The organism is Streptomyces sp. TBY4 (assembly GCF_024213195.1).
Taxonomy (GTDB): domain Bacteria; phylum Actinomycetota; class Actinomycetes; order Streptomycetales; family Streptomycetaceae; genus Streptomyces.
Window position 1 is genome coordinate 53,894 of sequence record NZ_JANAVF010000023.1, and the last position, 56,751, is coordinate 110,644.

The 56,751-nt window shown below is 71.0% G+C and carries 54 protein-coding genes and 4 tRNA genes (2 of these 58 only partly in view); 20 read left to right on the top strand and 38 right to left on the bottom strand.

Annotation, left to right across the window (positions count from 1 at the left end):
- The 5 genes from NLX94_RS35475 to NLX94_RS35495 all read left to right on the top strand — a co-directional run.
- A protein-coding gene (locus NLX94_RS35475) for a hypothetical protein (protein WP_254387390.1) crosses the window boundary here: on the top strand, positions 1-75 show its 3' portion. It extends 639 nt beyond the left edge of the window; 75 of the gene's 714 nt are visible here — the last part of the coding sequence; the start codon falls outside the window, past its left edge; its stop codon occupies positions 73-75.
- Positions 76-422: 347 nt separating this feature from the next.
- On the top strand, positions 423-1,316 hold the full coding sequence (locus NLX94_RS35480) for a peptidoglycan-binding protein (protein WP_254387391.1): 894 nt from the start codon (positions 423-425) through the stop codon (positions 1,314-1,316).
- A gap of 79 nt (positions 1,317-1,395) precedes the next feature.
- Complete coding sequence (locus NLX94_RS35485; RefSeq protein WP_254387392.1) at positions 1,396-1,656, top strand: hypothetical protein; 261 nt, start codon at positions 1,396-1,398, stop codon at positions 1,654-1,656.
- Entirely contained in the window at positions 1,653-1,940 is a 288-nt protein-coding gene (locus NLX94_RS35490; RefSeq protein WP_254387393.1) for a hypothetical protein, read from the top strand. Before NLX94_RS35485 ends, NLX94_RS35490 begins: the two co-directional genes overlap by 4 nt.
- 97 nt (positions 1,941-2,037) lie before the next feature.
- Positions 2,038-4,503, top strand: a complete 2,466-nt coding sequence (locus tag NLX94_RS35495) for a YfhO family protein (protein ID WP_254387394.1) — start codon at positions 2,038-2,040, stop codon at positions 4,501-4,503.
- 73 nt (positions 4,504-4,576) lie between these two features.
- Here the strand turns inward: NLX94_RS35495 and NLX94_RS35500 are convergent, their stop codons facing one another.
- From NLX94_RS35500 to NLX94_RS35545, 10 genes are all read right to left on the bottom strand, one after another.
- On the bottom strand, positions 4,577-8,476 hold the full coding sequence (locus tag NLX94_RS35500) for a DNA-directed RNA polymerase subunit beta' (RefSeq protein WP_254387395.1): 3,900 nt from the start codon (positions 8,474-8,476) through the stop codon (positions 4,577-4,579).
- 97 nt (positions 8,477-8,573) lie between these two features.
- Positions 8,574-12,056 (bottom strand): DNA-directed RNA polymerase subunit beta, encoded by a 3,483-nt coding sequence (gene rpoB, locus NLX94_RS35505; protein WP_254387396.1) that lies wholly within the window; start codon positions 12,054-12,056, stop codon positions 8,574-8,576.
- A 588-nt stretch (positions 12,057-12,644) separates the two neighbouring features.
- Positions 12,645-13,028, bottom strand: a complete 384-nt coding sequence (gene rplL, locus NLX94_RS35510; protein ID WP_254387397.1) for a 50S ribosomal protein L7/L12 — start codon at positions 13,026-13,028, stop codon at positions 12,645-12,647.
- Positions 13,029-13,138: 110 nt separating this feature from the next.
- Entirely contained in the window at positions 13,139-13,669 is a 531-nt protein-coding gene (gene rplJ, locus NLX94_RS35515; RefSeq protein ID WP_254387398.1) for a 50S ribosomal protein L10, read from the bottom strand.
- A gap of 281 nt (positions 13,670-13,950) precedes the next feature.
- Positions 13,951-14,829: an LppX_LprAFG lipoprotein gene (locus NLX94_RS35520; protein WP_254387399.1), complete on the bottom strand. Its 879-nt coding sequence runs from the start codon at positions 14,827-14,829 to the stop codon at positions 13,951-13,953.
- Between the two features lie 201 nt (positions 14,830-15,030).
- Positions 15,031-15,759 (bottom strand): 50S ribosomal protein L1, encoded by a 729-nt coding sequence (rplA, locus tag NLX94_RS35525; protein ID WP_254387400.1) that lies wholly within the window; start codon positions 15,757-15,759, stop codon positions 15,031-15,033.
- 89 nt (positions 15,760-15,848) lie between these two features.
- On the bottom strand, positions 15,849-16,283 hold the full coding sequence (rplK, locus tag NLX94_RS35530) for a 50S ribosomal protein L11 (protein WP_254387401.1): 435 nt from the start codon (positions 16,281-16,283) through the stop codon (positions 15,849-15,851).
- Between the two features lie 171 nt (positions 16,284-16,454).
- On the bottom strand, positions 16,455-17,411 hold the full coding sequence (gene nusG / locus NLX94_RS35535) for a transcription termination/antitermination protein NusG (protein ID WP_254387402.1): 957 nt from the start codon (positions 17,409-17,411) through the stop codon (positions 16,455-16,457).
- A gap of 84 nt (positions 17,412-17,495) precedes the next feature.
- Positions 17,496-17,777 carry a preprotein translocase subunit SecE gene (secE, locus tag NLX94_RS35540; RefSeq protein WP_030298162.1) on the bottom strand — a complete coding sequence of 94 codons (282 nt, stop codon included), beginning with the start codon at positions 17,775-17,777 and terminating at the stop codon, positions 17,496-17,498.
- Positions 17,778-17,884: 107 nt separating this feature from the next.
- Positions 17,885-17,957: transfer RNA gene (locus tag NLX94_RS35545), tRNA-Trp, on the bottom strand.
- Positions 17,958-18,148: 191 nt separating this feature from the next.
- On the opposite strand from NLX94_RS35545, the gene NLX94_RS35550 reads away from it, so the two are divergent.
- The gene (locus tag NLX94_RS35550; RefSeq protein ID WP_254387403.1) at positions 18,149-19,375 is read left to right on the top strand and encodes a pyridoxal phosphate-dependent aminotransferase; all 1,227 of its coding nucleotides are present in this window, start codon (positions 18,149-18,151) and stop codon (positions 19,373-19,375) included.
- 228 nt (positions 19,376-19,603) lie between these two features.
- Positions 19,604-20,623 carry an adenosine deaminase gene (locus NLX94_RS35555; protein WP_254387404.1) on the top strand — a complete coding sequence of 340 codons (1,020 nt, stop codon included), beginning with the start codon at positions 19,604-19,606 and terminating at the stop codon, positions 20,621-20,623.
- A 12-nt stretch (positions 20,624-20,635) separates the two neighbouring features.
- Here NLX94_RS35555 and NLX94_RS35560 read toward each other — a convergent pair whose 3' ends face one another.
- The 8 genes from NLX94_RS35560 to NLX94_RS35595 form a co-directional block, all read right to left on the bottom strand.
- Positions 20,636-21,052, bottom strand: a complete 417-nt coding sequence (locus NLX94_RS35560) for a hypothetical protein (protein WP_254387405.1) — start codon at positions 21,050-21,052, stop codon at positions 20,636-20,638.
- A gap of 17 nt (positions 21,053-21,069) precedes the next feature.
- Positions 21,070-22,125, bottom strand: a complete 1,056-nt coding sequence (locus NLX94_RS35565) for a UDP-N-acetylmuramate dehydrogenase (RefSeq protein WP_254387406.1) — start codon at positions 22,123-22,125, stop codon at positions 21,070-21,072.
- Between the two features lie 92 nt (positions 22,126-22,217).
- Positions 22,218-22,490: a DUF3291 domain-containing protein gene (locus tag NLX94_RS35570; RefSeq protein WP_254387407.1), complete on the bottom strand. Its 273-nt coding sequence runs from the start codon at positions 22,488-22,490 to the stop codon at positions 22,218-22,220.
- A gap of 66 nt (positions 22,491-22,556) precedes the next feature.
- On the bottom strand, positions 22,557-22,985 hold the full coding sequence (locus tag NLX94_RS35575) for a MaoC family dehydratase (RefSeq protein ID WP_254387408.1): 429 nt from the start codon (positions 22,983-22,985) through the stop codon (positions 22,557-22,559).
- Position 22,986: 1 nt separating this feature from the next.
- Entirely contained in the window at positions 22,987-23,463 is a 477-nt protein-coding gene (locus NLX94_RS35580) for a MaoC family dehydratase N-terminal domain-containing protein (protein ID WP_254387409.1), read from the bottom strand.
- 108 nt (positions 23,464-23,571) lie between these two features.
- Positions 23,572-23,736, bottom strand: a complete 165-nt coding sequence (rpmG, locus tag NLX94_RS35585; protein ID WP_003956487.1) for a 50S ribosomal protein L33 — start codon at positions 23,734-23,736, stop codon at positions 23,572-23,574.
- A gap of 88 nt (positions 23,737-23,824) precedes the next feature.
- Positions 23,825-23,897, bottom strand: a tRNA-Met gene (locus NLX94_RS35590).
- A 48-nt stretch (positions 23,898-23,945) separates the two neighbouring features.
- Positions 23,946-24,018, bottom strand: a tRNA-Thr gene (locus NLX94_RS35595).
- 408 nt (positions 24,019-24,426) lie between these two features.
- On the opposite strand from NLX94_RS35595, the gene NLX94_RS35600 reads away from it, so the two are divergent.
- Positions 24,427-25,749 (top strand): amidohydrolase family protein, encoded by a 1,323-nt coding sequence (locus tag NLX94_RS35600; RefSeq protein WP_254387410.1) that lies wholly within the window; start codon positions 24,427-24,429, stop codon positions 25,747-25,749.
- A gap of 54 nt (positions 25,750-25,803) precedes the next feature.
- Positions 25,804-26,460 (top strand): SDR family oxidoreductase, encoded by a 657-nt coding sequence (locus NLX94_RS35605; RefSeq protein WP_254387411.1) that lies wholly within the window; start codon positions 25,804-25,806, stop codon positions 26,458-26,460.
- 25 nt (positions 26,461-26,485) lie between these two features.
- Here NLX94_RS35605 and NLX94_RS35610 read toward each other — a convergent pair whose 3' ends face one another.
- The 3 genes from NLX94_RS35610 to NLX94_RS35620 form a co-directional block, all read right to left on the bottom strand.
- Positions 26,486-26,923, bottom strand: a complete 438-nt coding sequence (locus tag NLX94_RS35610) for a DUF3574 domain-containing protein (protein ID WP_254387412.1) — start codon at positions 26,921-26,923, stop codon at positions 26,486-26,488.
- Between the two features lie 96 nt (positions 26,924-27,019).
- Positions 27,020-27,451 (bottom strand): hypothetical protein, encoded by a 432-nt coding sequence (locus NLX94_RS35615; RefSeq protein ID WP_254387413.1) that lies wholly within the window; start codon positions 27,449-27,451, stop codon positions 27,020-27,022.
- Between the two features lie 152 nt (positions 27,452-27,603).
- Positions 27,604-27,685: transfer RNA gene (locus NLX94_RS35620), tRNA-Tyr, on the bottom strand.
- A gap of 198 nt (positions 27,686-27,883) precedes the next feature.
- Here NLX94_RS35620 and NLX94_RS35625 point away from each other — a divergent pair.
- From NLX94_RS35625 to NLX94_RS35635, 3 genes are all read left to right on the top strand, one after another.
- Positions 27,884-28,372 carry a YajQ family cyclic di-GMP-binding protein gene (locus NLX94_RS35625; protein ID WP_243333311.1) on the top strand — a complete coding sequence of 163 codons (489 nt, stop codon included), beginning with the start codon at positions 27,884-27,886 and terminating at the stop codon, positions 28,370-28,372.
- A 251-nt stretch (positions 28,373-28,623) separates the two neighbouring features.
- A complete protein-coding gene (locus NLX94_RS35630) occupies positions 28,624-30,051 on the top strand; it encodes a SulP family inorganic anion transporter (protein ID WP_254387414.1) in 1,428 nt (475 codons plus the stop codon).
- Positions 30,052-30,090: 39 nt separating this feature from the next.
- Positions 30,091-31,314, top strand: coding sequence for an APC family permease (locus NLX94_RS35635; RefSeq protein ID WP_254387448.1), 1,224 nt, complete (start codon positions 30,091-30,093; stop codon positions 31,312-31,314).
- A gap of 142 nt (positions 31,315-31,456) precedes the next feature.
- Here NLX94_RS35635 and NLX94_RS35640 read toward each other — a convergent pair whose 3' ends face one another.
- From NLX94_RS35640 to NLX94_RS35700, 13 genes are all read right to left on the bottom strand, one after another.
- A complete protein-coding gene (locus NLX94_RS35640) occupies positions 31,457-32,428 on the bottom strand; it encodes a glycosyltransferase family 2 protein (protein ID WP_254387415.1) in 972 nt (323 codons plus the stop codon).
- A gap of 92 nt (positions 32,429-32,520) precedes the next feature.
- Complete coding sequence (locus NLX94_RS35645; RefSeq protein ID WP_254387416.1) at positions 32,521-32,913, bottom strand: YccF domain-containing protein; 393 nt, start codon at positions 32,911-32,913, stop codon at positions 32,521-32,523.
- A complete protein-coding gene (htpX, locus tag NLX94_RS35650) occupies positions 32,910-33,773 on the bottom strand; it encodes a zinc metalloprotease HtpX (RefSeq protein ID WP_254387417.1) in 864 nt (287 codons plus the stop codon). Before htpX ends, NLX94_RS35645 begins: the two co-directional genes overlap by 4 nt.
- A 285-nt stretch (positions 33,774-34,058) precedes the next feature.
- On the bottom strand, positions 34,059-35,648 hold the full coding sequence (locus NLX94_RS35655; RefSeq protein WP_254387418.1) for an NADH-quinone oxidoreductase subunit N: 1,590 nt from the start codon (positions 35,646-35,648) through the stop codon (positions 34,059-34,061).
- Complete coding sequence (locus NLX94_RS35660) at positions 35,645-37,213, bottom strand: NuoM family protein (protein WP_254387449.1); 1,569 nt, start codon at positions 37,211-37,213, stop codon at positions 35,645-35,647. The genes NLX94_RS35655 and NLX94_RS35660 overlap by 4 nt, the downstream gene beginning before the upstream one ends.
- Positions 37,214-37,251: 38 nt before the next feature.
- On the bottom strand, positions 37,252-39,315 hold the full coding sequence (locus NLX94_RS35665) for an NADH-quinone oxidoreductase subunit L (RefSeq protein WP_254387419.1): 2,064 nt from the start codon (positions 39,313-39,315) through the stop codon (positions 37,252-37,254).
- Positions 39,312-39,692 carry an NADH-quinone oxidoreductase subunit NuoK gene (nuoK, locus tag NLX94_RS35670; protein WP_254387420.1) on the bottom strand — a complete coding sequence of 127 codons (381 nt, stop codon included), beginning with the start codon at positions 39,690-39,692 and terminating at the stop codon, positions 39,312-39,314. The genes NLX94_RS35665 and nuoK overlap by 4 nt, the downstream gene beginning before the upstream one ends.
- Positions 39,692-40,297 (bottom strand): NADH-quinone oxidoreductase subunit J, encoded by a 606-nt coding sequence (locus tag NLX94_RS35675; protein ID WP_254387421.1) that lies wholly within the window; start codon positions 40,295-40,297, stop codon positions 39,692-39,694. The genes nuoK and NLX94_RS35675 overlap by 1 nt, the downstream gene beginning before the upstream one ends.
- Positions 40,297-40,911 carry an NADH-quinone oxidoreductase subunit I gene (locus NLX94_RS35680; RefSeq protein WP_254387422.1) on the bottom strand — a complete coding sequence of 205 codons (615 nt, stop codon included), beginning with the start codon at positions 40,909-40,911 and terminating at the stop codon, positions 40,297-40,299. Before NLX94_RS35680 ends, NLX94_RS35675 begins: the two co-directional genes overlap by 1 nt.
- Positions 40,911-41,879, bottom strand: a complete 969-nt coding sequence (locus tag NLX94_RS35685) for a complex I subunit 1 family protein (protein WP_254387423.1) — start codon at positions 41,877-41,879, stop codon at positions 40,911-40,913. The genes NLX94_RS35680 and NLX94_RS35685 overlap by 1 nt, the downstream gene beginning before the upstream one ends.
- Complete coding sequence (locus NLX94_RS35690) at positions 41,876-43,201, bottom strand: NADH-quinone oxidoreductase subunit C (RefSeq protein ID WP_254387424.1); 1,326 nt, start codon at positions 43,199-43,201, stop codon at positions 41,876-41,878. The genes NLX94_RS35685 and NLX94_RS35690 overlap by 4 nt, the downstream gene beginning before the upstream one ends.
- The gene (locus NLX94_RS35695; protein ID WP_254387425.1) at positions 43,198-43,821 is read right to left on the bottom strand and encodes an NADH-quinone oxidoreductase subunit B; all 624 of its coding nucleotides are present in this window, start codon (positions 43,819-43,821) and stop codon (positions 43,198-43,200) included. The genes NLX94_RS35690 and NLX94_RS35695 overlap by 4 nt, the downstream gene beginning before the upstream one ends.
- Entirely contained in the window at positions 43,812-44,219 is a 408-nt protein-coding gene (locus NLX94_RS35700) for an NADH-quinone oxidoreductase subunit A (RefSeq protein ID WP_254387426.1), read from the bottom strand. Before NLX94_RS35700 ends, NLX94_RS35695 begins: the two co-directional genes overlap by 10 nt.
- 156 nt (positions 44,220-44,375) lie before the next feature.
- Between NLX94_RS35700 and NLX94_RS35705 the strand changes: the two genes are divergently transcribed.
- From NLX94_RS35705 to rarD, 6 genes are all read left to right on the top strand, one after another.
- Positions 44,376-45,581 (top strand): sensor histidine kinase, encoded by a 1,206-nt coding sequence (locus NLX94_RS35705; RefSeq protein WP_254387427.1) that lies wholly within the window; start codon positions 44,376-44,378, stop codon positions 45,579-45,581.
- Between the two features lie 969 nt (positions 45,582-46,550).
- On the top strand, positions 46,551-47,855 hold the full coding sequence (locus NLX94_RS35715) for a sensor histidine kinase (RefSeq protein WP_254387428.1): 1,305 nt from the start codon (positions 46,551-46,553) through the stop codon (positions 47,853-47,855).
- Positions 47,856-48,142: 287 nt separating this feature from the next.
- Positions 48,143-48,802 carry a response regulator transcription factor gene (locus tag NLX94_RS35720; protein ID WP_308402626.1) on the top strand — a complete coding sequence of 220 codons (660 nt, stop codon included), beginning with the start codon at positions 48,143-48,145 and terminating at the stop codon, positions 48,800-48,802.
- Positions 48,803-48,946: 144 nt separating this feature from the next.
- Positions 48,947-50,890 carry a 2-oxoacid:acceptor oxidoreductase subunit alpha gene (locus tag NLX94_RS35725; RefSeq protein WP_254387430.1) on the top strand — a complete coding sequence of 648 codons (1,944 nt, stop codon included), beginning with the start codon at positions 48,947-48,949 and terminating at the stop codon, positions 50,888-50,890.
- Positions 50,883-51,956, top strand: a complete 1,074-nt coding sequence (locus tag NLX94_RS35730) for a 2-oxoacid:ferredoxin oxidoreductase subunit beta (protein ID WP_254387431.1) — start codon at positions 50,883-50,885, stop codon at positions 51,954-51,956. The genes NLX94_RS35725 and NLX94_RS35730 overlap by 8 nt, the downstream gene beginning before the upstream one ends.
- 171 nt (positions 51,957-52,127) lie before the next feature.
- Positions 52,128-53,096, top strand: a complete 969-nt coding sequence (gene rarD / locus NLX94_RS35735; RefSeq protein WP_254387432.1) for an EamA family transporter RarD — start codon at positions 52,128-52,130, stop codon at positions 53,094-53,096.
- A gap of 126 nt (positions 53,097-53,222) precedes the next feature.
- Here the strand turns inward: rarD and NLX94_RS35740 are convergent, their stop codons facing one another.
- Positions 53,223-53,621, bottom strand: coding sequence for a DUF6193 family natural product biosynthesis protein (locus NLX94_RS35740; RefSeq protein WP_254387433.1), 399 nt, complete (start codon positions 53,619-53,621; stop codon positions 53,223-53,225).
- A 192-nt stretch (positions 53,622-53,813) separates the two neighbouring features.
- Between NLX94_RS35740 and NLX94_RS35745 the strand changes: the two genes are divergently transcribed.
- Both NLX94_RS35745 and NLX94_RS35750 read left to right on the top strand, forming a co-directional pair.
- Positions 53,814-55,130 (top strand): M28 family metallopeptidase, encoded by a 1,317-nt coding sequence (locus NLX94_RS35745; protein WP_254387434.1) that lies wholly within the window; start codon positions 53,814-53,816, stop codon positions 55,128-55,130.
- Positions 55,131-55,186: 56 nt separating this feature from the next.
- Positions 55,187-55,585: a hypothetical protein gene (locus NLX94_RS35750; protein ID WP_254387435.1), complete on the top strand. Its 399-nt coding sequence runs from the start codon at positions 55,187-55,189 to the stop codon at positions 55,583-55,585.
- Here NLX94_RS35750 and NLX94_RS35755 read toward each other — a convergent pair.
- The 3 genes from NLX94_RS35755 to NLX94_RS35765 all read right to left on the bottom strand — a co-directional run.
- Positions 55,559-55,975, bottom strand: coding sequence for a hypothetical protein (locus NLX94_RS35755; protein ID WP_254387436.1), 417 nt, complete (start codon positions 55,973-55,975; stop codon positions 55,559-55,561). The two genes, NLX94_RS35750 and NLX94_RS35755, sit on opposite strands and share 27 nt — an antisense overlap.
- On the bottom strand, positions 55,972-56,175 hold the full coding sequence (locus NLX94_RS35760; protein WP_239516343.1) for a ribbon-helix-helix domain-containing protein: 204 nt from the start codon (positions 56,173-56,175) through the stop codon (positions 55,972-55,974). The genes NLX94_RS35755 and NLX94_RS35760 overlap by 4 nt, the downstream gene beginning before the upstream one ends.
- 124 nt (positions 56,176-56,299) lie before the next feature.
- On the bottom strand, positions 56,300-56,751 hold the 3' end of the coding sequence (locus NLX94_RS35765; RefSeq protein ID WP_254387437.1) for a DUF2092 domain-containing protein. The gene runs 778 nt beyond the window's last position; the window shows 452 of its 1,230 coding nt (coding positions 779-1,230); its start codon lies off the right edge, out of view; its stop codon occupies positions 56,300-56,302.

Here is a 56,751-nt window from a genome sequence, read left to right on the forward strand (position 1 = left end):
ATCCAAGCCATGGTCACCACCGGCACCGGCCTGGTCTACGCCCAACCCCTCCTGATGTACGGCACCCAAACCTGACCCGCCCCAGCCCCGCCCTGCCCACCCAGTCCAGCCCCGCCCCGCCCCACCCAGTCCGGCCCGCCTCGCCCGATCCAACCCCGGCCTGCCCCACCCAGTCCGGCCCGCCTCGCCCGATCCAGCCCCGGCCTGCCCCACCCAGTCCGGCCCCGCCCGGCCCAATCCAGCCCCGCCGGCGTTTGAGGCGATCTTTCAGCCCCGCCGGCGTTTGAGGCGCGGGGTCCGGGGCGGAGCCCCGGGTCCGTGACCCGCACCCGACACCACCCACCGCCCCGAGCCCCCGCGCCCCCGGCCCCCCGCCCCGCACCCCCCGGCCCGGGGCTTCCGCATGTCCGAAGGAGCCCGACATGGCCACTCCCCTCACCGCCGACACCCTCCTCGCCGCCCTCCGCGCCGAAGGCGCGACCGTCATCGAGCACCCCGGCTGGCGCACGCACAACCGCAACCACAAGGGCGCCTGGGGCCCGGTCAACGGCATCGTCATCCACCACACCGTCAGCACCGGCAGCGCCCCCAGCGTCGCCCTCTGCCGCGACGGCTACGCCGGACTCCCCGGCCCCCTCTGCCACGGCGTGATCGACAAGGCCGGCGCCGTCCACCTGATCGGCCACGGCCGCACCAACCACGCGGGCCTCGGCGACGGCGACGTCCTGGACGCCGTCGCCGCCGAGGCCCCCCTCCCCACCCCCCGCCGGAACGACACCGACGGCAACGCCCACTTCTACGGCTTCGAGTGCGTCAACCTCGGCAACGGCACCGACCCCTGGCCCGCCGCACAGCTCGATGCCATCGAGCGCGCCTCGGCCGCCCTGTGCCGGGCCCACGGCTGGACCGCCGCCTCGGTCATCGGCCACAAGGAGTGGACCCCCACCAAGGTCGATCCGCGCGGGTTCACCATGCGGGACATGCGGGCCCGCATCGCCGCCCGCCTCGCCTCGGCCCCGGGCGGCCCGGGCGGCACCCCCGTCCCGCCGCCGCCCGCCACCGGAGGCTACGAGCCCTTCCCCGGCGCCGCCTTCTTCGCCGCCGCCCCCCACTCCCCCGTCGTCACGGCGATGGGCAGGCGACTGGTCGCCGAGGGCTGCTCCGCCTACGCCCAGGGCCCCGGCCCCCAGTGGACGGAGGCCGACCGCCGCTCGTACGCGAACTGGCAGCGCAAGCTCGGCTTCACCGGCTCCGACGCCGACGGCCTGCCGGGCCGCACCTCCTGGAACGCCCTGAAGGTCCCCCGCTCCGGCTGACGGCTCCCCCTCACGGCTCCGGCCGACGGCTCCCGCCGACAACCCCGCCCCCCACGCTCCACCGAAAGAAGGAACCCCCATGTCCGAAGCCGGCAAGCGCACCCTGCGCACACTCGTCCAGACCGCCCTGGCGATCGCCGTCCTGCTGCCCGCCGCGGTCGACGCGTCCGCCATACCCGCCACCCTGCCGTGGGTCGCCGCCGCCCTCACCGCGGCCGGCGCCCTCACCCGGGTGATGGCGCTGCCCGGCGTACAGGCCGTGCTGCCCGGCTGGCTCCGCACCGAGGCCCCGTACGACCCCGCCGGCCGGGCCCCGCACGCGCGGGACGAGCGCGCATGACGGACCCTCACGCACCGTCCCACTCACCGGCCCACACGCCGGACCCGCTGTCCGTCGCCGTCGAACTGGAGCGGCTGCGCGGCACGATGGAGGCCGGGTTCGCCCGGGTCGACGGATCGCTGGCCCTCCTGGTCCAGCGCAGCGACCAGACGGACCGCCAGCTCGCGGACCACGAGGCCCGGTTGGACGCCCTGGAGCGGGCCCGCTGGCCGCTCGCCAGCGTCACAGCGATGGCGGCGGTCTCCGCGATCGCCATGACCGCCTGGCAGATCACCGCCAGGTGATCCCCTCCGGGGGCCCGCCCCAGACCTAAACTGACGAGTCAGACAAACCAGCCATATGTACCACTAGTCGGACAGTCGACCAGCAGGGAGCAGACCCTTGGGGACCTTGGCCGTCGAGCCCGCGACGCACAGCAGCCCACCCCCCGGTCCGGACCGGCCCGCACCGCGTCGCTCCGCCCGCCTCTACGGCCCGCTCCTCGCGTTCCTCATCGCCTCGGGCGCCTTCTGCGCCTCCTGGGCCGCCCGGGGCACCTTCCCCTTCGGCACCACCGGCCGGGCCGTCAACGACCAGGCCAACCAGTACGTCCCGTTCCACCGGGCCCTGTGGGACCTGGTCCACGGCCGGGCCGCCGGCGACCTCCTGTTCACCTGGCGCGGCGGCTTCGGCCAGCAGTTCCTGTCCGACTACCACACCTATCTCGGCAACCCCTTCTCCTGGCTGGCCGTCCTCGTCCCCCGCGCCCACGTGGACCTCGCCGTCTTCGCGATCACCCCGGTCACGACGGGCGCCGCCGCCGCCCTGATGACCGTCTACCTCGGCATGCTGCGGCCCGGCCCCTGGTGGCAGCGGGGCGTCCTCGGAGCCGTCTACGGGCTGTGCGGCTGGGCCCTCAGCGACGCCTCGTACATCCCCATGTGGCTGTGGGGCCTGGTCGCCCTCCCCCTCCTGGGCATCGCCGTGGAATGGTGCCTGCAGGAACGCCGCTGGCCGGGCGTGGCGCTGCTGGTCGCGCTCGCCTGGTTCGGGAACTTCTACACCGCGATGATGGCGACGATGGCCGCCGGCGTCCTGCTCGCCGTCCGCCTGATCCTCCTCGACCTGACCCGGGCCCAGCGGCTGCGCGCCGTCTGGCGGGCCGCGACGGCCACCGCGACGGGCATCCTGCTCACGCTCCCCCTGCTGCTGCCCGCCTTCCTCTCCAGCGCCGCCGCCCAGCCCACCGGGGCGGCCGCCTTCGATCCCGTCCGGATCGAGGTCTTCCTGACCGGCATGCTGCCCGGCACCCACCTGTGGGGCGGCCGGCCGCGGCTGTACGTGGCCTCCCTCGGCCTGATCCTGGCCGGGGCCTTCCTCCTCAACAAGGCCGTCGCCCGCCGGACCCGCCTGGTGTGGGCGGCGGCGGCCCTGCTCGTGCTGGTCTCCTTCCAGTTCCCGCCCACCCAGTACGTGTGGCACGGGCTGGCGGTGCCGAACGGCAATCCGTACCGCGAGACCTTCGTCTTCAGCGGCATGCTCGTGGTCATCGCCTGGCTCTCGCTCGCCCACCGGCCGCGCCCGGCGCACCTGGCGCTGAGCGCCGCCCTGCTGGTCGCCGCGGCCTTCGCACTGCGCCGCACCGACGACTTCGGCGGCGCCACCTGGCCCGCCGTCCTGGGCGGCGGCGCGGTGTCCCTGCTCGCCCTGGTCCTGCTGGCGCTGGGCGAGAAGCGCCGGGTCCTGGTCCCCCTGGCCGCGGTCCTCATGATCGGCGTCGTCCTCGCCGAATCCACCGCCGCCGCGGTCAACGCGGACGCCCGCCGCGCCCGCGAACGCTGGGCGAAGCCGGTCGCCACCTCCAGCGAGTCGATCACGAACCACTTCGAGGCCGTCCGCTCGGTCGACGGCTGGCCCGCGTACCGGACCGACCCGGGCACCCCGCACACCTCGTACAACGACGCGGCCGCGCTGCGCGCCGAGGGCCCGCAGTACTACAGCAGCTACCTCCCCGCGCGCACCTACCAGGCCCTCGAACCCCTCGGCTACGGCTGGACGAACTCCGGCCGCACCCTCTTCGGCGCGGACAACCCCGTCCTGGACGCGATCTTCTCGATCGGCGCCCGCGCCGAACCGGGCCCGGAGAAGAACAGCTGGCAGGCCCGCACCTTCCCCGCCCCGCCCCTGGTCACCGTCCGCAGCGGCCCCTACGCCTCCCCCAACCCGCCCGCCAGCGTCTACGCCCGCCAGGAGCAGCTCCTCGGCGCCACCGTCTACCAGGTCCCGCCCGTCACCCGGGGCGGCACCGCCACCCTGCAGACCTACGCCACCCGCTGCCTGCCCGGCTCCGAAGCCTTCTGGTACTCCCCCCGGCTGTACGGAACCCTCACCTCCGGCGGCACGGCCCGGCCCCTGGAGGACCGCACGACCGGGGTCGTCCGCCTCGGCGAGGTCCCCGCCTCCGGCACGGTCGACGTCACCGTGAAGACCCGTACCCGCGGCGCCACGGCCGGCGAGCACCCCATCGGCTGCCTGGACCGCGCCGAGCTCGCCAGGACGGTCGCCCGCCTCACCACCACCGGCGCCACCCACGTCACCACGACCGGCCACACCATCGAGGCCACCCTCCCGGACGGGGCCACCGGCACCGCCGTCCTCGCGATGACCGACATCCCCGGCTGGCGCTGCTCCACCCCGGTGAAGAACTTCCACGGCCTGGTCTCCCTGGACATCCCCCCGACCACGAAGCACCTCTCCTGCACCTTCACCCCCCAGGGCCTCACCCCGGGCCTGACCGCCGCCGCCCTGGCCCTCCTGGCCCTCACCTCGGTCACCGTGGCGGGCCTGCGCCACCGCCGCCGCCCCTGACCCGGGACACGAAGAAGCCCCCCGCCTCTCCTCTCGGAGCGGCGGGGGGCTTCTTTCGTACTACCTACTCAACTCAGCCGTTGTAGGGGCCGTAGTCGTAGTCCTCCAGCGGGACAGCCTGGCCGGAGCCGGTGCCGAAGGGCGAGTAGTCGATGTCGTCGTAGCCGACGGCCGAGTACATCGCGGCCTTGGCTTCCTCGGTCGGCTCGACCCGGATGTTGCGGTAGCGGGCGAGGCCCGTACCGGCCGGGATGAGCTTACCGATGATGACGTTCTCCTTGAGGCCGATCAGGGAGTCGGACTTGGCGTTGATCGCCGCGTCCGTCAGAACCCTGGTCGTCTCCTGGAAGGACGCCGCCGACAGCCAGGACTCGGTCGCGAGCGAGGCCTTGGTGATACCCATCAGCTGCGGACGGCCGGAGGCGGGGTGACCGCCCTCGGTGACCACACGACGGTTCTCGGTCTCGAACTTCGACCGCTCGACCAGCTCGCCCGGCAGGAGCTCCGCGTCGCCGGACTCGATGATCGTCACGCGGCGCAGCATCTGCCGGATGATGATCTCGATGTGCTTGTCGTGGATCGACACGCCCTGCGAGTTGTAGACCTTCTGGACTTCGCCGACCAGGTGGACCTGGACCGCACGCTGGCCGAGGATGCGCAGCACGTCGTGCGGGTTGGTGGCACCCATGGTCAGCTTCTGGCCGACCTCGACGTGGTCGCCCTCGCCGACGATGACCTTGGCGCGCTTGGAGATCGGGAAGGCCGTCTCCTCGCTGCCGTCGTCGGGCGTGATGACGATCTTCTTCGTCTTCTCGGTCTCCTCGATCCGCACGCGGCCGGCGGCCTCGGAGATCGGGGCGACACCCTTCGGGGTACGGGCCTCGAAGAGCTCGACGACACGCGGCAGACCCTGCGTGATGTCGTCACCGGCCACACCACCGGTGTGGAAGGTACGCATCGTCAGCTGGGTACCGGGCTCACCGATGGACTGGGCGGCGATGATGCCGACCGCCTCACCGATGTCGACCAGCTTGCCGGTGGCGAGCGAGCGTCCGTAGCAGAAGGCACAGGTGCCGACCGCGGACTCACAGGTCAGGACCGAGCGGGTCTTGACCTCCTCGACGCCGTTGGCGACCAGGGCGTCGATGAGCACGTCACCGAGGTCGACGTTGGCCGGCGCGATGACCTTGCCGTCGATGACGACGTCCTCGGCCAGCATGCGGGCGTAGATCGAGGTCTCGACGTCGTCGGCCTTGCGCAGCACGCCGTCCTCGCCGCGAACGGCGATCTTCAGCTTCAGGCCGCGCTCGGTGCCGCAGTCCTCCTCGCGGATGATGACGTCCTGCGAGACGTCCACCAGACGACGGGTGAGGTAACCCGAGTCGGCGGTACGCAGGGCGGTGTCCGCCAGACCCTTACGGGCACCGTGCGTGGAGATGAAGTACTCCAGAACGGTGAGGCCCTCACGGAAGGACGCCTTGATCGGACGCGGGATGGTCTCGTTCTTCGCGTTCGACACCAGACCACGCATACCGGCGATCTGTCGCATCTGCATCATGTTTCCTCGGGCACCCGAGTCAACCATCATGAAGATGGGGTTCGTCTTGGGGAAGTTCGCGTTCATCGCCTCGGCAACCTCGTTGGTCGCCTTGGTCCAGATCGCGATGAGCTCCTGCGTGCGCTCGTCCTTGGTGATCAGACCGCGCTCGTACTGCTTCTGGACCTTCTCGTCCAGCTCCTCGTAGCCCTTGACGATGGCCTTCTTGGCCTCGGGCACGACGACGTCGGAGATGGCCACGGTGACGCCCGAACGGGTCGCCCAGTGGAAGCCGGCCGCCTTCAGGTTGTCGAGCGTCGCCGCCACGATCACCTTGGGGTAGCGCTCCGCCAGGTCGTTGACGATCTCGGAGAGCTGCTTCTTGCCCACCGAGTAGTCGACGAACGGGTAGTCCTCGGGCAGCAGCTCGTTGAAGAGCGCGCGGCCCAGGGTCGTCCGCAGACGGAAGCTGTCGCCCGGCTGGAACTCCTGCTCGCCCTCTTCGGCGACCGGGGCCACCCAGCCGCGCGGCGGGATGGTGCCCACCGGGAAGCGGATGTCGACGGCCGACTGCAGAGCCAGCTCGCCACCGTCGAACGCCATGGTCGCCTCGGCCGTGGAGCCGAACGCGCGCCCCTCGCCCTTGGTGTTCCGCAGCTCGCCGTCGGTGGTGAGGAAGAACAGACCCAGCACCATGTCCTGGGTCGGCATGGTGACGGGACGACCGTCGGCCGGCTTCAGGATGTTGTTCGAGGACAGCATCAGGATGCGGGCCTCGGCCTGCGCCTCTGCCGAAAGCGGCAGGTGCACGGCCATCTGGTCACCGTCGAAGTCCGCGTTGAACGCGGTGCAGACGAGCGGGTGGATCTGGATGGCCTTGCCTTCGACCAGCTGGGGCTCGAAGGCCTGGATGCCGAGGCGGTGCAGCGTGGGCGCACGGTTCAGCAGAACCGGGTGCTCGGCGATGACCTCTTCGAGCACGTCGTAGACGACCGTGCGGCCGCGCTCGACCATGCGCTTCGCCGACTTGATGTTCTGCGCGTGGTTCAGGTCGACCAGGCGCTTCATCACGAACGGCTTGAAGAGCTCCAGCGCCATGGCCTTCGGCAGACCGCACTGGTGCAGCTTGAGCTGCGGGCCGACGACGATCACGGAACGCGCGGAGTAGTCCACGCGCTTGCCGAGGAGGTTCTGACGGAATCGACCCTGCTTGCCCTTGAGCATGTCGCTCAGGGACTTCAGCGGACGGTTACCGGGACCGGTCACCGGACGACCACGACGACCGTTGTCGAAGAGGGCGTCGACGGCCTCCTGGAGCATGCGCTTCTCGTTGTTCACGATGATCTCGGGGGCACCGAGGTCGAGAAGGCGCTTCAGGCGGTTGTTGCGGTTGATCACGCGGCGGTACAGGTCGTTCAGGTCGGAGGTCGCGAAGCGGCCACCGTCCAGCTGCACCATCGGACGCAGGTCCGGCGGGATCACCGGCACGCAGTCCAGAACCATGCCCTTGGGCTTGTTGCTGGTCTGCAGGAACGCGGAGACGACCTTGAGGCGCTTGAGCGCACGGGTCTTCTTCTGGCCCTTGCCGGTACGGATGATCTCGCGGAGGCGCTCGGCCTCCTCGTCGAGGTCGAAGGACTCCAGACGCTTCTGGAGCGCCGCGGCGCCCATGCAGCCGTCGAAGTACGTACCGAAGCGGTCGCGCAGCTCGCGGTAGAGCAGCTCGTCGCCCTCGAGGTCCTGGACCTTGAGGTTCTTGAAGCGGGCCCACACCTCGTCGAGGCGGTCGATCTCGCGCTGGGCGCGGTCACGGAGCTGCTTCATCTCGCGCTCGGCACCTTCGCGCACCTTGCGGCGTACGTCGGCCTTGGCGCCCTCGGCCTCGAGCTCGGCCAGGTCGGTCTCGAGCTTCTTGGCACGGCCTTCGAGGTCCGAGTCGCGTCGGTTCTCGATCTGCTGGCGCTCGACGGAGACGTGCGCCTCCAGGGACGGGAGGTCGCGGGTGCGGCGCTCGTCGTCCACGAACGTGATCATGTACGCGGCGAAGTAGATGACCTTCTCGAGGTCCTTCGGCGCGAGGTCCAGCAGGTATCCGAGGCGCGACGGGACGCCCTTGAAGTACCAGATGTGGGTGACGGGAGCGGCAAGCTCGATGTGGCCCATCCGCTCGCGGCGCACCTTGGCGCGCGTGACTTCGACGCCACAACGCTCACAGATGATGCCCTTGAAGCGGACACGCTTGTACTTACCGCAGTAGCACTCCCAGTCCCGGGTCGGACCGAAGATCTTCTCGCAGAAGAGTCCGTCCTTCTCGGGCTTGAGGGTGCGGTAGTTGATGGTCTCCGGCTTCTTGACCTCGCCGTGGGACCAGGTTCGGATGTCGTCCGCGGTGGCAAGGCCGATCCGCAGCTCGTCGAAGAAGTTGACGTCGAGCACTGTGCGTCAATCCCTCTTTCGGGGTCGAGTCTCAATCATGGTCTGAACGGTCCCGGGGATGACGGGGGGCTCTTGAGCGAGCCCCCCGTCAGGCCCGTCAGACCTCTTCGACGCTGCTCGGCTCGCGCCGGGACAGGTCGATACCGAGCTCCTCCGCCGCGCGGAAGACGTCCTCGTCGGTGTCGCGCATCTCGATGGACATGCCGTCCGAGGACAGCACCTCCACGTTGAGGCAGAGCGACTGCATTTCCTTGATGAGCACCTTGAAGGACTCGGGAATGCCCGGCTCGGGGATGTTCTCGCCCTTGACGATGGCCTCGTAGACCTTCACGCGGCCGGTCACGTCGTCGGACTTGATGGTCAGGAGCTCCTGGAGGGCGTAAGCGGCGCCATAAGCCTCGAGCGCCCACACCTCCATCTCACCGAAGCGCTGGCCACCGAACTGCGCCTTACCACCCAGCGGCTGCTGCGTGATCATCGAGTACGGACCGGTCGACCGGGCGTGGAGCTTGTCGTCGACCAGGTGGTGGAGCTTCAGGATGTACATGTAGCCGACCGAAACCGGCTCCGGGAACGGCTCGCCGGAGCGGCCGTCGAACAGACGCGCCTTGCCGGACGGGAGGACCAGGCGGTCGCCGTCACGGTTCGGGATCGTGTGCTCGAACAGGCCGGCGAGCTCGTCCTCACGGGCACCGTCGAACACCGGGGTGGCGACGTTGGTGCCGGGCTCGACGCGGTCGGCGCCGATGGCCTTCAGTCGCTCGGCCCACTCCTCCGCGAGGCCGGAGACGTCCCAGCCGCGGCTGGCGAGCCAGCCGAGGTGGATCTCCAGGACCTGTCCCGGGTTCATTCGGGACGGGACACCCAGCGGGTTCAGGATGATGTCGACCGGCGTGCCGTCCTCAAGGAAGGGCATGTCCTCGATCGGAAGGATCTTGGAGATGACACCCTTGTTGCCGTGGCGGCCGGCGAGCTTGTCACCGTCGGTGATCTTGCGCTTCTGGGCGACGTAGACGCGGACCAGCTGGTTCACGCCCGGGGGAAGCTCGTCCCCCTCCTCGCGGTCGAAGACGCGGACACCGATGACCTTGCCGATCTCACCGTGAGGAACCTTGAGCGAGGTGTCACGCACCTCGCGGGCCTTCTCACCGAAGATCGCGCGGAGCAGGCGCTCCTCCGGGGTCAGCTCGGTCTCACCCTTGGGCGTGACCTTGCCGACCAGGATGTCGCCGGCGACGACGTCCGCACCGATGCGGATGATGCCGCGCTCGTCGAGGTCCGCGAGGACCTCCTCGGAGACGTTCGGGATGTCCCGGGTGATCTCCTCGGGGCCCAGCTTGGTGTCACGGGCGTCGACCTCGTGCTCCTCGATGTGGATCGAGGAGAGGACGTCGTCCTGCACGAGGCGCTGCGACAGGATGATCGCGTCCTCGTAGTTGTGACCTTCCCAGGGCATGAACGCGACGAGCAGGTTCTTGCCGAGGGCCATTTCGCCCTCTTCGGTCGCGGGACCGTCGGCGAGGACCTGGGACTCGATGATCCGGTCGCCCTCGTTGACGATGACCTTCTGGTTGACCGAGGTGCCCTGGTTCGAGCGGGAGAACTTGGCGACGCGGTACGTGGTGTACGTGCCGTCGTCGTTGGCGACGGTGATGTAGTCGGCCGAGACCTCCTGGACCACACCGTCCTTCTCCGCACGGATCGAGTCACCGGCGTCGACCGCACAGCGGTACTCCATGCCGGTGCCGACGAGCGGCGCCTCCGCCTTGATGAGCGGAACGGCCTGGCGCATCATGTTCGCGCCCATGAGGGCACGGTTGGCGTCGTCGTGCTCGAGGAAGGGGATCATCGCGGTCGCGACGGACACCATCTGGCGCGGGGAGACGTCCATGTAGTCGACGTCGCCGCCGGCGATGTAGTCGATCTCGCCGCCACGACGGCGGACCAGGACGCGGTTCTCCGTGAAGCGCATGTCGTCGGACAGGCCGGCGTTGGCCTGGGCGATGACGAAGCGGTCTTCCTCGTCGGCCGTCAGGTAGTCGACCTCGTCGGTGACGACGCCGTCGATGACCTTGCGGTACGGGGTCTCGACGAAACCGAACGCGTTGACGCGGCCGTAGGACGCGAGCGAGCCGATCAGACCGATGTTCGGGCCTTCGGGGGTCTCGATCGGGCACATGCGGCCGTAGTGCGACGGGTGAACGTCTCGGACCTCGAAGCCGGCCCGCTCACGGGACAGACCACCCGGGCCAAGCGCCGACAGACGGCGCTTGTGGGTGAGACCCGACAGCGGGTTGTTCTGGTCCATGAACTGCGACAGCTGGCTGGTGCCGAAGAACTCCTTGATGGAGGCGACGACCGGCCGGATGTTGATCAGGGTCTGCGGCGTGATCGCCTCGACGTCCTGGGTCGTCATCCGCTCGCGGACGACGCGCTCCATACGAGCCAGACCCGTACGGACCTGGTTCTGGATGAGCTCGCCGACGTTGCGCAGACGACGGTTGCCGAAGTGGTCGATGTCGTCGGTCTCGACGACGATCGAACGACCCGACTCACCGATGGTCTCGGTCTCACCGGCGTGCAGCTTGACCAGGTACTTGATGGTCGCGATGACGTCGTCGGTGGTGAGCACGCCGGCGTCCAGCGGCTCGTCGGCGCCGAGCTTCTTGTTCACCTTGTAGCGGCCGACCTTCGCGAGGTCGTAGCGCTTCGGGTTGAAGTAGAGGTTCTCGAGCAGCGTCTGAGCGGCCTCGCGGGTCGGCGGTTCGCCCGGACGCAGCTTGCGGTAGATGTCGAGCAGCGCGTCGTCCTGGCCCTGGGTGTGGTCCTTCTCCAGGGTGGCGCGCATGGACTCGTACTCGCCGAACTCCTCGAGGATCTGCTCGGTGGTCCAGCCGAGAGCCTTCAGGAGGACGGTGACGGACTGCTTGCGCTTGCGGTCGATGCGAACACCGACCATGTCGCGCTTGTCGATCTCCATCTCGAGCCAGGCACCCCGGGAAGGGATGATCTTGGCGGCGAAGATGTCCTTGTCGGACGTCTTGTCGATGGAGGAGTCGAAGTAGACACCGGGGGAACGGACGAGCTGCGACACGACGACACGCTCGGTGCCGTTGATGACGAAGGTGCCCTTGTTGGTCATGAGCGGGAAGTCGCCCATGAAGACCGTCTGAGACTTGATCTCTCCGGTCTCGTTGTTCGTGAACTCGGCAGTGACGAAAAGCGGCGCCGCGTACGTGAAGTCGCGGTCCTTGCACTCGTCGACCGAGTTCTTCGCCGGCTCGAAACGGTGGTCGCGGAACGTCAGCGACATCGACCCGGAGAAGTCCTCGATCGGCGAGATCTCCTCGAAGATCTCTTCCAGACCGGACTTGGTGGGAACGTCCTGTCCGCTCTCAAGCGCCGACTCGACGCGAGACTTCCAGGCGGCGTTGCCGAGCAGCCAGTCAAAGCTCTCGGTCTGCAGCGCCAGGAGGTTCGGAACCTCGAGGGGCTCCTTGATCTTTGCAAAGGAGATGCGCAGCGGGGCGGTGCTGGCACCGTTGTTCGTATTGGTCGAGGCGTTGCGCGAGGCGGCCAAGAGGGGGTCCTTCCGAGGGCTCGGACTCACTACGCGCGTACCGGTCCCAGCTGACACAGAAGACAAGCGCCCCCCATCTGGTCAAAAGGACCAGCTCAGGGCCGTTCAATCAAGTGTGCTCATGCGTGGGCATGCCCCTGGCGACGGGCAGGGGGCAGCTAACAGGCAGCGCAAAGGGTCAGTGTAGCCACTCGGCTCACTGATGTCCAGACCAGGTTTCCGGAAACCGGCAACAGGCCTTCCCCATGTCGTTGAAACAACCTTGCGTCCTGCCGGCTCCGCATACGGAGCGCGTAGCAGTACTGCCCTCTTCGTAGTCGATCCATGCCCGATGCGGACCCGATCCATGCCTCGGATCTCGGATCAGGCCTGCCGATCTCACGACGGATCTGAGAATTGCGCGCCGCGTCCCGTTCGTCAAGGCCCCCTGCTCCGAGCGGATCATCGAGGGACCCTGCCGCAGAGCAACGAAGATCACCCTACTCCCCAACGAGACAGGGGCAAGTCAGGCACTCCGGGTACGCCAAAGGGCGACCACCCTTACGGGTGATCGCCCTTGGTTGGAGCCTCAGAGAGGCCCCAGAGGCATTACTTGACGGTCACAGACGCGCCGGCAGCCTTGAGGGACTCGGCAGCCTTGTCAGCGGCCTCCTTGGCGACCTTCTCGAGGATCGGCTTCGGAGCGCCGTCGACGAGGTCCTTGGCCTCCTTCAGGCCCAGGGAGGTGAGCTCACGCACGACCTTGATGACCTGGATCTTCTTGTCACCGGCGCCATCGAGGATGACGTCGAACTCGTCCTGCTCCTCGGCGGCCTCAGCGGCAGCGCCACCGGCGGCGGGGGCGGCAACGGCGACGGCCGCAGCGGCGGTGACGTCGAACTTCTCCTCGAACGCCTTCACGAACTCGGAGAGCTCGATGAGGGTGAGCTCCTCGAACTGGGCGAGGAGTTCGTCCTGGGTGAGCTTCGCCATGATGGGCGATCCTTCCACTAAATCGGCAGGTGCCGGATGTATAGAGAGGCGGGCGTAACGGCCCGCTGCGACCCGCGCACTAGGCGGCGCGGATCAATGCGCGAGCCGAATTACTCGGCACCGCCCTGCTCGGCGAGCTTGACGCGAAGCGCTTCCGCAGTGCGGACGAACTTCGACGGCAGCGCCTGGAAGAGCGAGGCAGCCTGAGACTGCTTGCCCTTGAACGCGCCGGCCAGCTTGCTGAGCAGAACCTCGCGGGACTCGAGGTCCGCAAGCTTCTTGATGTCATCGGCGGAGAGCGCCTTACCATCAAGGACACCCGCCTTGATGATCAGGTTGGGGTTTTCCTTGGCGAAGTCACGCAGGCTCTTCGCCGACTCCACCGGGTCACCGGTGATGAAGGCGACCGCGGTCGGACCAGCGAAGTGCTCGTCCAGCGCGGTGATCCCGGCCTGGTTGGCCGCAATCTTGGTCAGCGTGTTCTTCACCACGGCGTACTGGGCGTTCTCACCGAGAGAACGACGCAGCGTCTTGAGCTGCGCGACGGTGAGACCCCGGTACTCGGTCAGCACGGCGGCGTTCGAGCTCTGGAACGCGTCCGTGAGCTCGGCTACCGCGGCAGCCTTGTTGGGCGTCGGCATAGTGCGTCGGCCTCCTTCCGGGTGATGAGGACCGCTCAGAAGGGGCATAAATACGAAACGCCCCGGCGCAGGCGCCAGGGCGTAGCTCAACCAGAACGAGTCCGGGAACTTTCCTTGAACACCTGCGCAGGACGTCCGCGGTTAGCGGATCCTTCGGCCACCGCCCCCTTGCGGGCACGGCAACGACCAGCGGTCTTTGGCTTCTCCGGAAGAGTACGGGACCGGTGCCGCGCAGAGCAAATCGGTCACCCGACGGCCCCGCGCGGCCCTGAACGGCCAGGTCAGCCCTGTGCCTGCCCGGCGCCCTTCATCATCTCGGCCAGGTCCGTGACCTGGTCGGCGGGCGGCGCGGCCACCTCGACCGGCTGGTTGTAGTCCAGGAACTTGATGGTGGTATCCACCGGACCCTTGGCCGCGTCACCGCGGGTACGGACCTGCTTGGGGCGGTCCGACTCGTCGATCCACATGTCCAGGGTCAGGTTCTTGACGCCCTGCGCCTCCAGGGCCGTGACGGACTGCTCCCGGCGCTTCTTGGTCTCGGGGGTCTCGGAGGCCGCCGCGGCCTTCAGCTCCTCGAGGGAGACCGTGCCGCTGAGGTGCTTGGTCTTCACCCCGTCGATGGTCTCCTCGCCGACGAACTTGAGGTCCTTGGCCTTGAGCAGCTCGCTCGCCCGGTCCCCGGGGTTCTCGCCGCCCTTGTTCGCCGTGCCGCCGGCGCTGTTCAGCTTCTCCGCCAGGGCCGGGTCCAGGCTCTTCATGTCGAACTTGAGCCACTTGCCCTCGGTGCCGATGAACATCGCCTCGTCGAGGAGCCGGATCTCGGCGGCCTGGCCGCCCTCGCCCGAGGTGGTCATCTTCATCGACATCGCCACGGACGGCTTGAGCCGCATCGAGACGTCGCCGGAGAACTGCTCGCCCTCCGCGGTGCCCGCCATCGAGTAGCGCAGGGAGGTGATCTCCTCCGCGTTCGCCTTGACCTTCTCCAGGTAGGCGGCGGGGACCACCTCCGCCGCGCCCTTCCCGGCGCCCTGGGAGGCCGCTGCCTTCCCCGTGCCGTCCTTCGGCCCGCTCTCGCACGCCGTGGCCCCACCCACGAGCAGTACGGCGGCCAGCGCGGCCCCAGCGGTCTTCGTGCGGCTGTTCTTCCGGTTCGCGAACAAGAGTCCCCACCCCTGATGTGATCGTTTGATGAGATACGACCCTACTGCGCGGGCCGCCGGTCCCTCCGCCATTTTCCGCGCGACCCGCGGAGCGCAGCGCGGTGCGGAACGCGGCACGGAACGCAGAACGGGCCCCGCTCCCCCGTGCAGGGGGTGCAGGGCCCGTTCGGGCAACTCAGCGGGCCGTCAGGCCCGGCTCAGTCAGACCGCGGCCGGGTCTTCCTCGACGAGGAGGTTCCGGGTGCGGTTGGAGTCCAGCGAGATGCCGGGGCCCATCGTGGTGCTGAGGGCGGCCTTCTTGATGTAGCGGCCCTTCGCGGCGGACGGCTTCAGACGAAGGATCTCGTCCAGGGCCGCGCCGTAGTTCTCGACCAGCTGCTCATCGGAGAAGGAGACCTTGCCGATGATGAAGTGCAGGTTCGAGTGCTTGTCGACGCGGAACTCGATCTTGCCACCCTTGATCTCGGTGACAGCCTTCGCGACGTCCATGGTGACGGTGCCGGTCTTCGGGTTCGGCATCAGGCCACGGGGACCGAGCACGCGGCCGAGGCGGCCGACCTTGCCCATGAGGTCCGGCGTGGCGACAACGGCGTCGAACTCGTTGAGGCGGTTGCCCTTGGCGATCTCGTTGATGAGCTCGTCGTCGCCGACAATGTCGGCGCCGGCGGCTTCCGCGGCCGCAGCACGGTCACCGGTCGCGAAGACCAGGACCCGGGCGGTCTTGCCGGTGCCGTGCGGGAGGTTCACGGTGCCGCGGACCATCTGGTCGGCCTTGCGCGGGTCTACACCCAGGCGGAAGGCGACCTCGACGGTGCCGTCGAACTTCGTGGTGGAGGTCTCCTTGGCGAGACGGACGGCCTCGAGCGGGGCGTACAGCTTCTCCCGGTCGACCTTGGCGTCCGCAGCGCGGAGAGTCTTGCTGCGCTTCACTTCTGCTCCTGTGTTGTGACTTCAGGTGTGGAGTCGTGGTGCGGACCAGCGCTTGGTCCTACCACTGTCGTGCTCTGGTGGTGGCTGAATCAGCCTTCGACCGTGATGCCCATGGAACGGGCGGTGCCGCGGATGATCTGCTCGGCGGCGTCCAGGTCGTTCGCGTTCAGGTCGGGCATCTTGATCGTGGCGATCTCGCGGACCTGGTCACGCGTGAGCTTCGCGACCTTGGTCTTGTGCGGCTCGCCAGAGCCCTTCTCCACGCCCGCGCTCTTCAGGATGAGGCGCGCGGCCGGCGGCGTCTTGGTGATGAAGGTGAAGGAGCGGTCGTCGTAGACCGTGATCTCCACCGGCACGACCATGCCACGCTGCGACTCGGTCGCGGCGTTGTAGGCCTTGCAGAACTCCATGATGTTGACGCCGTGCTGACCGAGCGCGGGGCCGACCGGCGGAGCCGGGTTGGCCGCACCGGCCTTGATCTGGAGCTTGATAAGCCCCGTGATCTTCTTCTTCTTGGGAGGCATTGCTCTCTCCGGGTCCTAGTGAGAGTTTTTCGCCGCCAATCCGGTCATCCGGATGGAGGCATACCGCACCACGATAACGGGTATCGGTGCGGAGCTGAAAACCGAGCAGGTCAGACCGCCCGCGAGCGGGCAATCTGACCTGTCCGGAAGCGTGTGCCAGAAGGCTGTGGATCAGTTCTTCTGGATCTGGTCGAAGCTGAGCTCGACCGGGGTCTCGCGGCCGAAGATCTCGACGAGACCCTTGACCTTCTTCGAGTCCGGGTTGATCTCGTTGATGGTCGCCTGCAGCGTCGCGAACGGGCCGTCGGTGACGGTGACCGAGTCGCCGACCTCGAAGTCCAGGACCTCGATGGCGCGCTTGACGGCGGGCGCCGGCAGACCGGCCTCTTCCGCTGCCTGCTTGGCGGCCTTCTCCTGCAGCTCCGGGGCGAGCATCTTGACGATCTCGTCCAGGGTCAGCGGGTACGGGTCGTACGCGTTGCCCACGAAGCCGGTGACGCCCGGCGTGTTGCGGACGACGCCCCAGGACTCGTTCGTCAGATCCATGCGGACCAGAACGTAGCCGGGCAGCTTGTTCTGCCGGACGTTCTTGCGCTCGCCGTTCTTGATCTGGACGATCTCTTCCTCGGGCACCTCGGCCTGGTAGATGAAGTCCTCGACGTTGAGCGAGACGGCGCGCTGCTCCAGGTTGGCCTTCACGCGCTTCTCGTAGCCGGCGTAGGTGTGGATGACGTACCACTCGCCGGGCAGGAGGCGCAGTTCGTCGCGCAGGGCCTGGATGGGGTCGACGGGCTCGGCCGGCTCGGCGTCGGCGGCCTCTACGGCCTCCGCGTCGTCCTCGTCCTCGACGTCCTCGTCGGAAGCCTCTTCGGTCTCAGCATCCTCGTCGGCGGACTCGTCGTCGGCCTCTTCGGCCTCCGCGTCGTCCTCGGCGTCCGCGTCACCCTCGGCGTCGTCGTCATCGTCCGACTCGACGTGCAGCGCGGCCTCCTCGGCAGCGACACCCGCCTCGGCGTCGGCGAGCTCGGCCTCGTCGGGGTCCACAGCGTCTGCAGCCTCGACGATGTCGAGCTCGTCCTCGACGGACTCGACGGAGTCGGGGCTCACGTTCAGGTTCGGGTCAGACACGGTGGCTGCTTCTTCCTGGATACAAAAGGTGGTCGAACATGCGAAAACGGGCGGCACCCATCAAGGCGCCGCCCTCCGCGGGGATCAGCCGAAGACGAACTTGATGGCTTCCTGGAACCCATAGTCAATCACGGTCACCAGACCGATCATGATGACGACGAAGACAATCACCACAGTGGTGTACGTCGTCAACTGGTTGCGAGTGGGCCATACAACCTTGCGGAGTTCCGCGACGATCTGGCGGTAGAACAGCGCGAGACGACCCAGAGGGCCCTTCTTGCCGCGCTTGCCGCCCTTGCGGGCCTTCTTCTCGCGAGTGTCATCCTCGGCGTCAGGCATGTCGATGGAGCCCAGGGCGTCCGTCACGTCTCTCACCTGAATCCGGGTCGTGGCCGTGGCCGCGCCCGGTTGCGCCGCACGGCACTGCATCTAAGTACGTACCTGCGCACACACATCCGAGAAGGAGTGTGGAGCAGGGCCGGAGGGACTCGAACCCCCAACCGCTGGTTTTGGAGACCAGTGCTCTACCAATTGAGCTACGACCCTTTGCGTCCCCCAACCTACCGCATCCAGGCGAGTGCACGGTGTGCTCACGCTCTGCAGCGTTTGGCGAGGGCCAACGACGGTTGAGTGTACGTGGTCCGGGCCCTGACGTCGAACAGCGCCGTCCGCAGACGCTCCGTCCGGTAACTGAAACGGAGTGCGGCGCCCGTTTCACGTCTGGGACGATTGGCCGCATGACCTCTGAAACGCCTTCCGCCGAGCGCCGCGTATCCGCCCGTATCGGTGCCATCTCCGAGTCCGCCACCCTCGCCGTCGACGCCAAGGCCAAGGCCCTCAAGGCCGCCGGGCGCCCGGTGATCGGTTTCGGAGCGGGCGAGCCCGACTTCCCCACCCCGGACTACATCGTCGATGCCGCGGTCGAGGCCTGCCGCAACCCCAAGTACCACCGCTACACGCCGGCCGGCGGTCTGCCCGAGCTGAAGGCAGCCATCGCCGCGAAGACGCTGCGCGACTCCGGCTACGAGGTCGACGCCTCCCAGGTCCTGGTGACCAACGGCGGCAAGCAGGCGATCTACGAGGCGTTCGCGGCCATCCTGGACCCGGGTGACGAGGTCATCGTCCCGGCCCCGTACTGGACCACGTACCCGGAGTCGATCCGGCTCGCCGGCGGTGTCCCGGTCGAGGTCGTCGCCGACGAGACCACCGGTTACCGGGTCTCCGTCGAGCAGCTCGAGGCGGCCCGCACCGAGCGCACGAAGGTCGTCCTCTTCGTCTCCCCCTCGAACCCGACCGGCGCCGTCTACTCCGAGGCCGACGCCGAGGCGATCGGCCGCTGGGCCGTCGAGAAGGGCCTGTGGGTCCTGACCGACGAGATCTACGAGCACCTGGTCTACGGCGACGCCAAGTTCGTCTCCCTCCCGGCGATCGTTCCCGAGCTGGCCGACAAGTGCATCATCGTCAACGGCGTCGCCAAGACGTACGCCATGACGGGCTGGCGCGTGGGCTGGGTCATCGGCCCGAAGGACGTGGTCAAGGCCGCGACCAACCTCCAGTCGCACGCCACCTCCAACGTCTCCAACGTGGCCCAGGTCGCGGCGCTGGCCGCCGTCTCCGGCAACCTGGACGCCGTCCACGAGATGCGCACCGCCTTCGACCGCCGCCGCCAGACGATGGTGCGGATGCTGAACGAGATCGACGGCGTCTTCTGCCCGACCCCCGAGGGCGCCTTCTACTGCTACCCGGTGGTCAAGGACCTCCTCGGCAAGGAGATCCGCGGCAAGCGCCCGCAGACCTCCGTCGAGCTCGCGGCCCTGATCCTGGACGAGGCCGAGGTCGCGGTCGTCCCCGGCGAGGCCTTCGGCACCCCCGGCTACCTGCGCCTCTCCTACGCCCTGGGCGACGAGGACCTGGTCGAGGGCGTCTCCCGCATCCAGAAGCTCCTGGCGGAGGCGACGGCCTAGGCCTCAGCCCGACCCTGAGCGGCGGCCCCCCAGGGGGTGCCGCCGCTCAGGCATATCCAGGAGGAGCGGGGTCCGGGGCGGAGCCCCGGGGAACGGTGGAAGGGCGGGTAGGGGACAGCCCCGCAGGGCCCGCCCCCGCGCCCCCGACCCCACGGATTTACGTTCGGGCAAGGACCCGTTCAGGGAATCGGGCTGCCGATCGGGTGACAAGTGCGGCAGGATCAACAAATGGAGCACGTACGCGACCTCACGCTTCTGCCGAAAGCCCACCTCCACCTGCACTTCACCGGCTCGATGCGCCCGTCGACCCTGCTGGAGCTCGCCGACAAGTACGGCGTCCGCCTCCCGGACGCCCTCACCTCCGGCGAGCCACCGAAGCTCCGGGCCACCGACGAACGCGGCTGGTTCCGCTTCCAGCGCCTCTACGACGCCGCCCGCTCCTGTCTCCGCGAGCCCGACGACATCCGCCGGCTGGTCCGCGAGGCCGCCGAGGAGGACGTCCGCGACGGCAGCGGCTGGCTGGAGATCCAGGTGGATCCCACCTCCTACGCCCCCCTCCTCGGCGGGATGATCCCGGCCGTCGAGATCATCCTCGACGCCGTGGACTCCGCCTCCCGCGAGACCGGCCTCGGCATGCGCGTCGTCATCGCCGCCAACCGCATGAAGCACCCCCTGGACGCCCGCACCCTGGCCCGGCTCGCCGTCCGCTACGCCGACCGCGGCATCGTCGGCTTCGGCCTCTCCAACGACGAGCGCCGCGGCATGGCCCGCGACTTCGACCGGGCCTTCGCCATCGCCCGGGAGGGCGGCCTGCTCGCGGCCCCGCACGGCGGCGAGCTCACCGGCCCGTCCTCCGTCCGCGACTGCCTCGACGATCTGCACGCCGCCCGGATCGGGCACGGCGTACGGGCCGCCGAGGACCCCCGCCTGCTCCAGCGGCTCGCCGACCGGCAGATCACCTGCGAGGTCTGCCCCGCGTCCAACGTGGCCCTCGGGGTGTACGAGCGCCCCGAGGACGTCCCGCTGCGCACCCTCTTCGAGGCCGGGGTCCCGATGGCCCTCGGCGCGGACGACCCGCTGCTCTTCGGGTCCCGGCTCGCGGCCCAGTACGAGATCGCCCGCCGGCACCACGCCTTCACGGACCAGGAGCTCGCCGAGCTGGCCCGCCAGTCGGTGCGCGGGAGCGCCGCGCCCCGCGACGTACAGGAGAAGCTGCTGGACGGGATCGACCACTGGATCACCGCGTAGGCCGTCCGGGCGTCACCGGGTGAGGCGCAGGTCGCCCTCGTGGCAGTCGGCCCGCACCCGCGCGCCGTCGGGGAAGCCGATCTCCAGGTGGGTGCGCCCCTGCGCGGGCAGCGCGAACTCGGCGACCGATTCCACCGTGTCGCCGAGGTGGCGCAGGAAGGGGTGGTCCCCGAGGTCCTCGCCGACCTCGATGCGCCCCCACTCCCCCATGTCGTAGGGCTCGTGCGGCGCCTCGGATTCCACGATGAGGCAGGCGTCGGACCCGGTGGTGATCCGGGTGGACTCCCCGTCGCTGTCGAAGAGCCAGACGTCGAGGGGCGCCTCGGAACGTTCGCCGTCGCTGATGTGCCAGGACGCGACGACCCTCCGGATCGTGCGTCCCACCAGCCGGGTGGGGTCCGTACCGGCCCCGTGCAGGGGACAGAGCATGGGCGGGCCGGGACTCCTCAGATGCTGACGCCGACCGTCACCGGTTCGTTGACCAGGGTGACGCCGAAGGCCGCGTGGACGCCCGCGACCACCTCGCGGGCCAGGGCGAGGAGGTCTTCGGTGGTGGCCTCGCCCCGGTTGGTGAGGGCGAGGGTGTGCTTGGTGGAGATGCGGGCGGGGCCGTCGCCGTAGCCCTTGGTGAAGCCGGCCTTGTCGATCAGCCAGGCCGCGCTGGTCTTCGTACGGCCCTCTCCGGCCGGGTACGCGGGCGGGGCGGTGTCGGGGCCGAGCCGTTCCTGGGCGCGGGCGAGGAAGGCGGCGTACGCCTCGTCGGCGAGGATCGGGTTGTGGAAGAAGGAGCCCGCCGACCAGGTGTCGTGGTCGGCGGGGTCGAGGACCATGCCCTTGCCGGCGCGCAGCCGCAGGACGGTCTCCCGGGCCTGTGCCGCGGGCACCCGGTCGCCGGCCTCCACTCCGAGGGCGCGGGCCGTCTCGGGGTACTTGACCGGCGCGGACAGGCCGCCCGCGTCCTCCAGCTCGAAGCGGACGCGCAGGACGACGTACCGGTCGGGCCGGTGCTTGAAGAGGCTGTCGCGGTACGAGAACGCGCACTCGGCGGCCGTCAGCGTGACCGTCTCCCCGCGCGTGCGGTCGTAGGCGACGACCTCGGTGATCGTGTCGCAGACCTCCTGGCCGTACGCCCCGACGTTCTGGATCGGGGTGGCGCCGGCCGAGCCCGGGATCCCGGCGAGGCACTCGATGCCCGCGAGCCCGGCGTCGACCACGCGGGCGACGGCCTCGCTCCAGTTCTCACCGGCCGCGAGCTCGAGGCGGGTCCCGTCGAGCACGAACCCGGTGGTCGCGATCCGCAGGGCGGTGCCGGCGAAGCCCCGGTCGCCGATGACCAGGTTGCTGCCGCCACCGATGACCAGGAGCGGGGTGCCGCTCTCGTCCGCGGCGCGCACGGTGGCGACGACCTCGGCGTCGGTGGTCGCGGTGACCAGCCGGGCGGCGGGGCCGCCGAGCCGGAAGGTGGTCAGCGGGGCGAGGGGGGCGTCGTGGAGTTCCTGCACGTGGACAAGAGTACGGTCCGCGTCCCCCCGACCGGGCGGGGCCACGGACCGTACGCGTACCGCAGGGCCGTACGGGGACCCGGCGGCCGGCCTCAGCCGCGCTCCCCCGTCTCCTGCTGCCCCGTCTGCTCCCCCGCCCGCTGCTTCCGTGCCTGCTCGGCGAGGCGGCGCTCCGCCTCGGCCCAGCTGATGGGGAGCTCGCTCGCCGGGACGGTCCAGAAGACGAACCCGGCCTCCTTCGTACAGGCGGCCGCCGCCCGGGAACTGGAACGGTGCGGTTCGCTGCCCGCGAACCGGTAGAGCGCGTCCCGGTCCTCCCAGGCGGACAGGGTCAGGAAGGTGAGGCGCAGGACCCGGGCCCGCACACCAAAAAGGCCCTGACCTGCGAGTTTCCTCGCCGCCCAGGGCCTTCTCGACACTTCGGTCGGTGGTTACGCGAGCGCGACCACCGCGCGGGACATGCCCAGCACCTTCTGCCCGGCGCTCATGGCCGTCAGGTCGACCCGCACCCGGTTGTCGTCCAGCTTCGCCGCGACCTTGGCCGTGACCTCGATCAGCGCGCCCTCGGCGTCGTTCGGGACGACGACCGGCTTCGTGAACCGCACCCCGTACTCGACGACCGCACCCGGGTCGCCCACCCAGTCGGTCACCACGCGGATCGCCTCGGCCATGGTGAACATGCCGTGGGCGATCACGTCGGGCAGGCCGACCTCGGTGGCGAACTTCTCGTTCCAGTGGATCGGGTTGAAGTCGCCCGACGCGCCCGCGTACCGCACCAGCGTCGCCCGCGTGACGGGGAAGGACGCCGCCGGCAGCTCGGTGCCGACCTCGACTTCGTCGTACTGGATCTGGGCAGCCATCTCAGGCCTCCTCGGGGGCGGAACCGGCGGCGGGCTCGGGCGCCCGGGAGACGAGCTTCGTCCAGGCGGTCACCACGTGCTCGCCGGACTCGTCGTGGACCTCACCGCGGATGTCGATGACGTCGTTGCCCGCGAGCGACTTGATGGCCTCGATGGTCGAGGTCACCGTCAGCCGGTCACCGGCCCGCACGGGGCGGGTGTAGGCGAACTTCTGGTCGCCGTGCACGACGCGGCTGTAGTCCAGCCCCAGCTGCGGGTCGTCGACCACCTGGCTGGCCGCGGCGAAAGTGATGGCGAACACAAAGGTCGGCGGGGCGATCACGTCCTGGTGCCCGAACGCCTTGGCCGCTTCGGGATCCGTGTACACCGGATTGGCGTCACCCACGGCGACCGCGAATTCGCGGATCTTCTCCCGGCCGACCTCGTACGGATCGGTGGGCGGGTAGCTCCGCCCCACGAAGGACTGGTCGAGCGCCATGACTCCCTACCTCCCTGTTGAAACGATCTGTCGAAACGACACAAGGCCGCCCCCCAATGAAGGGGACGACCTCATGACGGTGCCTGTTGTACGAGACTTCGCTTGGTGTTAGCGGGTCTCGCGGTGCGCGGTGTGCGAGTTGCAACGCGGGCAGTGCTTCTTCATCTCAAGACGGTCCGGGTTGTTACGCCGGTTCTTCTTGGTGATGTAGTTCCGCTCCTTGCACTCCACGCAGGCCAGCGTGATCTTCGGGCGGACGTCGGTGGCAGCCACGTGAGTGCTCCTTGACGGACAATTGGACGGATGAACGCATAAAAGAGTAGCCGATCGGGAGACCGACCCCGCAATCGGCTACTGTGTGTAGCGGCGACCGGACTTGAACCGGTGACACAGCGATTATGAGCCGCTTGCTCTACCGACTGAGCTACGCCGCTTTGATGAGATCCGTTCCCCACCCGAGGGTGGGGAACCTCTCTCACCAGAGCCCCAATGCGGAATCGAACCGCAGACCTTCTCCTTACCATGGAGACGCTCTACCGACTGAGCTATTGGGGCGAGCGAGGAAGACATTACACGGTCGTCCGCCGATCACCCAAATCCTTTGCGGCGCCTGGCCTCGGCGCACCGCCGCCACCTTTCCCCCTCGCCCGGAAACACGCCCCGGGGCCCTCTCCGGACACCTTTCACCCCGAAAGGTGTCCGGCATCACATCCCCGATCACCCGAACCCCACCCTGAGTCACCACGCGCCGGATCCCGGGGCGGGGGCACGGCGGTTCCGAGCGGGTCCGGGCGGGCGCGGGCGGCCCTCGGAGCCGGGTCCGGCCAGACGCACCGGTACGACTATTGCCCTCTTCCGCGAAGCGGGCACCCCTGCCCCCTAGGCTCTGAGCACGCTGCGTGATCTTGGGCCGCGGGCCGCGGCCACGGCCCCAGGAACCGCCCGAGCCACCGCAGGAGCGCGATGTCCGACAGCCCGCCGCAGCAGCCGTCCCACTCCCCGCGCAACCGCCCCGGCAGCGGCCAGGGGCACGGGCAGGGGCACGGCTCCGAGGGCGCCCAGGGGAGCCCCGGGCCTGCGGCCCCCGAGTCCACGACCCTGCTCCTCGCCGGCGCCCGCCTCACCGACGGCCGCACCGTCGACGTCCGCCTCGGCGGCGGCCGGATCCAGGCCGTCGGCACGGCCGGCAGCCTGCCCGCCGCCACGGGTGCCCGCGTCGACCTCACCGGCTACCTGCTCCTCCCCGCGCCCGCCGAGCCCCACTCCCACGGGGACACCGCCCTGACCGCGGACACCGAGGGACCCGTCTCGTACTCCCCCGACGAGGTGCAGCGCCGCGCCACCGAGGCGGCCCTGCTCCAGCTCGGGCACGGGGCCACGGCCGTCCGCTCGCACGTGCGCATCGGCGACGTCCACGGTCTCGGCCCCCTGGAGGCGGTGCTCCAGGCCCGCCGCTCCCTGCGCGGGCTCACCGATCTCACCACCGTCGCCGTTCCCCGCCTGCTGACCGGGGTGGCCGGGGCCGACGGGCTCGCCATGCTGCGGGACGCCGTGAAGATGGGCGCCTCCGTCATCGGCGGCTGCCCCGACCTCGACCCCGACCCCACCGGATTCCTCGAAGCCGTACTGGAGCTCGCCTCCGAGCACGGTTGCCCCGTCGACCTGCACACCGACGGCGACGACCCCGCCCGCCTCTCCCGGCTCGCGGCCATGGCCGGCGGGCTGCGGCCCGGGGTCTCCATCGGGCCCTGCGGCGGTCTGTCCCGGCTCCCGCTGGACGTGGCGACCCGGGCCGCCGACCAGCTGGCGGCGGCCGGCGTAGGGGTGACCTGCCTCCCCCAGGGCGACTGCGCGGCCCTGGAACGGCGGGGTCTGCGCACGGCCCCCGTACGGCTGCTGCGCGCCGCCGGGGTCCGTGTGGCGGCGGGCAGCGGGGCCCTGCGCGACGCGGGCAATCCCGTCGGGCGGGGGGACCCGCTCGAAGCCGCGTACCTCCTGGCCTCCCAGGGCGGGCTGCGCGCCACCGAGGCCTACCACTCGGTCGCCGGCGCCGCCCGTGACGCGATGGGCCTGCCCGAGGTGCGGGTGGAGGCGGGCTTCCCGGCGGAGCTGCTCGCGGTGCGCGGGGACCGGATCGCGAGCGTGCTGTCCCTCGCGTACAGCCGGATCGTGATCCACCGCGGGCGGGTGGTAGCCCGGACGAGTGCCGTACGGGAGTACTGCGACTCCGCCGTCGCGGTGGCCCTGGACCTGCCCCGGCAGGGCCGTATGGAGCCCGGCCCCTGAGCGTTCACCGCATGTTCCCGGGCGCGGGCGCCCGGCTCGTCGTACGGTCGTGGCATGCGCATCGTCATCGCGGGTGGACACGGTCAGATCGCGCTGCGGCTGGAGCGCCTGCTCGCCGCGCGCGGGTACGAGGTCGCGGGCATCATCCGTGATCCGGCACAGGGCGACGACCTCAGGGAGGCGGGCGCCGAACCGGTGCTGTGCGACCTGGAGTCGGCGTCGGTCGAGCACGTGGCGGGCATCCTGCAGGGCGCGGACGCCGCGGTGTTCGCGGCGGGCGCGGGTCCCGGCAGCGGGGCCGGGCGCAAGGACACGGTGGACCGGGGCGCGGCGGTGCTGTTCGCGGACGCCGCCGAACGGGCCCGCGTACGCCGCTTCCTGATGGTCTCCTCGATGGGCGCGGACACCCGCCGCGAGGGCGACGAGGTCTTCGACCACTACCTCCGCGCCAAGGGCGAGGCGGACGAGCACGTCCGCACCCGGCTGGGTCTGGAATGGACGGTCCTGCGCCCGGGCTCGCTGATCGACGAGGCGGGTACCGGCATGGTGCGCCTAGAGGCGCAGACGGGCCGCGGGGCGGTCACCCGCGACGACGTGGCGGCGGTCCTCGCCGAGCTGATCGAAACCCCGGCGACCGCGGGCCTCACCCTGGAACTGATCGCGGGCTCGACCCCGGTCCCGGTGGCGGTCAAGGACGTGGCGGGCAACTAGGCCGCCCGGCTGGGCCGCCCGGCGGTCAGAAGTCGACGGTCAGCCGGTCGTCGGAGCGCCCGACCGAATCCTGCTGGAACCGCTTCTCGTACGCCTCGCGGATCCGCTCGATGCGCGCGCCGCGCTCGTCGGCCTCCTTCTCCGGATACAGCAGCACCACCTCGTACGAGGTTTCACGGATGAGCTTCCCGTCCCGCTGCCACTGTCCGCGCCCGTCCTGGACGGTCAGCCCCTCGGGGAAGGCGGGCGTGATCTCCCGGTCGAGGAACCCCAGGAACTCCCGCTCCCCGACCGGCGGCCGACCGTCGGGCCGCTCGGTGCCGAAGTAGAGCCGGGTCTCCTGGTACGGGTCCCCCACATCGGTGTGCAGCGCCGCTCCGACCAGAGCCGGGATCCCCGCCCCGAGCAGGGCGAGGAGGACCCCGCCGCCGACCTTCCCACGCGTGTCATAAGTCCATTTCACGCCGGATGAACGACCGGGACCCCGCATCGGTACGCCGGCTCCGCCCGATGGACCAGCCGTGCCCGTGCCCCGGCGACCACCGGTCGGTCCGGCCCCTCATGCCCTCTCCAGGCGGCGCCGCCACCACGGATCCCCCGGGTGGGCGCAGGGATCGTTGAGCGTCCGGGCGAGGAACCGTGCGTCGAGCGGGGCGAGCACGGCCCTCAGCTCCCGCGCGGCGCGACGGGACAGGGCGAGGCAGAAGGCCTCCAGGGTCTCCCGGTGATCGCCGCCCCAAGGCGGCAGGCAGCAGGGGCAGTCGTCGTACCAACTGGGGTAGAAGATCCACGAAGGTCCCCGCCGGTACACCGTCGTGCGCCAGGCGGACAGGGCCCGATGGGCCGCGCCCGGCTCGTACCGGTGGTGTTCGAGGCGGGCGATCTCCCGGAGGGTGCGGGACGAGACGCCGGGAACGACGGCGCGGTCGCCCTTTCGGGACGTCCGCCGTGGCAGGTCCGACCGGACCCGCGAGGGTGCCTTACGCGGCATGGCCCTTTCGGCCGCTGATGCTGATCATGCGGACAGCTTGCACCCCGGACCGGGTCGCCGCCCAGTGGTTTTCCGCAGGGCCGTCCGGTTCGGGATGTACGAGAAAACCCCCGCCCATTGCGTTTCTGCAATGAGCGAGGGTTTCACTCGCGTGGCGGCGCCAGGGTTCGAACCTGGGTAGGCTGAGCCGGCAGATTTACAGTCTGCTCCCTTTGGCCACTCGGGCACACCGCCATGATCGCTGCCATCTTTCCGCCTTTCGGCGGCGCTCCGTGGCAACGACGTAAACGATACCCGATGACCGGGGGTGCTTCGCCACCGGATTGATCAGCGCCGCACGTGGGGACGGTGGCTAGGCTTTGCGGAGCGGTCCGGGGATGTCCGGCCGTGCCCTTCGGGGCCGTCACTACCGACTTCAAGGAGCCACAGCACATGGCCGACTCCAGTTTCGACATCGTCTCGAAGGTCGAGCGGCAGGAGGTCGACAACGCCCTCAACCAGTCCGCCAAGGAGCTCTCGCAGCGCTACGACTTCAAGGGCACCGGCGCCACGATCGCCTGGTCCGGCGAGAAGATCCTGATGGAGGCGAACTCCGAGGAGCGCGTCAAGGCCGTCCTGGACGTCTTCGAGACCAAGCTGGTCAAGCGCGGGATCTCCCTCAAGGCGCTCGACGCCGGTGAGCCGCAGCTGTCCGGCAAGGAGTACAAGATCTTCGCCACGATCGAAGAGGGCATCTCCCAGGAGAACGCCAAGAAGGTCGCGAAGATCATCCGTGACGAGGGCCCCAAGGGCGTCAAGGCCCAGGTCCAGGGCGAGGAGCTGCGCGTCAGCTCCAAGAGCCGCGACGACCTCCAGGAAGTCCAGGCCCTCCTCAAGGGCAAGGACCTGGACTTCGCGATCCAGTTCGTGAACTACCGCTGATCACCGGCTTCGGCCTCGGTTCAGCCCGCACGCCGGCCCGGCGGTCCTTCGAGGGCCGCCGGGCCGCGGTCGTTGCAGCGGGACCGCCCGTGGAGCCCCGGGCACGGCGCCGCGGGACCGGCGCGTGGTGGGTGTGTGCCGGGCGTGAGCGGCGTGCGCGCTCGTGGCGCCCTCCGTGTGCACTTGGGCGGCGGGCAGTGCGCCCACCAGGGTGAGTGGTGTCCGTCACCGCCTCGACAGGGGGTTCCCGCATGCCTGGGGCCGGCACGTTACGTGAAGACTTCGGGGCGTCCGTGGTGGTCGCCCTGGTCGCGCTACCGCTCTGCGTCGGAGTGGCCGTCGCCTCCGGGGTGCCGGCTGAACTCGGGATCCTCACCGGGGTGGTGGGCGGGCTGGTCACCGGCTGGTTCCGGGGCAGCTCCCTCCAGGTGAGCGGCCCGGCCGCCGGGCTCACCGTGCTCGTCTACGAGGCCGTGCGGACGTACGGGCTGCCCGCGCTCGGGGTACTCGTCCTGGCCGCCGGCCTGGTGCAGCTGGGCATGGGCGTGCTGCGGCTCGGGCGGTGGTTCCGGGCGATCTCCGTGGCCGTCGTGCACGGGATGCTCGCCGGTATCGGGCTCGTGCTGATCGCCGGTCAGCTGTACGCCCTGGCCGACGTGGAGGCCCCGGGGCGGACCCTGGAGAAGCTGGCCGGGGTGCTGGAGCTCGGCGGGCGTGCCGACTGGACGGCCGTGGCGCTCGGGGCCGGGACGGTCGCCGTCCTGGTGGCCTGGCGGCGGATGCCCGCCCGGCTGCGGCTCGTGCCGGGCGCGCTCGTGGGAGTGGCGGCCGCGACCGCCGCGGCCGTGCTGCTGCGGCTGCCCGTGGAACGGGTCCGGGTCACGGGCGTCCTGGCGGCCGTGACCCCGCCCGGCTGGGAGGACTTCGGGGTGCTCGCCTCCGTGGGGGCGGCCGGGACCGTGGTGGCGCTCGCGCTGATCGCCTCCGCCGAGACGCTCTTCAGTGCCGCGGCCGTGGACCGCATGCACGACGGGGACCGGACCGACTACGACCGCGAACTGGTCGCCCAGGGCGTCGGGAACACCCTCTGCGGGATGCTCGGGGCCCTGCCGATGACCGCCGTCATCGTCCGCAGCGCCGCCAACGTCGAGGCGGGCGCCCGCACCCGGGCCTCCCGGATCCTGCACGGCGGATGGCTGCTGCTCTTCGCCGTGGCCGTCCCCGGGCTGCTGGAGACCGTCCCCCTCGCCGCGCTGGCCGGGGTGCTGCTGCACGCCGGCTGGAAGCTGCTGCCGGTGCGGGCGGTGGCCTCCCTGTGGCGCTCGCACCGGGGGGAGGCGGTCGTCCTGATGGCGACGGCCTCGGCGATCGTGGCCACGAACCTCTTCGAGGGAGTGCTCGCCGGGCTGGGGCTCGCCGTCGCCAAGGCGGCCTGGGAGACCTCCCACGTCCACATCGAGCCGGTGCGGGAGGGCGACGAGCTGCGGGTGCGGATCCTGGGCAACGCCAGCTTCCTGCGGCTGCCCAAGCTGCTCGACGAGCTGGACGCACTGCCCCGCGGCGGCACCGTCCGCCTCGACCTGAGCGGGCTGCGCCACCTCGACCACGCCTGTCTGACCGCGCTGGACGGCTGGGAGCGGACCCGTACGCCGGTCCCCGGCCGGGAAGGCGTCATCTAGCCCGGTTACCCTCCGGCCGTGAACGCAGCGAGCAACGAAATGAAGCGCACCCTGGGGGTCTTCGACGCGGTCGTCGTCGGGCTCGGAGCGATGGTCGGCGCCGGGATCTTCGCCGCACTGGCCCCGGCGGCGCGCGCGGCCGGCGGGGCGCTCCTCGCGGCGCTGGCCCTCGCGGGCCTGGTGGCGTACTGCAACGCGCACTCCTCGGCGCGGCTGGCCGCCCGGTATCCCGCCTCGGGCGGCACCTACGTGTACGGGCGCGAACGTCTCGGGCCCTTCTGGGGCTATCTGGCCGGCTGGGGCTTCGTCGTCGGCAAGACGGCCTCCTGCGCGGCGATGGCCCTCACGGTCGGGGCCTACGCGTGGCCCGGGCAGCAGCGCGCGGTGGCCGTGGCGGCGGTGGTGGCACTGACCGCCGCGAGTTGTGGCGGGGTGCAGAAGTCCGCCCGGATCGCCCGGGTGATCGTGGCGGCGGTCCTGGCCGTCCTGGCCGGGGTCGTCGTGGCGTGCCTGTCCTCCGGCGCGGCCGACGCGGGCCGTCTCGGCGGCCCGGACTGGACGGCGGCGGGGCTGCTCCAGGGCGCCGGGCTGCTGTTCTTCGCCTTCGCGGGCTACGCCCGGATCACCACCCTGGGCGAGGAGGTGCGCGACCCGGAGCGCACGATCCCGCGGGCGGTGCCCCTCGCCCTGGGGATCGCCCTGCTCGTCTACGCCGCGGTCGCGGTGGCGGCGCTGTCGGTGCTCGGAGCCGGCGGGCTGGGGCAGTCGGCGGCTCCGCTGGCCGACGCCGTGCGCGCGGCCGGGTGGCCCGGGCTGACTCCCGTCGTCCGGGTGGGCGCGGCCCTGGCGGCGCTGGGCTCGCTGCTGGCCCTCGTACTCGGGGTGTCGCGGACCACCCTGGCGATGGCGCGGGACGGCCATCTGCCGCGCGCGCTGGCCGCCGTACATCCCCGGCATCAGGTGCCGCACCACGCCGAGCTGGCGGTGGGCGCGGTGGTGGCGGTGCTCGCGGCCACCACCGATCTGCGGGGCGCGATCGGCTTCTCCTCCTTCGGCGTGCTCGCCTACTACGCGATCGCGAACGCCTCCGCGTGGACTCTCGATGCAGGTGTCAAGGGCCGGGCCGTGGCAGCGGTCGGGCTGTCCGGCTGCGTGGTGCTGGCCTGCGCGCTGCCCGCCACGTCGACGGTCGCGGGGGCCGCGGTGCTGGCCCTGGGCGCACTGGCCTACGGCATGCGCCGGCGGCTCACGCTCACGCGATGAAGCCGCCCCACGGTGGGGGTCGCGCCCGCGTCGGGCGGCTTGCTCTCGGGAACCTCTCGATGTCATCAGTCATGCACACAGAGTGACATCCCCCACTGACAATCGCCCTGACAGCGCCCTGCCGCCGCCCTGAACTGGGGTTTCAGTCGGTGTCCCGCTTCGGGTCGCGCGCGGAGTCGTAGCCGACGAAGAAGGTGGGGCGGCGCTGGACGGCCGTGTAGATCCGGCCGATGTACTCGCCGAGGAGGCCGACGCAGATCAGCTGCACGCCGCCGAGGAAGAGCATGACGATGAAGAGCGAGGTCCAGCCGGGGACGGTCCGGCCCTTCAGGTAGATCGCCAGGGTGGCGCCGACCATCAGCAGGCAGCCGAAGAAGCTGGCCACGCCCAGCCAGGTCGCCAGCCGCAGCGGAGCGGCCGAGAAGTTGATGACGCTGTCGACTCCGAGCCGGAGCATCTTGCTCAGCGGGTACTTGGTCTCGCCCGCCACCCGCTCCTCGCGCTGGTAGCTGACCTGGCCGCTGGGGAAGCCGAGCCACGGCACGAGCAGCCGGTACACCTGGTGCTGGTCGGGCATGGCCTTGACCGCCTCGACCGCCGCGCGGCTCAGCAGCCGGAAGTCGCCCGCCTGCGCGGGCACCTGCTTGCCGACCAGGCGGCGCACCAGCCAGTAGTACGCGCCGGCCGTGTGCCGCTTGAAGCCGGTGTCGGTGCTCCGGTCGGCCCGGACCCCGTAGACGATGTCGAGGCCGTCCGCGCGGGCCAGGTCGAGCATCTCCGGGATCTTCTCCGGCGGGTCCTGGAGGTCGGCGTCGATGCTGGCGACGTACTCGCCGCAGGCGCTGTGCAGGCCCGCCGTGAGGGCGGCCTGGTGGCCGGAGTTGCCGCGCAGCCGCACGATGCGCAGCTCCGGCCATTTGACCTGGAACTCCTCGAGCAGTTCTGCGGTGCGGTCCTTGCTGCCGTCGTCGACGGCGACGACCTCGTAGCGGACGGCCATGGCGTCGAGGGCCGGGCGCAGCCTGCCGACCAGGGCCGGCAGCGCGTCCTCCTCGTTGTACATGGGCACGACCACCGAGAGGGTCGTGGGGGGATCGGAGGGCTCAGTCGACATCGGTTCTTCCCTGCCCGTCGTGCGTGCCGCTCGTCCGCGCCACTCGTCCGCAACCCGGAACTTTAATACGAGGGGATGAACCTGATCGGGTCTCAGCGCGAGGCGAACGGGGCGTCCGTGGGGACGATCTCGCGGCCCAGCGGGAGCAGGGAGAGCGGGACCATCTTGAAGTTGGCGATGCCGAACGGGATGCCGATGATCGTGAGGCACAGCGCGATGCCGGTGGCGATGTGGCCGAGGGCCAGCCACCAGCCGGCGAGGACCAGCCACAGCACGTTGCCGACGCAGGAACCGGCGCCCGCGTCACGCCGTTCGACGGTGGTGTACCCGAAGGGCCACAGGGCGTACACCGCGATGCGGAACGAGGCTATGCCGAAGGGGATTCCGATGATGGTGATGCAGAGGATCACGCCCGCCAGGCAGTAGCCCAGGAAGAGCCAGACTCCGCTGAGGACGAGCCAAATGAGATTCAGGATGGTCTTCACTGACTGCGGCCTGCCATCTGTTCGAGCCGGGCGATGCGCTCGGCCATCGGGGGATGTGTGGAAAACATCTTGGACAGTCCTTCGCCGGGACGGAAGGGATTGGCGATCATCATGTGGCTCGCCGTCTCGATCCGCGGCTCGGCGGGCAGCGGGAGCTGCTTGGTGCCGGCGTCCAGCTTGCGCAGGGCGCTGGCGAGGGCGAGGGGGTCCCCGGTGAGCTGGGCCCCGGAGGCGTCCGCCTCGTACTCGCGCGAGCGGCTGATGGCGAGCTGGATCACGGAGGCCGCCAGCGGGCCCAGGATCATGATCAGCAGCATGCCGAAGAGTCCCGGTCCCTCGTCGTCGTTGGAGCGGCCGATGGGGATCAGCCAGGCGAAGTTGACCAGGAACATGATCACGGAGGCCAGCGCGCCCGCGACGGACGAGATGAGGATGTCGCGGTTGTAGACGTGGCTCAGCTCGTGGCCGATGACCCCGCGCAGCTCGCGCTCGTCGAGTATGCGCAGGATGCCCTCGGTGCAGCAGACCGCGGCGTTGCGCGGGTTGCGGCCGGTGGCGAAGGCGTTGGGGGCCTCGGTCGGGGAGATGTAGAGCCGGGGCATGGGCTGGCGCGCGGACGTGGAGAGCTCGCGGACCATGCGGTACAGCTCGGGCGCCTCGAACTCGCTGACGGGGCGGGCCCGCATCGCGCGCAGGGCCAGCTTGTCGCTGTTCCAGTACGCGTAGGCGTTGGTGCCGAGGGCCACGAGGACGGCGACGATCAGGCCGCCCCGGCCGAAGAAGCTTCCGATGACGATGATGAGGGCGGACAGACCACCGAGGAGTACGGCGGTCTTCAGCCCGTTGTGCCGGCGGTGCACGGTGCGCCCTCCAAGTGGTGCGGCAGGGGGACCCGTCCAGGATCTGGGGATCGGAGGGCCTGCGGTCCATACGGTCCAGTGGACCCTTCCTTCCTGGTCAACGCCAGGTGGGGGCGGCAGGTTCCCCGGGCGCGCCGGACCCCGCCGCCCCGGCGGACCGGGGGGCGGGGCCGTGGCGGGGCCGTGGCGGGGCTCCTGAGGGCCTCCTGCGGGGCTCCCGCGGAGCAGCGGCGCGGCTGCCGCGGGAGCGGCGCGGATTAGGCCGTACGGGTTATGGCTGCGGCTCTACAGAGGGAAGAGGCTGCCCGTGGCGAAGCGCAGGACCAGCTGCGGGGCACCCGAGAGGACCAGTGCGGTGGCGGCGGTGAGCACGATGGCCGCGGTGACCGGCCAGGGGGTTCCCGTACGGGGCTTCGCGGCCCCCTGAGCGACCTCCTGGGCGCCCTCCGCGGCCGGGTCCGCGCCGGGGGCGGGGCGGAAGAGGAGGGCGGTCCAGCGCAGGTAGTAGTAGAGCGCGACGACGACGTTGACGGCCATGACCACGGCGAGCCAGCCCAGCCCGGCGTCGACCGCCGAGCGGAAGACGGTGACCTTCGCGAAGAGCCCGATGATGCCCGGGGGCAGACCGGCCAGGCAGAGCAGGAAGAAGGCCATCGAGAGGGCGGCGAGCGGGCTCTCGGCGTACAGGCCCCGGTAGTCGGCGAGCCGGTGCAGCGGCTTCGTACGGGCCACCTGGGCGGCCACGGCGAAGGCACCGAGGTTCACGGCGGCGTACATGAGGGCGTAGGCGACCGTGGAGCCGATCTGGTCGCGGCCGGCGTAGGCGGCGGCCGCGATCGGGACCAGCAGGTAGCCGGCCTGGCCCACGGAGGACCAGGCGAGCAGCCGTACGGCGCCGCCGGGCCGGTCGGCGGACTGGCGCAGGGCCGCCGCGTTGCCGAGGGTCATGGTCAGCGCGGCGAGGACGGCGAGGGCCGGGCCCCAGATGTCGGAGTACGCGGGGAAGGCGATCACCGTGACGAGGATCAGGCCGGTGAAGCCGACGGCCTTGCCGATGACCGACAGGTATCCGGCGACGGGCAGCGGAGCACCGACGTAGGTGTCCGGGACCCAGAAGTGGAAGGGGACGGCGGCCGTCTTGAAGGCGAAGCCGACCAGGGTGAGCGCGACGCCGGCCATGGCGAGGGTGTCGAGCTGTCCGGGGACGTGTCCGAGCCGGTCGGCGACCTGGGTGAGGTGCAGGGAGCCGGTGGCGGCGTAGACGAAGCTGACGCCCATCAGGGACACGGCGGTGGCCGTGACGGAGGACAGGAAGAACTTCAGGGCGGCCTCGGAGGAGAGCCGGTCGCCGCGGCGCAGGCCCACGAGGGCGAAGGCGGGCAGCGAGGCGACTTCGAGGGCGACGATCAGGGTGGCGAGGTCGCGGGAGGCGGGCAGCAGGGCCGCGCCGGCGGCGGAGGAGAGCAGCAGGAACCAGTACTCCCCCGCCGGCATGCGCGCCTCGCGGACGGCGGTGACCGACAGCAGCGCGGTGATCAGGGCCCCGCCCAGGACGAGGAACTGGACGACGAGCGCGAAGTGGTCGGCGGCGTAGCTGCACGCGGCGGGGTCCGCCGTACCGGGTCCGGTGAGGCAGAACGTGCTGCGGTCGCCGGCGCGCAGCGGCAGCAGGGTGGCGGTCGCGGCGGCCAGTCCGGCCACGGAGATCCACCCGAGCAGCGGCTTGCTGCGCTCCGGTACGAAGAGGTCGGCGACCAGGACCAGGAGGCCGACGGCGGCGGTGATGACGACCGGCGCGATGGCGAGCCAGTCGACGGACTGGACCAGGCTGGGGGCGTCGGCGGCCGTGGTGACGAGGGGCTGAAGGACCGTCATGAGTTCCCTCCCGCGAGGAGCTTCTGGACGGCCGGGTCGGTGAGGCCGAGGAGGACCGCGGGCCACAGGCCGGCGAGGAGGGTGAGGGCGACGAGCGGGCTCCAGGCGGCGTACTCGTAGCGCTGGATGTCCGCGAGGACCACCGGGGCGGCGGCCCCTTCGCGCGCGGCCTTCGGGTCGCCCATGCACACCCGCCGTACGACGATCAGAAGATAGGCGGCGGTGAGCAGGGTGCCGAACGCGCCGATGGACATGTACGTGAGGAACGCGGGCCGCGACAGGCCCTCGGCCGGGTCGAACGCGCCGAAGAGGGCCAGCATCTCGCCCCAGAAGCCGGCCAGGCCGGGCAGGCCGAGCGAGGCGATCGCGGCGAAGGCGAGGAGCGCCCCGAAGCGGGGGGCGCGGCCGTAGAGGGCCGCTCCGGTGGCCCCGGCGAGGGTGTCGAGATCGGCGGTGCCGTAGCGGTCCTTGAGCGCGCCGACCAGGAAGAAGAGGAGGCCGGTGATCAGGCCGTGCGCGACGTTGGCGAAGAGCGCGCCGTTCACTCCGGTGGGGGTCATGGAGGCGATGCCGAGGAGGACGAAGCCCATGTGGCCGACGGAGGAGTACGCGATGAGGCGCTTGAGGTCGCCCTTGTTGCCCTTGCGGGCGAGGGCGAGGCAGGCCAGGGAACCGTAGACGATGCCGACGGCGGCGAAGGCGCCCAGGTACGGGGCGAAGGTGGCCATGCCGTCGGGGGTGGCGGGCAGCAGGATCCGGACGAACCCGTAGGTGCCCATCTTCAGCAGGACGCCCGCGAGGAGGACGGAGCCGACGGTGGGGGCGGCCGTGTGGGCGTCCGGCAGCCAGCTGTGCAGCGGCCACATCGGGGTCTTCACGGCGAGGCCGATCCCGATGGCGAGAACGGCCAGGACCTGGGTGGTGTGGGACAGTTCGCGGCCGTTGTCAGAGGCGAGTGCCACCATGTCGAAGGTGCCGCTCTGCAGCCCAATCAGCAGCAGACCGAGCAGCATGACCACGGAGCCGAGGAGGGTGTAGAGGATGAACTTCCAGGCGGCCGCCTGCCGCTGAGCACCGCCCCAGCGGGCGATGAGGAAGTACATCGGGATGAGGACCATCTCGAAGGCGAGGAAGAACAGCAGCAGGTCGAGGACGGCGAAGGTGGCGAGGGTGCCGGACTCCAGGACCAGGAGCAGGGCGACGAAGGCCTTCGCGGAGGGGCCCGCGGGGAGCTTGAAGTAGCTGTAGAGCGCGCAGAGGAAGAACAGCAGCGCGGTCATCAGGAGGAGGGGGAGCGAGATGCCGTCGATGCCGAGGTGGATCCGGACGTTCAGCGCCTGGATCCAGCTGATGTCCGTCGTCGCCTGGAAGCGGGACGGGGCGTCGTGGTCGAAGCCCACGGCGAGGACGACCGCCGCGACGAGGATCGCACCGGTCACGGTCACGCCGTGGCGCAGTACGGCCTGTTCGGGGCTCTTGCCCTTCAGTCCGGGCGGGGCCGGCAGGAGGGCGGCGACGGCGCCGACGAGCGGGCCGGCCACGACGAACGCCAGAAGGAACTGCATCACGGACGGGCTGATATCAATCACGGCTGACTCACGGCTCACGATCCGGCGTTGACGTTGGCGAGGACGGCGGTGGCGATCGCCAGGACCACGGCTCCGGCGAGCAGGGCGCTCAGGTAGCTCTGCACGTTGCCGGTCTGGGCGCGGCGCACGAGGCCGCCGAGCAGCCGGGGGCCGAGGCCGGCGCCACGGACGTACGAGTCCACGACCTCGCGGTCGAGGAAGCGCACGAGGGCTGCGGCGGCCCGGACGGGGCGGACGAACAGGCGGTCGTAGACGGCGTCGAGGTGGAAGCCGACGGCTGCGTGCCGGTGCAGTGGGCCGAGCAGCGCGCGGCCGGGGTCGGCGGCGGGGGCGCTGGAGACGACGGGGTGGTCGTGGGTGACCTCGCCGACCTCGGGGCTCTCGGCGGCGGACTCGGCGGCCGCGACGGACGCGGGCAACGGGGCGGTGGCGCCGGCGTGCGCTGCGGGGGTGCCGGCGCCCGGGACGCCCGCTCCCGGGACGCCCGCTGCGGCCGGGGCCAGGGCGGCTTGGGCCTGGGCACGCTGCCACAGGGCGTAGGTCAGGACCGCGCCGACGACGGCGGCGCCCGTGCCGAGGACCGAGGTCGTCAGCGACGGGGTGAGCTCGCGGCCTTCGAAGAAGTCGGCGAGGGGCCCGGCCAGCAGGCCGAAGCCCACGGACGGGACGGCCAGCAGCCACAGCACGCCGGTCATGGCGACGGGCTCCTTGCCGTGGTCGGGGGCGGCGGCGCCCCGGCCGCGGAAGGCCATCAGCCACAGCCGGGTGGCGTAGGCGGCGGTGAGCAGGGCGGTCAGCACACCGGCGACGAGGACCACCCAGCCGGCCGCGCTCGGGGCGAGCTCCGAGTGGCCGCCGGCGGTGTGCTCGGCGGCGACGAGGACGGCTTCCTTGGAGAAGAAGCCGGCGAAGGGCGGGAAGGCGGCGAGCGCGAGCAGCGCGATCGTCATCGTCCAGAAGGCGTCGGGGATGCGCTTGGACAGGTCGTCCATGCGGGACATGGCGGCCAGGGAGTTGGTCCCCGCGGCGTGGATGATCACGCCGGCGCCGAGGAAGAGGAGCGCCTTGAAGGCGCCGTGGGACAGGAGGTGGAAGACGGCGGCCGCGCGGTCGCCGACGGCCAGGGCCCCGGTCATGTAGCCGAGCTGGCCGATCGTTGAGTAGGCGAGCACCCGCTTGATGTCGTCCTGGGCCAGGGCGGCGAGGGCGGAGCCGATCATCGTGACGGCCGCCATGACGGCCAGGACCACCAGCGCGGCCCGGGAGGCCGCGAAGACGGGGAGGAGGCGGGCCACGAAGTAGACACCGGCGGCGACCATCGTCGCGGCGTGGATCAGTGCGGAGACCGGGGTGGGGCCCGCCATGGCGTCCGGGAGCCAGGTGTGCAGCGGGAACTGCGCGGACTTGCCCGCGACTCCGGCCAGCAGGAGCAGCGCGATGAGCGTCGGGTGGTCGAGGCCGCCCGCGGCGACGGTGCCCAGGATCTTGGTGATCCGGAAGGAGCCGGCGTCGGTGGCGAGCGCGAACAGGCCGATGAGGAAGGGGACGTCGCCCAGCTTGGTGACGAGGAAGGCCTTCAGGGAGGCGGAGCGGGCCGCCTCGGTCTCCCAGTAGTGGCCGACCAGGAAGTACGAGCAGATGCCCATGATCTCCCAGCCGACCAGCAGCACCATCAGGTCGCCGGAGTAGACGACGAGCAGCATGGCGGAGGTGAACAGTGAGACCAGAGCGGCGTAGGACGGGTAGCGCGGGTCCTCGCGCAGGTACGCCGTCGAGTAGACCTGCACGCAGGTGGCGACGAGGCCGACGAGGACGGCCACCATGACGGCGAAGCCGTCCAGGTGGAGCGAGAGCTCGATGGGCACCGAGCCGGTCGGGGTCAGCTCGGTCGCCGTGTCGATCGCCTTGCCGCCGCCCTGGCGGAAGGCGACCAGGACCGCGAGGACGGCGGCGGCCAGCGTCGGCAGGACGGCGAGCGGCTTGACGAAGCCGGGGGCGGTGCGGCCGAGCAGCAGTCCCGCCAGCGCGCCCAGGAAGGGCAGGAGGGGGACCAGTACGGCGAGGGTCGGGGTGCTCACGCGGCGGCTCCGGTCGCAGGGTTCGCGCTGTCCGGGGTCGCTCCGGCCGGGTGGGGGCCGCCCGGCTCGTGGCCCTCGGCGGTGTCGCGCAGGCGGTCGACGTCCGCGGTGCCCCGGTTGCGGTAGACCATCAGCACGATCGCGAGGCCGATGCCGATCTCGGCGGCGGCGATGGCGATGGTGAAGAGGGTCAGGGCCTGGCCGGCGTGCAGGCTGTCGCGCAGCCAGACGTCGAAGGCCACCAGGTTGAGGTTGACGGCGTTGAGCATCAGCTCGACGGACATCAGGACCAGGATGGCGTTGCGGCGGGCGAGCACTCCGTACAGGCCCGTGCAGAAGAGGAGCGCCGCCAGGACGGCGGGGTAGGCGAGGTGCATCAGCGCTGCCCGCCCTTCGGGTCGGCGGGGGTCGCGGTGGGGGTCGTATCGGCGGGCGCGTCCTTGCGGGACAGCACGATGGCGCCGATCAGGGCCGCGAGGAGGAGGACGGAGAGCGCCTCGAACGGCAGCACCCAGTGCCGGAAGAGGATCTCGCCGGAGACCTTGGTGGAGCCCTGGGCGGGTCCGTCGAGGTCGATCCACGTGGTGCGGAAGGCGTCGACGACCACCCAGACGAGCGCGGCGGCCGCGACGAGGGCGACGCCGAGGGCGACCGGCCGGTTGCCCGAGTCGGCGTCCGGCGAGCGTCCGATGGGGGCCTTGGTGAGCATCAGCCCGAAGAGGAGGAGGACGACCACGGAACCGAGGTAGATCAGCACCTGGACCCAGGCGATGAACTCCGCCGTGAGGAGGAGGTACTCGACCGCGATCCCGCCGAGTGCGACGACCAGCCACAGGGCGGCGTGCACGAGCTGCTTGGTGGTGACCGTGACGGCGGCCGCGCCGAGGGTGGCGAGGCCGACGAGGACGAAGGCGATCTCGACGCCGGTCGGGGAGAGGAAGCCGTGGCCTTGGGCGGCGGCTGCGAGGTGGACGGTGAGCATCAGGCGGCGCCTCCCGCCGGGTTCGGGGGGTTGCCGGGCTGCACCGGGTAGCCGGGCTGCACGGGCGCGGCCGCGGACTGCTCGGCGGCGGCTGCGGCCTCCGCCTTCTCCACGGCCTTGCGGGCGGCCGCGATCTCCTTGGGCTCCTCGGCGGCCGGGTCCAGGGCGGGCGGGGCCGGGACGGTCCACATCCACTCGCGCAGCTTGTCGCGCTCGTGGGTCAGTTCGTGGATGTCGGTCTCGGCGTACTCGAACTCCGGCGACCAGAACAGGGCGTCGAAGGGGCACACCTCGATGCAGATCCCGCAGTACATGCAGAGGGAGAAGTCGATGGCGAAGCGGTCGAGGACGTTGCGGCTGCGCTCACGGCCACCGGGGGCGGCGGCCGGGATCGTCTCCTTGTGGGAGTCGATGTAGATGCACCAGTCGGGGCACTCGCGCGCGCACAGCATGCAGACCGTGCAGTTCTCCTCGAACAGGCCGATGACCCCGCGCGAGCGCGGCGGGAGTTCGGGCTGCACCTCGGGGTACTGGGCGGTGTGCGAGCGCTTCGTCATCGTGCGCAGCGTGACCGCCAGACCCTTGGCGAGGCCGGAGCCGGGGATGGGAGGCATTACTGGATCGCCACCTTCACGATGCCGGTGAGCGCGATCTGGGCGAGCGCGAGGGGGATGAGTACGGTCCAGGCGAGCTTCTGCAGCTGGTCCTCGCGCAGCCGGGGGTAGCTCACGCGGAGCCAGATCACCACGAAGGAGAGCGCGGCGATCTTGATCAGGGTCCAGGCCCAGCCGAAGTCGTCACCGCCGAAGGGGCCGTGCCAGCCGCCCAGGAAGAGGACGGTGGTCAGGGCGCACAGGACGACGATGCCGGCGTACTCGGCGAGCAGGAACAGCGCGAAGCGCAGCCCGGTGTACTCGGTGTACGCGCCGAAGATGATCTCGGAGTCGGCGACGGGCATGTCGAAGGGGGGCCGCTGGAGTTCGGCGAGGCCGGCGGTGAAGAAGACCAGGCCGCCGACGATCTGCCAGGGCAGCCACCACCACTCGAAGGCGCCGACGATGCCGGGGAGGGAGACGGTTCCGGCGGCCATGGCGACCGAGGCCGCCGCGAGCAGCATGGGGAGCTCGTAGGCGAGCAGCTGGGCGGCGGTGCGGAGGCCTCCGAGGAGGGAGAACTTGTTCGCGGAGGCCCAGCCGGCCATGAGCGAGCCGAGCACTCCGACGCCCATGACGGCGAGCGCGAAGAAGACCCCCGCGTCGATGACCTGGCCGACGGCGCCCTCGCCGGGGCCGATCGGGATGGCGAGGAGGACCAGGAGGTACGGGAGGAGCGCGACGGCGGGGGCGAGCTGGAAGACACGGCGGTCGGCGTTGGCCGGGACGATGTCTTCCTTCTGCGCGAACTTGACTCCGTCGGCGACGAGCTGGGCCCAGCCGTGGAAGCCGCCGGCGTACATGGGGCCGAGGCGGCCCTGCATGTGGGCCATCACCTTGTGCTCGGTCTGCCCGACGACGAGCGGGAGCACGAGGAAGACGGCGAAGACGACGATCAGCCGCAGGGCGACGTCGAGGACGTCGTTCACGCGGCGCCTCCGGTGGGGTCGTGGGGGGTGGTGTCCGACCCGGACTCGGAGTCCGGGTCGGCCTTGGGCTCGGCCTTGGGCTCGGCCTCGGGCCCGGCCTTGGGCTCGGCCTTGGGCTCGGCCTTGGGCTCGGCCTCGGACTCACCCTTGGCCTCGGGCTCTACGGAGCCCGCCTGGCCGTCGGCCGGAGCCGCCTGGGTGGCAGGGGTCGCCGGAGCAGCCTGCGGCGCCGGCTCGGCCGGGGTGGCCGGGTCGGGGGTGTCGAAGGCGGGCTTCGGGTTGTGCCAGGGGGCGTCCGTGCTGCCGCGTACCGGGCGGGCGGGGGCCTGGGGCTCCGCCGCGGGCGTGCCCTCGGCTCCGGCCGGAGCCGCGGTCTGGCTCGCGGAGCCGTCCGCCACCGAGCGGGAGCGGCGCACCGGGCGGCCCGGGGCCGCCTCGGCCGGGGCCGGGCTCGCTTCGGCCGGAGTCGCCGGGGCTTCCGCCGGCGCCGGGCTCGCGGCGTCCGCCGGCGGCGGGGTTGCTGCCGCCGCCTGGCTCGCGGAGCCGTCCGCTACCGAGCGGGAGCGGCGGACCGGGCGGGCCGGGGTCTCCTCGGGCGAGGTCGGCGGGGTGGCTTCGCGGGGGGTGCGGGCCGGGCGTTCGCCGGGGGCGCCGGCTGCCGCGCGCGGGGTGCGGGCCGGGCGTTCGCCGGCGGCACCGGCCGCGGCGCGGGGGGTGCGGGCGGGGCGGGCGGGGGCCGGGGGGAGCTGGCCCTTCAGGGGGCCCCAGTCGTTGGGGTCCGGTACGCCCGGCGGGAGCATCTGCCGGCGCTTCGGGGCGTCCGGGTCGTGGGCCTCGCCCGGCTCCTTCGCGCCCGGCCATGCCTTGGCGACCCGCGCCGCGAGGACGAAGTCCTTGCGCAGCGGGTGGCCCTCGAAGTTCTCGGGGAGGAGGAGGGGGATCAGGTTCGGGTGGTCCGTGAAGGCGACCCCGAACATCTCCCAGGTCTCGCGCTCGTGCCATTCCGCGCCCGCGTAGAGCGGGACGGCCGAGGGCAGGGAGGGCGCCGAGTGCGGAACCGTGGTGCGCAGCAGCAGGCGGCGTACGCGCCGGTTCTCCAGGGAGACCACGTGCGCGCAGATGCGGAAGCCGGTGCCCGGCTCGTCCACCGCGCTCAGCCAGTCGAAGTAGGTGCAGCCCAGCTTGTCGCGGGCGATCTCCAGCGCGGGGATCCAGCTCGCGGTGGGGACGTCGACCGTGAGGACGGAGTAGGCGAAGGAGCCCACGGCTTCGGCGCCGAAGACCGTCGCCGCCGCGTCGGGGAGCGAGTCGTAGAGGTTCACGCGTCCGTCCCGGTGGAGGGAGCGGGAGGAGGAGTGATCAGGCCGCTGGTGAGCTGCGCGGGCGACGGCGGGGCCGTGTTCGCGTAGCGCTCCGCCAGCGACTCGCGGGCGATCTTCTCCTGGAGCTTGAGGATGCCCTGGAGGAGGGCCTCGGGGCGGGGCGGGCAGCCGGGGACGTAGACGTCGACCGGGATGATCTGGTCGACGCCCTTGGTCACCGAGTACGAGTCCCAGTACGGGCCGCCGCAGTTGGAGCAGGCGCCGAAGGAGATGACGTACTTGGGCTCGGGCATCTGCTCGTACAGCCGCTTGACCGCCGGGGCCATCTTGTCCGTCACCGTGCCGGAGACGATCATGAGGTCCGCCTGGCGCGGGCCGGGCGCGAACGGGATGACGCCGAGCCGGATGAAGTCGTGCCGGGCCATCGAGGCCGCGATGAACTCGATCGCGCAGCAGGCGAGGCCGAAGTTGAAGACCCACAGGCTGTAGCGGCGGCCCCAGTTGAGGACCACCTTCATGGGCTCGGGCGCGAGGCGGGACAGCACGCCCAGCCGCTTCGGCTCCGGGAGCAGCTGCGGCTCCGACGGCTCGGCCGGGGAACCGGCCGGGGTCACAGCCATTCGAGGACGCCCTTCTTGTACGCGTAGAGCAGGCCGACGGCCAGGAAGCCGAGGAAGATGAACATCTCCACCAGCGTCGTGGCGCCATAGCCGGCGGCGGCGAACACCGTCGCCCACGGGAAGAGGAAGATCGAGTCGACGGCGAAGATGACGTAGAGGAAGGCGTAGACGTAGTAGCGGACCTGGGTGTGCGCCCAGCCCTCGCCCACCGGGTCCACGCCGCACTCGTAGGTCAGCAGCTTCTCGCGAGTCGGGACGGACGGTCTCAGCAGGCGGCCGGCGCCGAACGCCACCGCCACGAAGAGCACACCGAGCGCGGCCAGGAGGCCGACGACCGAATACGTTCGGAAGTAGTCCGCTGCGAGCACGGATACGGTCGATACCGTTGGTTCGGGCACGTCCGTTCCTCGTTCCTCGGCCTCTGTCGACGATCAGGTTGATCTGGTACGGACGGGAGTCTAGGGCCTGGGCTCCACGGGGTGGGGTTATCCCCCGTTTACCTCGGCCCGGCTACCCCATGGCACGAGGGGCCCGCGGCTTGGCAGGGTAGGCGCATGACCGCGAGCAAGCACACCCCCGACGACGGCGCTCCTCCTCCCGTACGCGCACCCTTCGATGCCGTGACGTGGAAGGAAATCGCTTATCTGCTGAGCAATTTGCCCGCCGCCCTCATCGGGTTCGTCTTCACCGTGGTGATGGTGGCGACCGCCGGCGGTCTGTCCGTGACGGCGATCGGTCTTCCGCTGCTCGCATGTGGTCTGTTCATGTCTCGCCAGTTGGGACGGCTGGAACGGGCGCGGGCCCGCGACCTCCTGGGCGTACGGGTCGACGAGCCGACGCCGATGCCGGGGCCGGGCCGGTCCGGCGGGTTCTTCCCCTGGCTGTGGGCGAGCCTCAAGGACCCGGTGGCCTGGCGGACCGTGCTGTTCGAGCTGATCCGGCTGCCGTGGGCGATCGCCACCTTCACCGTGGCGCTGACCGGGCTCTTCGTGCTGTGGCCGGTGATGCCGTGGGTGGTCCGCGGGCTCGCGAACGTGGACCGCGCGATGGTACGGGGCCTGCTGTCGCCCTCCGACGAGCTGGAGCGGCGCATCGCCGAACTGGAGTCCGACCGGGGTGTCGTCGTCGACACGGCGGCGGCGGACCTGCGGCGCATCGAGCGGGACCTCCACGACGGGGCGCAGGCGAGGTTGGTGGCGCTGGCGATGGGGCTGGGGCTGGCGAAGGAGAAGCTGCTGGAGGATCCGGAAGGGGCGGCGGCGATGGTGGACGAGGCGCACGGGGAAGTGAAGATCGCCCTCCAGGAGCTGCGGGACCTCGCGCGCGGGATCCACCCTGCGGTGCTCACCGACCGGGGGCTGGACGCGGCGCTGTCCTCGGTGGCCTCCCGGTGCCTGGTCCCCGTGAAGGTGTCGGTGGACCTGCCGGCGCGGCCGGCGGAGGCGATCGAGGGGATCGCGTACTTCGTGGTCTCGGAGCTGCTGCAGAACGTGAGCAAGCATGCGGGGCCGGGGGCGCGGCTCGCGGAGGTCGAGGTGTGGCGCACGGGGGGCTCCGCCGACGCGCGGCTGCTGATCCGGGTGTCGGACGACGGGCGCGGGGGCGCGGACGCGCGGGCCGGGTCCGGGCTGGCGGGGCTGGGCGAGCGGCTCGACGCGGTGGACGGGGTGCTGGTGGTCGAGTCCCCCGCCGGGGAGGGCACCGTGGTCACGGCGGAGCTGCCGTGGCGCGAGCGCGCTGCGCAGCGGGGGCAGGCCTGACCCGGCGGGGGCCCGCCGGGGCCTCCGTCCCCGGGTGCCCCGGGCGCCTGCAGCGCCGGCCGGCGCGGGATCCGTGGGCGGAGCCTTCCGCTCCGGCGGGCGCCGGATGTGGTGCCCGCCGTGCGCGTGCGCGCCGCCGTTGCCGGCGGGCCAGCCCCCGGACCCCCGCGCCTCAAACGCCGGCGAGGCTGAATTTGGCCGGCGCCGGACTGACTGTGCGGGCAGAGCCCGGTGAACAGGCGCAGCCGGGTGAATCGGCATAGCGCCGTGAAGCGGCGGAGCCCGGCGAACCGGCAGGGCCCCGCGAACCGGCAGAGCCCGGCGAAGCGGCGGAGCCTGGTGAACCGGCGGAGCCCGGTAGACCGGCGGAGCCCGGTGACCGGCAGAGCCCGGTAGACCGGCAGAGCCCGGTGACCGGCAGAGCCCGGTAGACCGGCAGAGCCCGGTAGACCGGCAGAGCCCCGCGAACCGGCAGAGCCCGGCGACCGGCAGAGCCCGGCGAACCGGCAGGTGGATGTATCGGCGGGGCTGGACATGTCCAGCCCCGCCGGCGTTTGAGGCGCGGGTCTGGGCGGAGCCCGGGGAACGGGCGAAGGGCGGGGAGGGGGCTCGGCCCTCCGTGCGGGAGCACCGGCAGCCCTGGCCGGAGCCTTCGGCCCGTGTCGATCCGGGCCGGAGGCTCCGGCCGAGCCGAGGCCGGGGCAACGCGAGGCAGACCCGGGCCAAGGCCCAGCCAGGCCAGGCCAGGGCGGCGCCCGCGCTCGTCCCGGGCCCCAGGTCAGGCAGGGCCGGGCCTGGCTGAGGCGAGTCGGGCCGGAGCAGCGGCGGGGCTCGGGGCAGGCCGGGGCCGGGCAGGACCCGGCCAGGGTGGGGTTAACCCCCCGTGGGAGAGGCCGACCTGCCGGATGTTGGGGCGAGGCGGGGCGCGGGAGGGTGGGGGGACACAGTGGAGAAGGGCGGGTCGGCGATATGGACAGCGGTGTGTACGGGGCAAGTGGGTTCGGGAGGGTGGTCCGGGCTCCCTTCGCGGGGCGGACCTGGCGGGAGTTCGGGTACCTGTTGCTCGGGCTGCCGCTCAGCACCCTGTACTTCTCCCTCGCGATCGCCGGCGTCAGCCTCGGCGCCGGACTGCTCGTCACCTTCCTCGGGGTCCCGGTGCTGGCCGGGGTCCTGGCCATGTGCCGCGGGTTCGGGCGGGTGGAGCGGGCCCGGGCGCGCGGCATGCTCGGCGTCGGGATCGCGGAGCCGGCTCCGATCCGGGCCGAGAAGGGCGGGGCGATCGCCGGGATGGCGGCGCTGCTCAAGAGCGGGAGCGCCTGGCGGCACGTGCTGTACTCGGTGATCCACTTCCCGTGGGCGGTCTTCGCCTTCTGCGTGGCCCTGACGTTCTGGGCCTACGGGTGGGCCATGCTCCTCTACCCGCTCTGGTTCTGGGTCTTCCCGGCGTTCACCGATCAGCCGGGGCTGCAGGTCTTCCAGAACGACGACTACTCCCTCTACCTGGACTCCCCGCTCGCGATCGCGGTGACCTGCGCTATCGGGCTGGCCTTCACGCTGGCCACCCCCTGGGTGGTCCGGGCCCTGGCCACCGTGGACCGGGTGCTCGTCTCCGGGCTGCTCGGGCCGTCCCGCCTGGCGCACCGGGTCAGCGAGCTGGAGTCCGACCGCGGTGTCGTGGTCGACACCGCCGCGGCGGACCTGCGGCGCATCGAGCGCGATCTGCACGACGGTGCGCAGGCCCGGCTGGTGGCGCTGGCCATGGATCTGGGGCTGGCGAAGGAGAAGCTGACGGAGGACCCGCGGGCCGCCGCCCGGATGGTGGACGAGGCGCACGGGGAGGTGAAGATCGCCCTGCAGGAGCTGCGGGACCTGGCCCGCGGCATCCACCCCGCGGTACTGACCGACCGGGGGCTGGACGCGGCCCTGTCCTCGGTGGCCTCCCGCTGCGCTGTGCCGGTCCGGGTGGCCGTGGACCTGCCCTCGCGGCCGGCGGCGGCGATCGAGGGGATCGCGTACTTCACGGTGTCGGAGCTGCTGCAGAACGTGAGCAAGCACGCGAAGGCCCGTACGGCCGGTGTGGACGTGTGGAAGTCGGGCGAGCGGCTGCTGATCCAGGTCGCCGACGACGGGGTGGGCGGAGCCGGCGTGGCAGCCGGTTCGGGACTGGCGGGGCTGGCCGAGCGGCTCGACGCCGTGGACGGGGTGCTGGTCGTGGACTCCCCCGCCGGCGGCGGCACGACCGTCACCGCGGAACTCCCCTGGCGAGCCGTCTGACACCTGCGGATCAACGCATCACCCACCGCACGGATGCCCCGCAGGGGTGTCCGTGCGGTCGTACGTCACGCCCCGGGCGCCGTTCGCCCCGCCGCCCCGCGGGCCCAAAGCCCTGACTTTGGCGGGTGGGCGGCTCCGGGGGGGCTCACGAGGCCGGAAACAGCCGTTCCCGGGGTAACCGTTGATCGCGCTCAGGCTGTATCCGGGCTCAAGACTGGGATGCTTGGCTGAGTCAGGGAACACGGGGCTTGAGCGGACGCGGGAGCAGCAGAGCAGTGGAAGACAGGGTGCGCGTGGTCATCGCCGAGGATTCAGTGCTGCTGCGTGAGGGCCTGACCCGGTTGCTGACCGACCGGGGGCATGACGTCGTCGCGGGCGTCGGGGACGCGGAAGCCCTGATCAAGACGGTGGCGGAGCTGGCGGCCGAGGACGCGCTGCCGGACGTGGTGGTGGCCGATGTGCGGATGCCGCCGACGCACACCGACGAGGGCGTACGGGCGGCCGTGCGGCTGCGCCGCGATCACCCCGGCATAGGCGTGCTCGTGCTGTCCCAGTACGTGGAGGAGCAGTACGCCACCGAGCTGCTGGCCGGCTCCAGTACCGGAGTGGGGTACCTGCTCAAGGACCGGGTGGCCGATGTGCGGGAGTTCCTCGACGCCGTCGTCCGGGTCGCGCGGGGCGGTACGGCGCTGGACCCGGAGGTCGTGGCGCAGCTGCTCGGCCGCAGCCGCAAGCAGGACGTGCTGGCGGGGCTGACCCCGCGCGAGCGCGAGGTGCTGGGGCTGATGGCCGAGGGCCGGACCAATTCCGCGGTGGCCAAGCAGCTGGTGGTGAGCGACGGGGCGGTGGAGAAGCACGTCAGCAACATCTTCATGAAGCTGGGGCTGTCACCCAGTGACGGGGATCACCGGCGGGTGCTGGCCGTTCTCACCTACCTAAGATCTTGATCAACTGACACTCTGTCAGGTAAGGCCGGATTCGGACAGACCGCCGAAAGGGGCGGTCCAGAAAATGAGCACCCCGGGAAGCCGTCCCTGCGGTCGTAGGGTTGACCTTGGGCAGTGCTCACGCCTCGAAGGAGGTCCAGTTCAGTGACCAGCCAGGTCAGTAGCCCAGCCGAACAGTCCGACGGGGCCGGAGGCGCAGTCGTCGGCGAGCAGCGGACGTCCCCGGACACGGGGACGAAGGAAGTGCGCCGGCTCGACCGGGTGATCATTCGCTTCGCGGGTGACTCCGGTGACGGCATGCAGCTCACCGGTGACCGCTTCACCTCGGAAACCGCCTCCTTCGGCAACGACCTCTCGACGCTGCCGAACTTCCCGGCCGAGATCAGGGCGCCCGCTGGCACCCTCCCCGGCGTCTCGTCCTTCCAGCTGCACTTCGCCGACCACGACATCCTGACGCCGGGCGACGCCCCGAACGTCCTGGTGGCGATGAACCCGGCGGCGCTGAAGGCGAACATCGCGGACGTGCCGCGCGGCGCGGAGATCATCGTCAACACCGACGAGTTCACCAAGCGCCCGATGGCCAAGGTCGGCTACGAGACCTCCCCGCTGGAGGACGGCTCGCTGGACGCCTACAACGTCCACCCGGTGCCGCTGACCACCCTCACGGTCGAGGCGCTGAAGGAGTTCGGGCTCTCCCGCAAGGAGGCCGAGCGCAGCAAGAACATGTTCGCGCTCGGGCTGCTGTCCTGGATGTACCACCGGCCCACCGAGGGCACCGAGAACTTCCTGCGGCAGAAGTTCGCGAAGAAGCCCGAGATCGCGGAGGCGAACGTCACCGCCTTCCGGGCCGGCTGGAACTTCGGCGAGACCACCGAGGACTTCGCCGTCTCCTACGAGGTGGCCCCGGCCACCCGCGCCTTCCCGACCGGCACCTACCGCAACATCTCCGGGAACCTCGCCCTGTCCTACGGGCTGATCGCGGCGGGCCAGCAGGCCGATCTGCCGCTCTACCTGGGCTCGTACCCGATCACCCCGGCCTCGGACATCCTGCACGAGCTGTCGAAGCACAAGAACTTCGGCGTACGCACCTTCCAGGCCGAGGACGAGATCGCCGGCATCGGCGCGGCCCTGGGCGCGGCCTTCGGCGGCGCGCTCGCCGTGACCACCACCTCCGGCCCGGGCGTGGCCCTGAAGTCCGAGACGATCGGTCTCGCGGTCTCCCTGGAGCTGCCGCTGCTGATCGTGGACATCCAGCGCGGCGGCCCCTCCACGGGTCTGCCGACCAAGACGGAGCAGGCCGACCTGCTCCAGGCCATGTACGGGCGCAACGGCGAGGCGCCGGTGCCGATCGTGGCCCCGCGCACCCCGGCGGACTGCTTCGACGCGGCGCTGGACGCGGCCCGGATCGCGCTGACCTACCGGACCCCGGTGTTCCTGCTCTCCGACGGGTACCTCGCCAACGGCTCCGAGCCCTGGCGGATCCCGGACGTGGCGGACCTACCGGACCTGAAGGTGCAGTTCGCCGCCGGGCCGAACCACGAGCTCGCGGACGGCACCGAGGTCTTCTGGCCGTACAAGCGCGATCCGCAGACCCTGGCCCGCCCCTGGGCGGTCCCGGGCACGCCGGGGCTGGAGCACCGGATCGGCGGCATCGAGAAGCAGGACGGCACGGGCAACATCTCGTACGACCCGGCCAACCACGAGTTCATGGTCCGCACCCGCCAGGCCAAGATCGACGGCATCCGGGTCCCCGACCTGGAGGTCGACGACCCGGACGGCGCGCGGACCCTGGTGATCGGCTGGGGTTCGACGTACGGGCCGATCACGGCCGCCGTACGCCGGCTGCGGATCGCCGGACTTCCCATCGCGCAGGCCCACCTGCGCCACCTCAACCCCTTCCCGAGGAATCTGGGTGAGGTCCTGGAGCGTTACGACAAGGTAGTGGTGCCGGAGATGAACCTCGGGCAGCTCGCGACCCTCCTGAGGGCGAAGTACCTGGTCGACGCGGTGTCGTACAACCAGGTGAACGGCATGCCGTTCAAGGCCGAGCAGCTCGCCAACCGTCTCAAGGAGGCCATCAATGACTGAGGTGACCGACAGCCCCGGCCACTCCCTGCTCTCGCTGGTGCCCAAGGCGGCCGCCAAGCAGTCGATGAAGGACTTCAAGTCGGACCAGGAGGTCCGCTGGTGCCCCGGCTGCGGTGACTACGCGGTGCTCGCCGCCGTCCAGGGCTTCATGCCGGAGCTGGGGCTGGCGAAGGAGAACATCGTCTTCGTCTCGGGCATCGGCTGCTCCTCGCGCTTCCCGTACTACATGGACACGTACGGGATGCACTCCATCCACGGCCGCGCCCCGGCCATCGCCACCGGGCTCGCCACCTCGCGCCGCGACCTGTCGGTCTGGGTGGTCACCGGTGACGGGGACGCGCTCTCCATCGGCGGAAACCACCTGATCCACGCCCTGCGGCGGAACGTCAACCTCAAGATCCTGCTGTTCAACAACCGGATCTACGGGCTGACCAAGGGGCAGTACTCCCCCACTTCCGAGGTCGGCAAGATCACCAAGTCGACCCCGATGGGCTCGCTCGACGCGCCCTTCAACCCGGTCTCCCTCGCGATCGGCGCGGAGGCCTCCTTCGTGGCCCGTACGGTCGACTCCGACCGCAAGCACCTCACCGAGGTGCTGCGCGCGGCGGCCGACCACGAGGGCACGGCGCTGGTGGAGATCTACCAGAACTGCAACATCTTCAACGACGGCGCCTTCGAGGTCCTCAAGGACCGCGAGCAGGCCCAGGAGGCCGTGATCCGCCTGGAGCAGGGGCAGCCGATCCGCTTCGGCGTGGACAACGCCAAGGGGGTCGTGCGCAACGAGGCCACCGGCGACCTGGAGGTCGTGACCGTGACCCCGGAGAACGAGTCCCGGATCCTCATCCACGACGCCTCCTCGGCCTCCCCGACCAACGCGTTCGCGCTGTCCCGGCTGGCCGACCCCGACACGCTGCACCGGACGCCCATCGGCGTCTTCCGCGACGTGCGGCGGCCCGTCTACGACACGCTCATGGCCGAGCAGCTGGAGACGGCCGTGGACCGCAGCGGCAAGGGCGACCTGGGCGCGCTGCTGAGCGGGAACGACACCTGGACCGTCGTCGGCTGAGACGGCCGCCGGTCAGCCGTACTGCGCCGAAGCCCGGACCTGTGGATCAGGTCCGGGCTTCGGCGTACCCCACAGCCACCCATGTAATGACCATCTCGTGGGACGCTAATGACTTTCGGCGCCCGCGGCGATACCGTCGTCAGGTTGGCTTGAAGTAGCTCTGGAGGTCCCGTGAAGGCACCGAACGACCAGCGCACGGGTTTGCTCTACGGATTCGCCTCGTACGGGATGTGGGGCATCGTGCCCCTCTTCTGGCCGCTGCTCCAGCCCGCCGGAGCGGTCGAGATCCTCGCCCACCGCATGGTGTGGTCCCTCGCCGTGGTCGGCGTGGCGCTGCTGGCCCTGCGGCACTGGGGATGGGTCTCCGAGCTGCTGCGCCACCCCCGCAAGCTCGCCCTCACGGGGGTGGCCGCCGCCCTGGTCACCGTGAACTGGGGCGTGTACATCTGGGCCGTCAACAACGGCGCGGTCGTCGAGGCGAGCCTCGGCTACTTCATCAACCCCCTGGTCACCATCGCGATCGGCGTCCTGGTCCTCGGCGAGCGGCTGCGCCGCACCCAGTGGGCGGCGGTCGGGATCGCCGTCGCCGCCGTCCTGGTCCTCGCCGTCGGGTACGGGCGGCCGCCGTGGATCTCGCTGGTCCTGGCCTTCTCCTTCGCCCTGTACGGGCTGATCAAGAAGCAGCTCGGCATGGGCGGCCTGGAGTCGCTGGCCGCCGAGACCGTGATCATGTTCCTGCCCGCCCTCGGCTACCTGCTGTGGCTCGGCTCGCGGGGCGAGTCCACCTTCACCGCGCAGGGCCCGGCGCACGCCGTCCTGCTGGCCTCGGCCGGGCTGGTGACCGCGATCCCGCTGATCTGCTTCGGAGCGGCCGCGATCCGGGTCCCGCTGTCCACCCTCGGGCTGCTCCAGTACATGGCCCCGGTCTTCCAGTTCGGCCTCGGCGTCCTGTACTTCCACGAGGCCATGCCGCCCGCGCGCTGGGCCGGCTTCTCCCTGGTCTGGGTCGCCCTCTCGATCCTCACCTGGGACGCCCTGCGCACCGCCCGCCGCTCCCGCGCCCAGCGCCTGGAGGGCCTGGAGGGCCTGCCGGCGCCCCTGCAGGCGCCGCTGGCGACCCCGGCGCGCGAGACGGCGTAGCACCGCCGCGGGCACCGTCCGCGGCACCGACGGGCGCGTCTCCGGACGCGCCCGTCGGCATGTCCGCCGCCGTGTCCGCCGGGGCCTTCGCCGCCGTGTCCTCCTGCCTGGCCGCCGCCCCCGGGCCTACGCCTCCATCGGCAGCCCCGTGGCCGCGAGCCGCAGGCGGGGCGGTACGTGCGCGGCCACCAGGGCCACGGCCTCCCTGGCGGAGGCGGCCTCGCCGACCTCGGCGGTGGGATCGCGCCGCACGACGCGGAACCGCCCGTCGGGCAGCGGGATCACGACCGGGACCGCCACCTCGTAGGGGAAGCGGGTCGTACTGCTGAAGTGCACGTGGCCGTGGTTCGTGTACGGGTAAAGCTGCCGCAGGACCGGGTCCTCGTGGGCCGCCTCCAGCACCGCGAGGGTGCCCAGCCGCGCGACCCCGGGCCCGAGGCGTTCCAGGGTGTCCGCCCATGCCCGCCGCCGGTCGAGCCACTGCTCCTCGACGACCGCCGCACGGGTCCCTTCGTTCACGTTCATCCCCCCAGTGTGCGCCCGCACCCGCCCCGCGAGCGGTTGCGTCCGCTTTCCGAACGGGTATGACCGGATTCAGGTCTTGACGGAGTGTCACGCTCTCACTGACCATCAGGCTCGCACTGACGCACGTTGCTCACTTGTTCCACCCCGCACGTTTCCGCACACGTCCCCAGTACGGAATCCCGGAGCCCCCACATGAGCCTGTCCGTCTCCCGGCGCCTCGCCACCGTGACCGCCCTCGCGGTCGCCGGCCTGTTCGCCGCCACCGCCCCCGCCGCGCTGGCCTCGCCGACCTCGGTCGCCGCTGCGCCCACGCCGCCCGACATCCCGCTGGCCAACGTCAAGGCTCACTTGACGCAGCTGCAGTCCATAGCCACCGCCAACGGCGGCAACCGCGCCCACGGCAGGACCGGCTACAAGGCCTCGATCGACTACGTGAAGGCCAAGCTCGACGCGGCCGGTTTCACGACCACCCTGCAGACCTTCACCTCCAGCGGCGCCACCGGCTACAACCTGATCGCCGACTGGCCGGGCGGCGACCCCAACTCGGTCCTGATGTCCGGCGCGCACCTGGACTCGGTGTCCTCCGGCGCGGGCATCAACGACAACGGCTCCGGCAGCGCAGCCGTCCTGGAAGCCGCGCTCGCCGTCTCCCGGGCCGGCCTCACGCCCACCAAGCACCTGCGCTTCGGCTGGTGGGGCGCGGAGGAGCTGGGCCTGGTCGGCTCGAAGTACTACGTCAACAACCTGCCGACCGCCGAGCGGGCGAAGTTCGCCGGGTACCTGAACTTCGACATGATCGGCTCGCCGAACCCGGGCTACTTCGTCTACGACGACGACCCGACGATCGAGCAGACCTTCAAGAACTACTACGCGGGCATCGGCGTCCCGACCGAGATCGAGACCGAGGGCGACGGCCGCTCCGACCACGCGTCCTTCAAGAACGTCGGCATCCCCGTCGGCGGCCTGTTCACCGGCGCCAGCAACACCAAGTCGGCGGCCCAGGCGCAGAAGTGGGGCGGCACCTCCGGTCAGGCCTTCGACCGCTGCTACCACTCCTCCTGCGACAACACCTCGAACATCAACGACACCGCCCTGGACCGCAACTCCGACGCCGTCGCCTACGCGATCTGGAACCTCGGGTTCGCCGTCCCGGTCCCGCCGGGCCCGTCCTTCGAGAACACGGCGGACGTGAACATCCCGGACTCCCCGGCCGCCGCGGTCAACTCCCCGATCACGGTCTCGGGCGTCGCGGGCAACGCGCCGGCCACCACCAAGGTCGACGTGAACATCGTCCACACCTACAGCGGTGACCTGGTGGTCGACCTGGTCGCCCCCGACGGCACGGTCTACAACGTGCACAACCGCACCGGCGGCAGCGCGGACAACGTCATCAAGTCCGTCACGGTCAACGCCTCCTCCGAGGTCGCCAACGGCGTCTGGAACCTGCGGGTCAAGGACGTCGCGGCCCAGGACGTCGGCTACATCAACAGCTGGAAGATCACCTTCTAGGACCGACCCCACCAATTGGTCTAGTCCTCTGAGCCCGGGTGTGATCTGATCGGACGGTGTCCGGACTCCTCTGCGCCCTGCTCGTCCTGCTCGCCCTGGCCGCCGCCGCGACCAACCCCGTACTCCTCGTACGCGGACGGCGGCGGCTTCGGCGTCTCGCCGACCACTCCCGCGGCCTCGCCGTCCTCGTCCCCTGCGATCTGCGGGACCGGGAACTGACCGACGGGCACTGGCGCGAGGGCCACCTGAAGCTCCCGCCCGGCGGGCCCGGGGGGCCCGTGCACTGGCGCGCGAAGGGACGTACGGAGTGGGAGGGCGCCGGCTTCCCGCCCCTGGAGGCCGCCTCCGCCGACGAGATCAGCGTCGCGTTCCGCTCCGCCGACGGGGCCACCGAGCTGCGGCTGCACCCGGACGAGGCCCCGATGGTGCTACGAGTCCTGCGCGAGGCCCCGTAGCGAGGCGGACAGCGGCTCCTGGATCCGGGCCCGCAGCTCCTCCGCGACCGCGGCGACATCGGCCTTACCCAGCTTCGCGGCCTCCACCAGATCGCCGAGTTCCTCCGGCGACGGCAGCTGGCAGGCCCCGGCGACCCGCAGGTACGAGCGGGTGGCGGCGGCGGCGTAGAACTCGTTCATCGGGGATTCCAGCGCCGGGCAGACCGCGAGCGTGTGCAGAAACGCCGCGGCCCGCCACGCGGTGTCCGGGGCGGGCTGTTCGGGGACCAGGACGAGGTCGTTCTGGTGCCGGGCCACGGCGGCGGCCACCCCGGAGGGATCCCAGACGGCGGGATCGGACGGGAGGTGGTGGGCCAGGGCGGTCCAGGCCCACTCCATGGTGATCTTCAATGCCCGAACCGCTCCTGGAAGTAGCCCCAGTGGTCGGCGAACTCCTCGATCCCGGACAGGAAGTTCTTCCGGTCCTCGTCGAGCTCGCGTTCCGTGACTTCGGTGATCAGCGCGGTGACCGTCGTGCCCAGGGCCGCCGCTCGCGCCTTCAGGCGTTCGTGGAACTCTTCTTCCAGGCGGATGGTGACGTGTCTCGACATGCTTTTCACGGTACAGCGGGGCCGCTGTACACAGGACCGGAACGGCCGAAGGGTGGGCAGGGACACAGTCCCTGCCCACCCTTCGGCATCCGTCACGCCTGCTTGTTGGCGTGCACTCAGGCGCCTACTTGTTCGCGTCGGCGGCCTTCACCAGTTCGGCCTTGGTGACCGCGCCGACGTAGACCTTGCCGTCGTCCGTGATCAGCGCGTTGACCACGCGGGTCTTCAGGACGCGGCCCTCGCCGAACTTCCCGGAGACCTTCTCGCCGAGCGAGTCGAGGAACTGCGAGGCGCCCTTGGGCGCGTTCTTGTCCTTGGCCGCGTCATCCAGGCCCTTGAGGGTGTTGGTCGCACCGGTCTCGATGCGGGCGATCGAGCTCCAGCCCTCGCCGAGGACCTTCGGCTCGCCCTTGGCGCCGTCGGCGCCGCCGATCAGGCCGCCCAGCCCCGGGATGGACTCCAGCGCGTCCAGGCCGCCGTCCTTGCCGTCCTTGCCGGGCTTGCCGTGCTCGCCGGCCGCGCCGCCCTCGGTCACCTTGGCGTCCTTGGGCGGGGTGAAGGCGAAGGTGTCGGCGG

Excerpts from the sequence above, each read along its gene's own strand:
- NLX94_RS35480 (WP_254387391.1), top strand. The coding sequence starts at position 423 with ATGGCCACTCCCCTCACCGCCGACACCCTCCTCGCCGCCCTCCGCGCC.
- NLX94_RS35485 (WP_254387392.1), top strand. The coding sequence starts at position 1,396 with ATGTCCGAAGCCGGCAAGCGCACCCTGCGCACACTCGTCCAGACCGCC.
- NLX94_RS35490 (WP_254387393.1), top strand. The coding sequence starts at position 1,653 with ATGACGGACCCTCACGCACCGTCCCACTCACCGGCCCACACGCCGGAC.
- rplL (WP_254387397.1), bottom strand. The coding sequence starts at position 13,028 with ATGGCGAAGCTCACCCAGGACGAACTCCTCGCCCAGTTCGAGGAGCTC.
- rplJ (WP_254387398.1), bottom strand. The coding sequence starts at position 13,669 with ATGCCGACGCCCAACAAGGCTGCCGCGGTAGCCGAGCTCACGGACGCG.
- rplK (WP_254387401.1), bottom strand. The coding sequence starts at position 16,283 with ATGCCTCCCAAGAAGAAGAAGATCACGGGGCTTATCAAGCTCCAGATC.
- NLX94_RS35550 (WP_254387403.1), top strand. The coding sequence starts at position 18,149 with ATGACCTCTGAAACGCCTTCCGCCGAGCGCCGCGTATCCGCCCGTATC.
- NLX94_RS35555 (WP_254387404.1), top strand. The coding sequence starts at position 19,604 with ATGGAGCACGTACGCGACCTCACGCTTCTGCCGAAAGCCCACCTCCAC.
- NLX94_RS35560 (WP_254387405.1), bottom strand. The coding sequence starts at position 21,052 with ATGCTCTGTCCCCTGCACGGGGCCGGTACGGACCCCACCCGGCTGGTG.
- NLX94_RS35575 (WP_254387408.1), bottom strand. The coding sequence starts at position 22,985 with ATGGCTGCCCAGATCCAGTACGACGAAGTCGAGGTCGGCACCGAGCTG.
- NLX94_RS35580 (WP_254387409.1), bottom strand. The coding sequence starts at position 23,463 with ATGGCGCTCGACCAGTCCTTCGTGGGGCGGAGCTACCCGCCCACCGAT.
- NLX94_RS35600 (WP_254387410.1), top strand. The coding sequence starts at position 24,427 with ATGTCCGACAGCCCGCCGCAGCAGCCGTCCCACTCCCCGCGCAACCGC.
- NLX94_RS35605 (WP_254387411.1), top strand. The coding sequence starts at position 25,804 with ATGCGCATCGTCATCGCGGGTGGACACGGTCAGATCGCGCTGCGGCTG.
- NLX94_RS35615 (WP_254387413.1), bottom strand. The coding sequence starts at position 27,451 with ATGCCGCGTAAGGCACCCTCGCGGGTCCGGTCGGACCTGCCACGGCGG.
- NLX94_RS35625 (WP_243333311.1), top strand. The coding sequence starts at position 27,884 with ATGGCCGACTCCAGTTTCGACATCGTCTCGAAGGTCGAGCGGCAGGAG.
- NLX94_RS35630 (WP_254387414.1), top strand. The coding sequence starts at position 28,624 with ATGCCTGGGGCCGGCACGTTACGTGAAGACTTCGGGGCGTCCGTGGTG.
- NLX94_RS35635 (WP_254387448.1), top strand. The coding sequence starts at position 30,091 with ATGAAGCGCACCCTGGGGGTCTTCGACGCGGTCGTCGTCGGGCTCGGA.
- NLX94_RS35640 (WP_254387415.1), bottom strand. The coding sequence starts at position 32,428 with ATGTCGACTGAGCCCTCCGATCCCCCCACGACCCTCTCGGTGGTCGTG.
- NLX94_RS35655 (WP_254387418.1), bottom strand. The coding sequence starts at position 35,648 with ATGACGGTCCTTCAGCCCCTCGTCACCACGGCCGCCGACGCCCCCAGC.
- NLX94_RS35660 (WP_254387449.1), bottom strand. The coding sequence starts at position 37,213 with ATGCAGTTCCTTCTGGCGTTCGTCGTGGCCGGCCCGCTCGTCGGCGCC.
- nuoK (WP_254387420.1), bottom strand. The coding sequence starts at position 39,692 with ATGCACCTCGCCTACCCCGCCGTCCTGGCGGCGCTCCTCTTCTGCACG.
- NLX94_RS35675 (WP_254387421.1), bottom strand. The coding sequence starts at position 40,297 with ATGCTCACCGTCCACCTCGCAGCCGCCGCCCAAGGCCACGGCTTCCTC.
- NLX94_RS35680 (WP_254387422.1), bottom strand. The coding sequence starts at position 40,911 with ATGCCTCCCATCCCCGGCTCCGGCCTCGCCAAGGGTCTGGCGGTCACG.
- NLX94_RS35695 (WP_254387425.1), bottom strand. The coding sequence starts at position 43,821 with ATGGCTGTGACCCCGGCCGGTTCCCCGGCCGAGCCGTCGGAGCCGCAG.
- NLX94_RS35705 (WP_254387427.1), top strand. The coding sequence starts at position 44,376 with ATGACCGCGAGCAAGCACACCCCCGACGACGGCGCTCCTCCTCCCGTA.
- NLX94_RS35715 (WP_254387428.1), top strand. The coding sequence starts at position 46,551 with ATGGACAGCGGTGTGTACGGGGCAAGTGGGTTCGGGAGGGTGGTCCGG.
- NLX94_RS35730 (WP_254387431.1), top strand. The coding sequence starts at position 50,883 with ATGACTGAGGTGACCGACAGCCCCGGCCACTCCCTGCTCTCGCTGGTG.
- NLX94_RS35740 (WP_254387433.1), bottom strand. The coding sequence starts at position 53,621 with ATGAACGTGAACGAAGGGACCCGTGCGGCGGTCGTCGAGGAGCAGTGG.
- NLX94_RS35745 (WP_254387434.1), top strand. The coding sequence starts at position 53,814 with ATGAGCCTGTCCGTCTCCCGGCGCCTCGCCACCGTGACCGCCCTCGCG.
- NLX94_RS35760 (WP_239516343.1), bottom strand. The coding sequence starts at position 56,175 with ATGTCGAGACACGTCACCATCCGCCTGGAAGAAGAGTTCCACGAACGC.